Genomic DNA, 57,671 nt, shown 5'->3' on the forward strand with positions numbered 1-57,671 from the left:
AACTCATCATCCAGATCCAGGATGTATGCCATGTCTGCGCCAAGCCGTGCACGGTGGTTACGCAGCGCAGACATTACCGTTGCCTGATCATCGGGGTTGTTGATGGCATCGCGAAAGCCATAGTCGCGCGACAGCAAAAGCGCGCTGGCTGAAAGCTTTTCAACCCTGTCGTCCAAGATACGTTCAAACGTCCGGGCCGATGCATCCAACTGGTTTTGGATTTGGTCACGTACATTCTGGGTTACCGACCGGTAGAAAAACAGCGCAATCACGCCCATCACCATCAGGAATAATGCGAGATAAACAATGGTCAGTTTGGTTTGGAATTTGACCTTGAACATCTTCAATATCCTTCATCCGCTGGTGGCTGCTGCTGTCTACTGATCGACCGCAGGTTCACCGATAGCGCAACAGTATCAGATGCTTCGGCTTGAAGAGTAACGGTTTTCATGTCCTCGCCGCCCCGCTGTTCATCCGGGTGCCAGACGTGGACCTCATAGGCGCCTGCGGGCAGGTCTTTGAAGACCACATCACCGCTGTCATCGGTTTTACCTACAACCGGGTGTTCGCTGACATAAATAAACGCCAGCATATTATCGTGAATATTACAACCAAGGGCGACGACGCCCGGCTTGTCAAACAGCACCTTATTAGTGGTGTCTTTGCCGTAAAGCCTTAGTTCAAACCGCTTGGGTTTGGAGAAGGAATAAACCTGATGACGGAATTCGTCCAGATTAGGGAAACTAACTTCTGTTCCTACCGATACGGCGAGCACAAATGGCCTGAACAGGGTATTTTGCTGCGCCATCGTGGCTTCAGTTGTAACCGCCGGCATCACCAGATTGGGTGAAAGCGGCTTGAGGCTGACCACTGCGTTTTGAACCTGCGCCCCTTCGGGAGAACGAATTTGCACGGTCATGTCTGCGCCGAATGCAGCCACACAGGAGGTACAACACAAAAGCATCGCCAGAAAAAACCGTGTCAAAACCACTTCCCCTTTGCACCCAACAGTAGGTAATCACTACAGAAAACCGTGCAACCCTACCAATCAACTATTGGTTATGGCAAGCCAGCGACGTTTGCCGCTAATATGCGTTTGAACTTTTGTGCACCTTGCATCATCTAGTTCAATTAAGGAAACTAAACACGACAATAATGGGAGGATATACCAATGGGGATTACAAAAAAAATTAAACGCTCTGTTGTGGTACTGGCCACCTCGACCGCGCTAATGACGGCGGCACTTGTGCCCAGTCAGGTCGCCATAGCCGAAGACAATGCAAAAATCGAGTGGGACCTGACTGACCTCTATACCAGCCCCGAGGCATGGGAAGCGGAACGCCAGCGCGTACTTGAGGAGATGAAAGAAATCGAAGGCTTCAAAGGCAAATTAGGCAATAACGCTGAAACATTGCTCGCGGCCGCAAACAAGATTTCCACGGTACAAAAAGAGGCAGTGCGCCTGCTTGTGTTTGCCGTTTTGGCTGCGGACGAAGACCTTCGCGTTTCCGAAAAGCAGGAGCGACGCAGCCTGGCACAATCACTACTCTCGTCTCTCGGGCAGGCAACAGCCTTTGTCTCTCCGGAGCTTATCAAGGTGGGCAGCAAGAAGATTGAAAAATTCATCGCCCGTGAGCCCGGTCTTGCAAAACACGCCTTTGCGCTCAGAGACACGTTGCGTCAGGAAAAATACACCCTTGGCGAAGAAGCCGAGAGCGTACTTGCCAACGCAGGGGACGTGCTGTCTGGTCCGGGGCAGATCTACGGCCTCATGACCAACGCCAGCTTGCCATGGCCGACAGCGACCCTGTCAAGCGGCGAAGAAGTGACACTGAACCAGTCCGCCTACAGCAAATACCGAGCTGTCGGAAACCGTGATGACCGCAAGCTGGTGTTCGATACCTTCTGGGGTACCTGGAAAACGTACGAAGCCATGTTTGGTGCAACTTTGTCGACACACGTTCAAGGCCATATTTTCAATGCCAAATCCCGCGGGTATGAGAATGCGCTCGGAAGCGCGGTGTCGGGCAGCAATATCCCCACCGATGTGTACCGCGCACTGGTGAAAGCGGCGAATGATAACCTGCCGTCCATGCACCGGTACCTTAAACTGCGCCAGCGCTTGCTCGGCCTTGAAGACCTGCACTATTATGACATCTACCCTGAAGTGACACAGCTTGACCGCAGCTTCACCATTGATGATGCCAAGGAAATGACCCTCGTCTCGCTTGAGCCTTTTGGCGAAAAATACCTGAACCATCTGCGCAAAGGTTTTGAAGGCCAGTGGATGCATGTCTTCCCGCAGCAAGGTAAACGCCCGGGCGCCTATATGTTTGGCTCAGCCTATGATGTGCACCCCTACCTGCTGCTGAACTACAATAGCGGCTTTGAGGATGTATCCACGTTTAGCCACGAGTGGGGCCATGCCGTGCACACGATGCTGAGCCGTGAGAACCAGCCATACGAGACCTTCAGCTACACCACGTTCACCGCCGAACTTGCCTCAACTACCAATGAGGTATTGCTGCAGGAACATATGCTGGCGAAAGAGCTGCCGGACGCCGAACGGCTGTATTATATCGACCGCGCGCTGGAGGGCATTCGCGGCACCTTCTTCCGCCAGACCATGTTTGCAGAATTTGAACTGCGCATCCACGAGATGGCAGAAAAGGGTGAGGCTCTGTCAGGCAAGAAGATGACCGAACTGTATCTTGAGCTGCTGCGCAAGTATCATGGTGAGGCCGAGGGCGTAATGCAGATTGACGACACCTACGGGGTAGAGTGGGCCTATATCCCGCATTTCTACCGCAACTTCTATGTGTATCAGTACGCCACCTCGATCTCCGGCGGCACCGCCTTTGCCGAGCGCATGCTGGCGGGCGACGATACCGCGCGGGACGATTATATCCGTGTGCTTGAGGCAGGTGGGTCCGAGTACCCCTACGAGCTTCTGAAAAGCGCAAAAATCGACCTTGCATCCGAGGTACCCTACACCACTCTCATCAACCGCATGAACCGACTGATGGATGAAGCCGAGAAAATTCTCGACCGCATGGGTAAATAAACGCGCAGCAACTGTGCAACAAAAAAGGCGAGCCAATCCGGCTCGCCTTTTAACTTGGTTGATATCAACAAGCCTAGAACTTGACCTTCACACCCATGTTGGCAGTCCAGTCGTATTGTTCATGCTGCATGAGAAAATCACCGTCATCGTTCCGGTAAACCGCCTGAAACGGTGCGTCATTGGCGTTAGACACCTCACCGTAGACCTTGATGCTGTCGGTGATCGCGTATGATGCCGAGAAGTCCCACTGCGTGTGGTCCAGCACGTAACGGTCACCAAAACCACCAGCGTTCAGCTCATCCAGATACTCGTCGCGGTAGGTCATGGCTGCACGCAGGCTGATCGGGCCTTTCTCGTAGCCCAGCACCACGTTGGCGATATTCTTGGACGTTTTTGGCATCGGGATCACCCGTGTCTCTTCGCCATCGAAAATCTCTGCCTCACTGTCAACATAGGTGTAGTTGAGGCCGACGATCAACCCGTCAAGCGGGCCGGGAAGGAAAGTCAACGCTTGCTGATAGTTCAGCTCCACGCCCTTGATCGTGCCCTTGTCACCATTATAAGGGCGGACTACTTCATCAAAGAAGATGCCGTTGATGGTGACTTCCTCAAGCGTGCGGTCGACGATAAAGTTGCGGATGTCCTTGTAGAATACACCAACGGAAACCACCGCGTCGTTATTTGGGTACCATTCGATGCTGGCATCAAGGTTGTGAGCCCACATGGGCACCAGACCAGGGTTGCCGATCTCGCCTTCTGTCGTGCGTTCTACCTCACCGTCATCCACTTCTTCTTCATACTCAATCACGCCCGTGGGCACGATCTTGCTGATGTTGGGGCGGACAACAGACCGGAAGTAGGCCAGACGGGTCACGATGCTTTCAGCCGGTTCCAAGCGCAGGTTCAGGCTTGGCAGAAAATAGTCATAATCGCGCTCCCGGCCTACCGGACTGACAGTCAAGACGTCATCGGTTTCCGGGTCGCCGTCTTCATCCAGCACAGGCGCACCCGTCAATGGATCGGTCACCACCTCTTCGCCAGCAAAGACGAAGTTACTGTTGGTTTTGAAGTCGGTGTATTCGTAGCGCAAGCCGCCGACGATGCGCAGGCTTCCAACGTCAATGCGGCCCTGCACATAGCTTGCGTAGATATTCTCGGTCGCGTCATATTCGATGGCTTCATCGCCGAGCGCACTGTCGATCGCATTGACCTCAAAATTGTCGCGATTGGCAGCAAAGAACTGACGCAGTGCAACATTATCCGGCCCGACATTCCCCACGGCATAATCAAGCGGGTAGTCAATCCTTGTCGCAAAATCTGCAAGGGAGTAGTCGCCAAGGTCCTCATACGCGGTGAAGTTAGCATCCAGCATCTTGTCACGCAGCCGCGCCTTGGCACCCCATTTAAGCTGCACCGGATTGTCACCCCAGTAGGTGTCGTAAGCAAGGTCCAGTTTCATGGCGAGCTGTTTGTCAGTGCTGATGTTGTCCGTATATTCAATGGTGTCCAGCTCATAAGCGCTCAGGTCCTGAAAACCATCAAGATCAGCCTGCGATTTGAAAGTTGAGCTAGGCATCATACGGTCTGAGAACACAATGCCCGCATTGAAATCTTCGCCCTGGAAGTCGCTATCGACACGGTCGGGTTCGGCTTCTTCCGCCCTTGAATAGGCGACCGAATATGTTGCGGTCAGCTCATTGAACCGGCTCTCACCGCCTGCAACCACGCTGAGTATCTTCTGCGTCTCGACCCGGTCCTTCATATCCCGGTCGGCTTCGATGCCGCCCATATAGACGTAGCCCGCACCAATATCAGAGGCATCAAGATCAAACTCACCGTCACTCAACTTCATTTCCGTACGGGTACGAACCTCGGAATCCCTGAAGTTGGAATAAAGGCCACGAACATATAGGTCGTGATTGTCATTTGGGCGGAAATCAAGGTTCAGCGCAGCGCCAATGCGGCGACGTTCCACCACATAGTCGCGGAATTCAAGTTCTTCCGGGTAGAGTGCATCGATTTCCTGATCTTCGTCGTCTTCGTTAAGCCAGTCACCATCAACCTCAATGTTGTCCGTGCCGAATTTCCGGTCATAGAAACTGACGGAACCCGCAATGGCAAAGCGCTCATTGAAAGCGTTAGCGACTGTCAGGCCAAACTTGGGATTAATTTCGTCCTGCTGACGATTGTAGCTGCCCTCGGCCTTGGCTTTGACAAACAGACCATCCCGGTCAAAACCGGACAGCGTCTTGATATCGACATTACCGCCGATGGCGTCGCCGTCCATCTCTGGCGTCAGCGATTTAGTAACCTCAATAGTTTCCAGAAGTTCAGACGGGATAACGTCAAGTGCAACTTTGCGGTCACCGCCTTCAGGAGATGGCAGACGCACACCACCCACCGACGATGAACTGAGGTTCGGGTCAAGACCACGGATAATGACATAACGGCCTTCGCCCTGGTCGTTTTCAACCGACAGACCGACAATGCGGCGTACCGCTTCTGTCACGTTCTGGTCAGGGAAGTTTCCGGCGGCATCCGCCGACAGGAAGTTCGCCACATTATCAGATGCGCGCTGCTTGGAGATCGAGCTGTTGAGGCTGCCGCGCTGCCCCATCACAAAAATCTCTTCTATATCTTTCTCATCACCCGCGACGGTGAATTCAAGCTTGCCCCCCTCTTCTGTCACCGTAATTTTTTTCATCATTGGCTCAGCACCAATGTAGGAGACAATCACGGTATATTCGCCGGCGGGAATGTTATTAAAACGGAACGTTCCGTCGCTGCCTGTGGAAGCGCGGCGATTCAGTTCCTCAATTTTAATCACCGCGCCTTCAAGCGCGGTCGCTGTGTTTTTGGTTTTAACCTGACCTGTGACATCGGCACCGTGGGCGGCGGTCGCTGTGAGGAGTGCGAGCGCGCTGGCCGACGCCATCGCTGCCCGGCGCAATTTGTTGCGTTGCGTATCAAAAGACATGAATTTTCCCTGAACCTGCAAATTGGTTATGAGTATGCGTCCGCACACGTCATGAGTGGCGGCTCAGCTTCTGATCCACCCGCAATGTGACAGTAGGGTTAAGGAGAAGTGAACGTTTTTTAACGACCCGGCGATGCTGGTCCAATGTGCCTTTACAGCCACAATATGAAGGCTTCAGGGCGTATCCTTGACCGCGAGCAGTGCTCTGGAAAAAAATTCACGCCGCAGCAGGATGATTACAACAAACAACGTCCCGGCGATAAAAAGCCACGGGCTAAAGAACCATCCCAGAACGGCGAGCCCATAAAAATTGGCTCTCAAGCCACGGTTAAAGTGGTGGCCACACAGTGCCGCAAGCTTTGATGCTGCCTTTGCACGTGCAGCAGCCACATCGGTCTCAGCGTCCTCCGGGGCCGACATCGCACCGACGGAAATCGCGCAATAATTGGCGAGCCGTATCGCCCAAGCAAACTTAAAAAACGCATAGACAAAAATTGCCAACAGCAACGTAAGCTTTATGGCCCAGCGTCCCGGGGATATGGGGTCGGCGAACGGGACAGAAGAAAAAGCGGCGCTCAACTCCTCATTATACGCGAGACCCGCGATCAACCCGCCGATAACAAAGATATTGGTCGAGGCAAAAATGCTGATCCCCGACACCAGAACACCGAGGATATTGCTATCAAGCATGCGCAACTCGCGCCGACGCGCCTGCTCCATCCAGTGTTCGCGCTGTCGGTCTATTGCCGCAGAAATAGACTTTGCCTTAAGCACACTATGGTCGGTTATCAACGTATAGGTGCTGACAAGAATGAGGAAAAACACAAGTGCTGCGATGTCTGCGCTGCTCATGTAGTCATAGAAATGCATTTTTCACCCCATCACACAGTTTCAGCACATAACAACAGGCGCAATATAAAACGACAAGGATAATTTGTCTCATGCAGGATATAGGTCTTCCCATTCATTGCCGTCATCGGTAGGTTGCCTTCACGATTTCATAACTGGTTAAATTTATGCGTTTTTTCACTTTCTTTCTCTGGCTAGTGCTGACCTCTTCCGTCCACGCCAATGTAACCTACAGCTCCATTGTCAGGGGCGAGGCTGTTTTTGCGCGCTGCGTAAATTGCCACACTATAGCGCCGGGAGAGCCTGATAGGATAGGCCCCAACCTATACGGCATTATGGGACGACGCATCGCAAGCCTGCAGGATTATGATTACAGCCCCGCACTTTCCGCTGTTGATGGTGTCTGGAGCCCCGGCAAGCTGGATAACTTTCTGTCGCACCCCAATCATGCCGTCGCAGGGACCGATATGTCATACCGTGGCATACAGAACCCTGGAGACCGCGAGGATCTCATCAACTGGTTGGCAACGCAGGGCCCCGGTAGTCGGTCCACACCGGTATCCGACCATCTGCAAGAAAGCCTGATGCAAGGCGATGCCGCGCATGGATGGAAACTGTTTCAGCCCTGCACAGCCTGCCACAGCTATCAAGAAGGCGCACCCAACAAAATCGGCCCCAATCTGTATGGTATTGTCGGACGCCCCATAGCCTCTGCAAATGGCTTTTCCTATGGCGAGCGCATTATCAGGCTAAAGGGAGTGTGGACACCAGAGCGGCTAAACGCCTTCATGTTCGAAAGCAAGAAATTTGACCAAGGATCGCATTTGGCCTTTCAACGCTTAATCGAACTCTCTGACCGCGCCGACCTTATCGCATGGCTTCAAACCATTTCGCCTGAAGGTGAGTGGGGCCCCATTTCTGCCGACAAGTAAAAAACACGTTTTTGGCGGATAATTTTCACAAGCTCACGGCGGTGCACAACAACCGCCCCCGCCTCAACAGCCCAGTTGATACGGGGGCCGAACAGGTCATAGTGCTCTTTGTCCCGGCCCTGATATTGCAGCCAGCCGGGCATTAGCCCGATGTCATGACCAAATGCCGTGAGCTCGCATGTACCGTCTAGCCCCGGTAGGTCGGAGAGAAGATGAGAAGACGGCCCGAAGCGATGTCCCCAATGCAGCGGAGGGTCTATAAAGATAGCCATGGGCCAACGATGGCAAAAATCATTGGCCCAAACAAGACTGGAACGGCTTTACACAACGCTGGCTATCGCTTTAGCGACATACGGGATGTTCTCGTCGGTCAACCCTGCGACATTGATGCGTCCATTCGCCGGGAAGTATATCGACTTGTCTTTCTGCACGACTGCCACCTGCTCGGGGGTTAGGCTCAGCAGGGAAAACATGCCTGTTTGACGGGCGACACCTGAAAACCGGTCCCCGCAGCCCTCCTTTTTGAAAGCCTCCGCGAGGCTTCGGCGTAAGCCGTTCACTCGACTCCGCATCGCGCCAAGCTCGTCAATCCATGAAGCCCGAAGTTCGTCATCTTCCAATACTGTTGTTGCAAGCGCTGCGCCGTGCGCCGGAGGCATCGAATAGTTGGCCCTCGCAAGTTGTGCAAGGTTTGTGACGAGAGCTTCCTTTGCGTCTTTCTGTTCGCCCTTGACGAACAACGCGCCAGTGCGTTCCCGATACAGGCCAAAATTTTTAGAACAGGAATAAGACAACAGCGCCTCTGGCTGACTGGAAAAAATTTGCCTGACAGCCAAAGCATCCTCGGAAAGACCCGCAGCAAAACCCTGATAGGCCATATCCAGAAATGGGATCAGCTTTCTAGCTTGCAGCAGTTCCGCCACGCGTTTCCAGTCAGACATAGAAAGGTCGGCGCCCGTGGGGTTATGACAACATGCGTGCAACAGAACGACATCGCCAGCAGCCGCGCCCTCCAGCGAGTTCAGCATAGCGTCAACATCAACGCTGGCGCTGCCATGGTCATAGTAAGCATAAGGGCTGTGAGTAAGCCCTGCAGCGGCTAGGGTTGGCACATGATTGGCCCACGTCGGCGTACTGACCCAAACAGTCGTCTCTGGCTTGGACAGGGCGATCAGCTCAAACGCCAACCGCAGCGCGCCACACCCACCTGGCGTCTGGATTGCTCCCAACTGTCCACCAAGGTCAGAACGCAAGTCGGCACCAAAAACCAGTTCTGCGCAAGCTTCCGTAAACCCTGGCCATCCGGTAGGCGCAATATAGACTTTGCTGCCTTCTTCTTTCGACAGCCGGACAAAAGCCTGCTCTACTGCCCCCAAAATTGGTGTCCGGCCATCTGCTGTCTTGTAGACTCCAACACCGAGGTCTACCTTCTCAGGATTCGGATCAGCCTTAAATAGGGCAGAAAGACCCAAAATGGGATCAGCTGGCAACTTGGTAAGATGGGAGAACATCAGGGGCCCTTTCCGTCTGAAATTTATTTGCAGTGCACGTTTGTTTCATATGAAACTAAATTAATACTGCATGATACACAAGCCTGTACACTAGCTATCCCCATGCGGCATTCAAGTTATAAGCGCACCCCCGAAGCAAGAATTTCTGTGATAATGACGGAATTAAACTAAATTTAATATTCCGTTGAAAATATACGATAAACTCAAGCTGGACCTATTCATGAGATCACGACGACCCCGCCCTGCATTTGCGTTGCTGCTGGCTTCTTTTGTAAGCTTGGTTTCATTGATGCCGGTTCAAGCAGATGCCCCGGAAAACGCCACACGCCTTTTATATTTTTCCTCCTACCCGGAAATTGTACAGCCTGACGACGAGGCTGGGCTTGCTGAACTAGCAACCGCCGTCACGGAACAAAAGCGACTGCACCCGGATGCATACTTCATATACGGAGGAGCCTCCCTCGGGCCAAGCGTTCTGGGCGCGCTCGACAGCGGCGCGCATATGGTGGACATACTGAACGCCATGCAGCCTGAGTTCATGGCAGTCGGCAAAAAAGAATTTGCCTATGGATACGATGAACTGGTCGTGAATGCATTAGCCAGCGCTTTCCCTTTTGTGAGTTCAAACCTTGTCGACAGGCAAACCGAAAACCTCATAGACGGTACCGATCCATATTTCCTGTTGGAAGGTATCAATCTTAAGGTCGGCTTTATTGCGCTGACGTCGGTTAACGCAATCAGTGAATATGGTGCGAATGAGGCACTGGCACGCGACGAAACCACCGCCGTACGCCAATGGGCGCAAGAACTACGCGACATGGAAGCAGATGCCATTTTCCTGCTGGCGGACACCGATTACGACGACTTGAGCGAATATCGCAAAAACGGCATCGTTGACGGCATTTTCTATACTCATAACTTCGGCAACCCTTATTCACTCGACTTGCAGGGTGCCCTCTACGAAGAAGGCCCCCTGGACGGCAAGCTGATTGCTGTAGACCTATGGCTGGACGATGCCACGAATACCCTGAAAAGCGAAACAAGCTTTATCGACATTGCGACCTATGCCCCCACCAAGCTGATTTCATCCCTGATCCAGTCTTACCGCAATCGCCTGAAGGAAAGGCTTAGTCCGCCCATCGCTGAGATCGGTACATCCTTTAATACGCTGCGGGAGAATGTCCGTACCCGAGAAAACGGATTCGGGAATTTTGTTGCGGATGCGCTTGGCAGTTTCGTGGAAGCAGATGCCGTCTTGTTGAACAGCGGCTCCATAAGGGGTAACAGAGAATATAAAGCAGGCAACACTCTCAACCGCGGAGATATTCAGCGTGAGTTACCTTTCAGTAACCGTATCGTGCTGTTGAATGTAAAGGGCCGCATCCTTCGGGAAGCGCTGGAATATGGCCTGGAGTGCGCAGCTCACGCTGACGGGTGTGCGCTACAGGTTTCAAACTTGACCGTCACATATGACAGCACTCTTCCCGCCGGCGCCCGCATACAGGAAATCAAGGTTGGGCCAGAGAGACTTGACGAAGAACACTACTACCGCGTGGCCATGTCGGATTTCATGGCAGCAGGAAATGACGGCTATGAGATGTTCGCAAACGAGGAACGTGTATCCATTCGTGGAAGCAACCGCGCCATGTGGGATCTTGTCGCGGAATACACGGAAAGGCAACGGATGATCGTTCCGGTTCTTGAGGGGCGCCTCATTGACACCAACGGTGCCACCAACGAATGACAAAATCTACGAAAAAAATAATTCACAACCGTCGTCGACTTGGTCTCAGGGTAAAGGGCGCCATTGGTCTGCTGGTCATATTATTATTGTTCGTATCGGCGCTGTCGTATACATCGCTGCGCAAGTTTACTGATCAGGCAAACCAGCTATCGGAGGAGGCCCTGCCCTCCCTCGCCGCAACAATGGAATTGACGACGCTGCTTGAAGACGTACTGCAGAACGCGGAGCGCTTGATGACCGCAGACGTTCAAGCCGCACGCCGTATCGCCTTCAACGCCACCAAAGATAGTATCGACATCGGCTCAAACCTCGCAAACGAGAGTGAGACGGTCGCGGCAACCAAGGATCTCAAAGCAATTCTTGCGGTTCTCTCTACGACAGCCGACGACATGAATAACCTGATCAAAGCGCGCATCAATGCATCGACAAACGTACACACCCGACGTGAGCGGTTTAACGAATGGGCTGTGAATGGCCTTGAAACCTCCACTAACGATGGCACGGCCTATCTGTTATGGGTCAATAGTGTGAAAGCGCTTGTACTTCAATCAGCCTCCCTCTCCCCCGGCAACAATGTGCGCCTGCAACGCAGGGATATTCTGGCAATCAACCGCAGACTGACTGCCATCGAAAATGACATCACGCAACTACCCGCCTCAGCACAGCCCGCCGCCAGAGGAATAGTCACCGAACTAAAGGCAAGACTGAGCGGCAAACAAGGGGTGATAACCACCCTGCGCACATTCAATCAACTCGACCTGCGCTCAAAGGCCCTGTCCCGGCAGATGCGTGTGCTCGCCAGTGAGCTGCTGCGGGAGACGAACACTCTTTCCGTCCAGGAAAGCGAGCGGGCAAAGCTCTCCACCCAAAGGCTTATTGAAAGGGCAGAGAAAGATATCACCTGGCTGATATTGACCCTGCTTGCTGCCATCCTTATTGCCAGCGGCAGTATTGTCTACATCGACCGGAGGGTCCTGCAGCGGCTGACAAACCTGAAAGACGCAGTAAACGCTCAAACTGCGGGTGAGCCAGTTATCATACCGGTCGAAGACAACGATGAAATTACTGAAATATCAGAAGCGGTACAATACTTCATCACGGAGATTGATCACCGCCAGAACCGCCTGCTTGCGAGCGCAGAACAGGTAAAAGATGTTATACGCCTGTCTCCGCAAGCAATGTGCATTGCTACCCCCACACAGGTCCTGTTTCATAACAAAGCCTTCACAGCACTTTGGCCTTCACACAGCGGTTTAGTTGACACTCTGAACCATATCCCACCCAACCTGCTGGAAGAAAGCGATAAAACCGTAGTTCTAGACCGACACCCGGTCCGCCTCCTGGACGGCGAAACTCTTTGGCTTGATCTGGCATCCAGCCCAGTGGACTGGGAGCAGCAGCAGGCCCGGCAACTCATTTTTGTTGATGTGAGCAATCAGGTACGCGTGGAAGAGACACTCCGGAGTGCCCGCGAGCGCGCCGAAGCCGCAGCGCAGGCTAAATCAAGTTTTCTGGCAATGATGAGCCATGAGATCCGCTCCCCCATGAACGGTATTATCTCGGTGGCTGAGATACTGGAACGCGGCACCCTGGGGCAGGAGCAGAAAAAACTTGTCGGTGTCATCAACCAATCGGCCGAAACTCTGCTCACTATCATCGACGACATCCTCGATCTATCCAAAATCGAAGCCGGAAAGCTCGCAATAAATAATTTCGACTTCGACCTTCCTGCTGTGATTACAGGCGTCGCAGACCTGTTAAGGGCGAATTTCAGCCAAAAGGGTCTAAGCATCGACCTTGAACTGCCCGCCGACCTCCCCCGATATGTGCATGGCGACGCCAACAGAATTCGGCAGATTTTATTTAATCTGCTTGGGAATGCCGCCAAGTTTACCGAAAGCGGCGGCGTTACCATCAGCGCCAGCGCCACTCTGGCACCCGATACGCAAGTCAGCATCATTCGCGTCATGGTAACCGATACCGGAATCGGCATTGATGCAGATGTGCTTCAACGGCTGTTCCAGCCTTTCGAACAGGCTGACTCATCGGTTGCCCGGCAATACGGTGGCACGGGATTGGGCCTGAGCATTTGCCGAAGACTCGCTCAACTGATGGACGGCGAAATCATGGTAGTGAGCACAAAAGGGGAAGGCTCGACGTTCACGCTCACGCTACCCCTGAAACCCACTCATGGGCAGGAGGAAGGCGAGCACAAGACAACTCCTGCTGTACCTCCTTCCTCTGCTTCGGGGAATGCCTCGGCACCACATATTCTTGTCGTTGAAGATAACCATATCAACCAGATCGTTATCGGAAAGATATTGGAAGAGCTGTCGTGCACATACGATACTGCAGGTGACGGCTTTGAAGCCCTTGAAAGATTAAGAGACGGTCAATATGACCTCGTACTAACTGACCTTCGCATGCCTAATATGGATGGCTTTGCTCTTGCCCGGGCTATCCGACAAGGGGAAACAGGGGACGTAAGGCTCCCCATCGTCGCGGTTTCAGCCGATGCCATGGAAGATGCCCGGGAAGAAAGCACACGCTCAGGAATAGATGCGTTTTTGACCAAACCCATCAAACTGAATGACATACGCCAATGTATTGAGAACCATCTTCCGGTTCATCCGATATAAGAATGGCGATCCCGCGAGGACTCGAACCCCGAACCTGCTGATTAGAAGTCAGCTGCTCTATCCAGTTGAGCTACGGGACCGCAATGGTAAGGGCAGGGTTTTCCATCGTCACTTAAAGTTATCTGCGTACGCTTGAATATGGCGCTTTTTCTTATGCGTTGGCAGCACTTCGAAAGGCAAGCTATTGCGTTGAGCATAAGCTTCAGCTTCCTGCTGGCTTTCAAACTTAATGCGCACCTGCCCCCGCATATCGCGTGAGCCGGTCCACCCCATCAGGGGATCAATAAATTTCGCGAGTTCAGGTTCAAACTCCAGCACCCATTTTTGGGTATTGGCAGTTCCTGACTGCATCGCGTTTTTTACGGGTTGATAAATGCGCGCTTTCACGGGCTTCTATCCTTCCAAACTTCGCCTGTATCTCGGGTAGCAGTACACTACCAGTTACGGCTGTTTAAAATTGCCTATATGGTGGACACGCTAGTCTGCCAAACGGAAGCGCACCCTATCCCAAACTTGCCGGAATGTGAACACAGAAAAACGGCTCCATGCATCTAACCGGCCACAAAAAAAGCGGCCCGACCATAAGGCCGGACCGTCTTCTGAACCACTTAGCGGTTAAGTGGTCGGGGAGAGAGGATTCGAACCTCCGGCCCCCTGTACCCAAAACAGGTGCGCTACCAGGCTGCGCCACTCCCCGACGCCCGCGCTTTCTAATGTTGCGCCCGTGTGAATGCAAGCAGAAAAATGAAAAAAATTTCACTGTTCCATTTTGGATCTGATCACGAGTGCAGTCGTCGACAATAACGAGCAATATTGGTGGGGGTAGTTCCATCAGGCAGATGCACAGCCTGCAACACTTCCATATGGGTACCACCAGGCAGCAGAACACGTTTCACCGACATCAGCTCCCTATCTTTGAAGTACGCCGCGGTGTTAAGTTCCGTTACACTGGGTGCAGACACGGATAAAGAGTCAGCCAGCTCCCCCCCGGCAAATGGTCGGGCATCCCCGTCCGGCACACCGGTGAAACTGTGAGTCTGTTCCTCACCCGAAGCATCAGTCCAGCTCATCTGGAAGTTCAGCCCCTCCCGAACTTCGCTTATTATATAATGTCCTGCCCGGGGCGGTTCACTTTGCTGATATATGCACGTATCAGGCTCCAGCTCCCATACGCCGAGAAAGTCTTGATATATTTTCTGATGAGCCATGAGGTTCCTGCCTTTAAACGAGGGGCGACGTTACCGGTTGCGCACGGCCTTGAAAAGCCCGCTAGCCACAGCGACGACACGTTCATCTACCCTCATGTCACCCCTTACCGCAACCATACCCTCTCCTGCAAGCTTGGCTTGCGCTGCCCCGACAAGCCACTCGCCCTTAAAAGCCGGGCCGATGAAGTCTGTTGTCATTCGCACTGTCACAAAAGGAGGCGACACAATGTCAAACACGGCGGTTGCCAGCAGGATATCAGCAAAGGTCATGATCATACCGCCATGGCATGCGCCGCCAGCGTTGATGTGCCGTTCAGCAATACGCAGACCACGTTCTTTATTGCCCGCAACTATGCGTTCGAATATCGGGCCATTTTCCCAACCGAAGGGGCTATTCGACAGAATGGGCTCAAAGCCTGATGGCGGTTTGGCCGCAGCGATCATTGCAGGGCTCGCCCTTCTCGGGGCGAGGGTCATCGCATCGGCCTCATTGGGGCTGTTGCCAGCGATCAATCAACGGGTGGCGCACATAGTGGCCGGCAATAATCCCAAGTTCTGCTGCGCGACCGCCTGCGATCTCCAGAACCGCCACTGCGGCCCCGACAGACTGGCGTGGCGTGTCGGTTCTTGGACGGGCCTTCCGAACAATATTCAATATCCTGCCATCTGAACGAATAAAGATAATGTCCAACGGGATATAGGTGTTGCGCATCCAGAAAGATCTCGGTGCCGATTCATCAAAAACGAATAACATGCCCCGGTCCGGCGCCAGTGTTTCCCTATACATCAAACCGTGTGCGCGCTGCTGATCGTCCAGCGCGAGCTCGACAGTAAATTCGTGCCTACCTGTCGGCGTTTCAACAACAGCGAGCCGGTCATCAGGGAGCGCGTCTGCAAACGTTGGAAGTGTATAGAGACAGAGAAGCACCAAGCTGAGAACCATGCGTGCTACCGACATACATATGGACCTTTCAGGCTTATGATCATCGGAAAGTATGGGCGTATCCTTAGGCATCACCCGGCAAGGCAATTTGCGCGACAAGCGGGCCGCGCTCACCAGTTCCGATACGAACACGTACTTCTTGTGCAGGTTCAAGGTCGGTCAGGCCTGCCCGGCGCAATGTCTCGATATGTACAAAAATATCCTGAGTGCCTTCGCCGCGCGAGACAAAGCCATATCCCTTTGTTCTGTTGAACCACTTCACGACCACGTCCTCGAACTCGGGCGAAACATCAATTTCCATTCCAGGGTGCGAGAAAGAGGAGCGGCCAAGGTCTTCAGGTGCGACGGCCGTGGACAGGTCCAGCGATTGCACGCATACAGCTTGACGGCCCTTGTCACGGTGTACGGCTTCACAAATTACTGTCGTGCCTTCAGGCACGGAGCGACGGCCAACGTTACGCAAAACCGAGAAATGCAGAAGCACATCACCGTCATCGTCATCCGGAACAATGAACCCATATCCCTTGACTGCGTCAAACCACTTGACCCTGCCAGTAACATGCTGGCCAACTTCATCGGGCCGTTCCTCAGAACAGATCGTACTACGGCCGTCCATACTATTCCCCCCTTAGGAATTTCACGCACTAGCTCAGAACAATAGTAAAATTTGTATAATGCTAGTCATAAAAAAAGGCGCCCGCAACTGTTTTGTCACGGGCGCCCTTGGTCAAGCTATTGTTTAGCGGGCTATTTTCAGTGCTTCCCCGCGCTATTCAATTCACCAACCTTCTCGTGGTGATGCTCAATATAGTGGTTTTCATACAACTTTTCCGTCATTGGCTCCAGCAAATAAGAGACCCCGAAATACCCTACAATAGACATCACAATCGTATATGGCAGCGCCATCTTTACCATGGTCATATAGGAAAGGCGGATGAGCGGCGCCAGCGCGCTCGTCAACAGGAAGAGGAATGCAGCCTGCCCATTAGGTGTTGCCACACTCGGAATATTGGTACCTGTATTGATCGCGACAGCCATCAGATCGAATGTATCCCGGCTGATCACATCTGCTGAAAGTGCTTTAGCCATCTCACTGACATAAACCGTGGCCACGAATACGTTATCCGAAATCGCGGAGAGTACACCATTGGCGATATAGAGCGCCGTGATCTGTCCGTGACCATCTAGACCAAGTACGAAGTTTGTAACAGGCGCAAAAAGGCCATTGTCCGCAATAACGCCCACGATCGCAAAGAAAACGACCAAGAGTGCGGTAAAGGGCAAAGCCTCCTCAAACGCGTGACCGATTTGATGCTCTTCGGTTATGCCAGTGAACGCACTGGCCAAAACAATCACGGAAAGACCGATAACGCCAACTGCAGCAAAGTGGAACAAGAGAGCCACAATAAGCCAAAGCGCAACGATACCCTGAACAACCAGCGCCGCCTTGTCACGTGAGGTGCGACGTTCGCTGGTATAGGCGTCATAATCCACAATAATGGCAAGAACCTTAGGTGGCACTTTTGCGCCGTAACCCAATATGCCGGTTATCTCAAGTGCAACGCATGTAGCCAAACCTGCGACCAGCACAGGCGCCGTTACCGGCAGCATACGCCAGAAAAACTCGACAAACTGCCAGTTGGCCTGTGTGCCGATCAGAATATTTTGCGGCTCGCCGACCAGCGTCATGACACCGCCGAGTGCGGTACCCACTGCGGCGTGCATCATCAGGCTGCGGAGAAATGCGCGAAAACCCTCAAGGTCTTGCTCATTCAGCTTATCAAGTTCACCGTCGTGCATGTGATCGTGATCATGATGGAATTCTTTGCCCGATGCCACCTTGTGGTAGATGGAATAAAAACCAACAGAAATCGCAATAACAACTGCCGTCACTGTCAAGGCATCAAGAAAGGCAGAAAGAAACGCCGCCATAAAACAGAAAATCAGGGAAAGCATGACCTTGTTACGCACTTTCACCAGAATCTTGGTGAACACGAACAAAAGCATGTTCTTCATGAAATAGATGCCCGCAACCATGAATACCAGAAGCAGGATAACCTCAAGGTTCGCTTCGATTTCGTGCTGCAATGTTGCGGGCGATGTCATGCCAATTGCGATCGCTTCAAACGCGAGCAAACCTCCAGGCTGCAACGGGTAACATTTAAGCGCCATGGCGAGCGTAAAAATAAACTCAATCACGAGCGCCCAACCTGCAACGTACGGATTTACCATATAAAACAGGATTGGGTTGATGATAAGAAAGGCCAGAATGGTAAGTTTATACCACTCGGCGGAGTTCCCCAGGAAATTTCTTCCTGCCGGATTCGCAAAAAGCGACGCCATAATATATCCCTTTTGACTAATTAGCCCCATGCTCAGGCATGTACTTTTACTTTGCTTGCTTTTAAAGGTGGCTGGAGGTCAAATCAAGCCAAAGTCGGCAAAAGCAGCTTGTGAGCAAACGGTCACGGCTTGTAACTATGTGGCGCGCCCGTTACCGCTTTTAAAACAAACTGGCAGCGAGCAAGGATTAAGCGCATGATTGATATCCTATATCTCCTCATGGAAGAGCTTGGCGCCGGGCGGACTGCTGCTGTTGCTGTCGTGACGGCAACATGGGGGTCCGCACCCCGGCAGGCAGGCAGTATGATGCTTGTCCGATCCGACGGCAGTTTCGAAGGCTCTGTATCGGGTGGGTGCGTGGAAGGCAGTGTTATCGCCGAAGCAACATCCATTATCGGTCAGGGAAGCAGCAAACGCCTGACCTATGCGGTTTCCAACGATAATGCGTTTGCTGTTGGCCTGGCGTGCGGCGGCACAATTCATATCTCGCTCTTCCCTCTCGGCCCGGACAGTTTGCACGCCATCTCCGCGACAATGGCAACTATTGCGGATCGTCAGCAGGGTGTTCTGTCGCTCCACCATACAGGGCAGGCCGCCCATTTCGAGAGACGAGAAATAGCCGAACTGGCTGATTCCCACTATGCGCTAAGGTTGCCAGTGCGTCCGAAACCTCGCCTGGATATTATAGGAGCGGTTCATATCGCTCAGGCCCTTGCCTCTATGGCCGCCCAATGCGGGTTTGATGTAACCGTCGTCGATCCCCGAAGCGCTTTTACTGAAGCGCGCTGTTTTGCGGATGCTTTGGTGATAACCGATTGGCCAGACGAGTATTTCATCCGCACGCCACCTGACAGTACTACTGCGGTCGTTACGCTGACGCACGACCCCAAACTTGATGACACCGCCCTCATGCCGGCGCTTGGCAGTAAAGCTTTTTACATCGGCTGCCTTGGCAGCAAAAAAACACATGCTGAGCGTTTGGCACGGCTTCAGGCGCGCGGGGTCGATGAAAAGGTTCTTGAGCGCATTCATGGCCCGGTCGGCCTTAATATCGGCTCAAAAACCCCGGCAGAAATAGCAGTTTCGATTCTATCCCAGATCATTCAATCCCAACGGACCGGAGCGGCCTACAATGCGGTTTGAAGAACGCCAGCCAATAGATGCCACCGGCTGGAGGCTGGCCCATAGCATTTTGGCGGGCCGGACACGGCTGGCCAAAGGCACAAAGCTGGATGCAGATTATGCAGACCTGTTGCGCAAACATAACGTCGAGGCCGTGCACGTGTTTTGCCTGGATGAGAATGATATTTTGGAAGATGTTGCCGCCCATCACATAGCGACACACATTAAAGGGGGAAACGTCCGACTAGGCCACGCCCATAAGGGACGGTGCAACCTGCATGCTGAAGAGGACGGACTATTACTGGCCAATGATGCTCTTAATTCGCTGAATCAAACCGATGAAGCATTGACCGTCGCTACGCTCCCAAGCTTTAGTCCTGTCTATAAGGGGCAACTGGTTGCGACAGCTAAGGTGATTCCTTATGCTGTTACCCCTGCACAGCTTGCTGCAGCCACAGAGAACCAAGCCCGAATAGAGGTCGCACCGTTTCAGCCCTTCAAGGCACGCTTCCTTGTTAGCGGGCAGGAACTTCCAGACAAAGTAAGGCGGTTGACCGAACGCCGTATCAACAGAGTGAAGGGCACCCTTGAAAGTTACCTTCAGTGTGCCCACACCACCGGCGCTGTTAGTGATGCCCTTCTGGGCATGGCATCGCTAGATGGCGACATAATCCTGCTAATGGGCGTCTCCGCAATTAGCGACCGACAGGATGTGTTACCCGCCGCTCTTGTCAAGGCTGGCGGAGAAGTGAGCCAACTCGGCATGCCTGTAGACCCCGGCAATTTACTGATGCTCGGCCGCCTTGCAGGAAAACTCGTACTTGGCCTGCCCGGATGCGCGCGGTCACCGGCCCTCAACGGACTCGACTGGGTACTGGAACGTTTTAGTGCACGCCTGCCCCTTGATGCCAAGGTCATACGCGGGATGGGGGTTGGCGGCCTTTTAAAAGAAACAGCGCTCCGGCCTGAACCGAGATCACCTCGCACAGCAAACAAAACAGATATTCAAGCCATTATTCTCGCAGCAGGTCGATCAAGCCGGTCACGCGGCACCAACAAACTGTTACGAACGCTGAATGGCAAGTCAGTGATCACACAGACGGTTTCAACTATAGGCGCGGCGACTGCCTCTCCCCCAGTGGTGGTCACAGGTCATGACCATGAGAAGGTTGAAAGGTCACTCAGCGGACACACTACCAGCATTATACATAACCCCGATTATAATGACGGAATGGCATCCAGTCTTCGGCTCGGCCTGGAGATGGTCGAACCGCATGCGGCCTTCAGCCTCATCTGTCTGGGAGATATGCCCTTTATCCGGGCTGATACCATCACAGCGCTCGCCGATACTGCGGCAAGAATAAGCGAAGCACGCATTTTCATTCCCACCTTCAATCGTAAACGCGGGCACCCTGTCCTGTGGCATCGCTCTCTATTTCGCGAACTTTTGAAGATTACCGGCGACAAAGGAGGCCGGGACATTATTCATGCCTACGCAGACCTTGTTTGTGAGGTCCCTGTCTCCGACCCTGGCATTCTGATTGACCTGGATACACCCGCAACCATGGAGCAATTCGGCATAGAAGACAATTAGGGCTGTATGTCGTCAAGTTCTTCAAGGCTGGACTCGAGTGTGCGCTTGGCCAAAGAGTATGAAAAACCCGCTCGCATCATTGAAGCCAATTCCTTTTCGACTCTGTCATCGACCTTGCGGTCATGCCGTCTGTATGGCCCGAACCGGCGCCGCCGAACGTAGGCGGCTGCAGCAATTTCATCAGCCTTGAGATCGCGGTCATCCTCGACAAGGTTCCCCACACTCGCCGCAGCCACCTCCTCATTAACCCCCTTGTACATCAGGTCCTGCAATATCTGCCTAGATGGTTTGCCTTTTCTCAGCAGACTTTCCGCACGTTGGCGGGCGTAGACCTCATCGTTCACATAACCATAGCTCACGCACTTTCGCACAACATCCTCGATCCAGCCAACCTGCTCATCAGTTGGTGGATCACCCTCTTCGTTACGGCGGCGCACCTTGCGGCCCAACACCTTGCGCAAATTCTCCTCGGAACTGGAAAAACGCCCAAGATAATGAAGCGCAGCACGTTCGAGGTAGGCGGCGCTGACTTTTTTTGGCCTGCGGCTCTCAGCATGAGCTTTTTTCATACGGCCAGGGCCTCGACTACCGCGACAAAGCGGTCAATCTCTTCTTTAGTATTATAGTAGTGGGGTGAAACCCTGACTGTGGTCTCAATGCCACGCGTTTCAAGGTCCAGACGCGTATGCACCACGCTCGCCACTTGTACAGTAATACCAAGGCTCTCCAGCCGTCTCTTTACTTCTGCAGCCTGTATACCCTTTTTATTGAAAGTGACAATCGCAGCAGATGCCGAGGCCGGACAGGTAGGCACTATGTTTTTCACAGCGTATAGCTTGCTGCGCAGATACTGCGCCACTGCCTGCGTGCGTTCGAACACCTCCGCCGGGCCCAATTTCAGCAAATAATCGATTGCGGCACCAAAACCGAGCTGGTTACCGACGCTGCGCTCCCAGTCCTCGAACATTCGCGCATCTTCGCGCAACTCAAATCGGTCACTTGCAACCCAAGCGGCCGATTGATTAGTCACCATGGCTGGTTCAAGTCGCGCCAAACCCCTCTCACTGACATAAAGGAAGCCAACGCCGCGCGGGCCGCGCATAAACTTGCGCGAAGTTCCCGTCAGCATGTCGCACCCTATAGTTTCGACATTCACAGGTAACTGCCCCACGGCCTGACAGGCGTCGAGAAGGTATAATACATCATGGGCCCGCGCTATGCGCCCCACGTCGGCCACCGGATTAATTTGCCCACTTGAAGACGGGACCTGCGCGACGGCTATCAGACGCGTTCGCTTGTCGACAAGGCTTTCCATGTGCTTCAGGTCAAGGGTGCCATCTGCAGCGGGGTTCGCTACACGGATATCAACACCACGCCGCTTTGCCTGGTGCAAAAAGGCGACAAAGTTGCTGCAATATTCGTTAAAAGCTGTGATCAGATTATCGCCAGCCTGAAACGGCACACTATAGAAGGCCTTGTTCCAGGCGTCCACGGCACTGCTTGTCAGCGCATAGTTGGTTGGCGTGCCGCCTAAAAGCTGCGAAAGTGATTGATAAACACGCTCATGCTCAGTGGACTGTTGCTCGTGCGCAACATAACCACCAACATTTTCCTCAAGTAGCAAATGCCGTTTTATCGCGTCAGTTACGGGTTTCGGCATCAATGATGAGCCACAATTATCCAAGTGTAATCGCTTCAAAACCGCCGATGTATCCGCTCTCACACTGCTTAGGCGGTCGCTGCCAAAACTCGTATCGTGCACAGTTCCTCCTCGCGATCGCTTGTCATTTTTTAGCCGTAATCCTACCCTATCCAGCCCTGCCGCGTACGATTTAGGCCAGAATTAACTTGCGCAGCCCGCATACAGAATGTAATTCAGCCCTAATATCCAGGCACGCGACCGTTCGTGAGTGAACAAGGTAAAGCTGGTCGAAAGCAAGAGTTTTTTGACCTCAGGTTTACTGTGCCAGTTTGAAGTTTAGCCATAGCCTCGGGCTTTCCAAGGCTTGCTATTGTTGTTTTTGTAGGGTCCGGCTAAAGTATGCCGGCACAATTATGGTTGAAGCCAACGGTATGAAGGTAGAGACACCTACACAAGATCCCACGCTCGAGCGGCGGTTTGCGGATTTTGATACGCTTGTTGAAGCGATAGAGTATGCAGCCAAGGGGGTGCGTGGGGCTAATTTCTATAATGCCCGCGGTGACTTGACCGAATCTGTGACTTGGGCAGACGTGCGCGATCGGGCCGAACTCATTGGGCGTAAGCTTGTGGCCATGGGTTTTCAGGCTGGCGACCGTATAGCGCTCATCGCTGAAACCAGCGCCAATTTTGTCGCCTTTTTTGTTGGCTGCCAGTACGCGAGCGTACTGCCGGTGCCCTTGCCTTTGCCAACCAGTTTTGGCGGCAAGGACGGCTATGTCTCCCAACTTAGAATGCAAATGCAAAGCTGTGATGCCAACGGCCTGATGGCGCCAGAATTCATGACAGAAATCATTGATGACGCCACCCAAGGTATGGAACTGCGCTTTTCCGGGGCCTATGATGATTACATGGCTCAGAAGGCAGGCGACAGTTTACGCCTTCCCTCATCTGACGACCTTGCTTATTTGCAATACAGCTCAGGCAGCACCCGGTTTCCTCACGGCGTGTCCGTCACGCACCGCTCCCTACTCGCAAACACACACGGCATGGCGTATTACGGCGTCAAGGTTGGTGAGAATGATCGCTGTGTTTCCTGGTTACCATTCTACCACGATATGGGGCTCGTCGGCACGCTACTGACAACCATCACATGTCAAATATCTGTTGATTTTATACCGACCGAGGAATTCGCCCGGCGCCCTCTGAGCTGGTTGAGAGTTATTTCCCGCAATAAGGGCACCATCACTTACAGCCCCACTTTTGGCTTCGACATCTGCGCACGCCGCGCCGCATTACGCTCAAGCGCGCTGGAAGATCTTGATTTATCAAGCGTCCGGGTTGCTGGCTGCGGCGCCGAAATGATCCGCCCTGATGTGCTGCGTTATTTCCATGAAACTTTTGCACCAATTGGCTTCAAGTGGGAGGCGTTCCTGCCTAGTTACGGCTTGGCAGAGTGTACCTTGGGCGTCAGTTTTGGCAACGTTGGGGTAGGTCTTGAGGTCGACCTGATCGAAGAAGCCGCCCTTACCGGCGACAAACATGTACTGGTAAACGGTAAGGACGAAAACGCGCGTATCCGCGAAGTTGTCAATTGTGGTAAGCCTTTACCTGAATATGACATCGAAATTCGCAACGAAGAAGATACCGCCCTGCCCGAGCGGCAAGTGGGGCGTGTTTTCCTTCGCGGCACTTCCGTCATGCGGGAATATTTCAACGACCCGGAAACCACCCGCGCTGTGCTGAGTCCTGAAGGCTGGCTCGACACTGGTGACATGGGGTACCTGAAAGATGGCAATATCTACATCGTTGGTCGTGCCAAAGACATGATCATCGTGAACGGCCGCAATCACTGGCCTCAAGATATTGAGTGGGCCGCCGAGCAACTTCCCGGTGTAAAAACAGGTGATGTTGCTGCAATCTCTGTTCCTGGCGAGAACGCGGAAGAGGTACCGATGATCCTTGCGCAGTGTCGCTTTTCAGAGGCAACAGACCGCATGAAATTTGTCGAAGACCTAAAGCGTCATATTCAGAAATCTACTGGCATCAACTGTATGATTGAGCTGGTACCTCCTCGCTCTCTGCCGCGCACGTCAAGTGGTAAACTGAGCCGCGTAAAGGCCCGCAACCAATATCTATCCGGGAACCTGCAGGCGCTCGCAAGCTAGGGTGCACGACACATGACAGCACCATCTCCGTTTCTGGCAGACCAGCCTACGGTCGCGCTAACGGGCGCCACCGGATTTCTCGGGCTCCATAGCATCGAATGTTTTCTTCAAGCTGGATTCGCTGTCAGGGCCCTCACTCGCCGTGAACAGCCAGACCGCGACGGGGTGACCTGGGTACGCGGCGACCTAGAGGACGAAGCCGCCCTCAACACGCTCATGTCGGGTGCACAAATACTTGTTCACATGGCTGCGCTTACCAAGGCATTGTCGCGCGATATATTCTTCGATGTTAACGTGGGCGGCACAAAACGTGTACTGACAACGGCCAAGCATCAGGGTATTGCACGTGTTATTCATGTGTCCTCTCTTGCCGCTCGGGAGCCACAACTAAGCCACTACGGCGCCAGCAAAGCCGCGTCCGAGCTGTTGTTGAGCGCTCGCGACTGGCCGTTCAGTTGGACCATCGTGCGTCCTCCAGCGATTTACGGCCCCGGCGACAAGGAAATTCTGAAACTTCTGACCGCAACACGTTTTGGTATCCTGCCCGCGCCAGGTAGAAAAACCAATCGCTTTGCGATGATTCACGGCCACGACATGGCGATGGCACTCGTTGCATTTGCTCATGGAGGTAACGAAAAAGCCATTGTCGAAGTGGATGACCGCAAGCCTGGCGGCTACACTCTTGGTGATATAGCCGCAGCACTGCCCAGTGGCCGAGTTAGAAAACCGTTCATTATTCCCCTCCCTTTCCCCATTCTTGGCTTCATCGGACTCATCAATGGCATACTGGCCGCACTGTCGAGACGCCCTGCCATGCTGACCCTCTCGACGGCGCGTTATCTATGTCACAGTGATTGGACCGCCCGCTCTTCCCGGCGACCGTCGCTCGAAAACTGGGCGCCGCAATTTGACCTTAAAGCGGGCTTAGAGGACACCATTGGCTGGTATCGAAAAAACGGGCTTTTATGATAGCGCTGTCCCCGATATAAGACGGGGTTGAACAAATTTACAAAACCCAAACCGCAGGTAGGCAAACAGGATGGCTAACGAGCAAATCATCGAAAAGATTTATGAATTGATTGCCCCACTTAACAGGAAGGGCATTGAGCTGAAGCCAGACGTTACTTTTGCCTCAGATCTGGAACTTGACTCACTTACCGTCATGGATCTTGTCGCTGACATCGAAGACGAATTTGACATCGTCTTGCCCCTTAATCTGTTGCCCGAACTCGAGACCATTGCGCAAGTCGCCAATGCTGTAGAGAAAATTATCAACAAGGGCTGATCAACCGTGGACCTTCTCGACAAATTTGACTCAACGGTGGCGCTGCGTAACTCGCTACCGTTTGAAAAAGCCGACCCGTTCAAGGTCGTGATGGAAGAAATCATTTCAGAAACGGAAGCCGTGATTGACGGCAGGCACACCATTCTCGCCGGCACGAACAATTACATGGGCATGACTTTTCACGAAGAGTCTGTCGAAGCAGCTAAGGACGCACTTGATCGTTTCGGAACCGGCACCACTGGATCTCGTGTTCTCAATGGCACTTATGGCGGGCACAAGGCCCTGGAAGCAACCATCGCCGACTTTTACGGCATGGAACACTGCATGGTCTTTTCCACAGGTTATCAGGCCAACTTGGGCATGATCTCGGCGCTCGGTGGCAAAGATGACTTTGTCATCATTGACGCGGACAGCCACGCCTCGATTTACGACGGCTGCTCAATGGGCAATGCCACCATCGTTCGCTTCCGTCATAACGACGTTGAGAATATGGAGCGCCGCTTGAGGCGCCTGCCAGAAGACGCCGGGAAGCTTCTTGTCGTTGAGGGTATCTATTCGATGCTTGGAGATTCCGCGCCCCTCAAAGAGCTTCTCGAAGTTGCAAAAAAATACGGTTGCATGACGTTAGTTGATGAAGCCCACTCAATGGGCTTCTGTGGTGAGAACGGTCGCGGCGTGGCGGAACATCTGGGTGTTGAGCATCTCGTTGATTTTTATGTCGGCACCTTTTCCAAATCCGTCGGAACGGTCGGCGGCTTTGCCGTTTCAAATCACCCAAAATTTGATGTTCTTCGATTTGTCAGCCGACCCTATATCTTCACCGCAAGCCTGCCGCCCAGCGTAGTAGCATCTGCGACAAAGTCTATTGAAGCGATTAAACGCAGCGGTAATCGCCGCGCCCACTTGTGGGAGAATGCACGCCGCCTGCACGCAGGCCTGAAGAAGGCAGGTTTTCATCTTGCCACGCCTGAGGCTCAAAGTCCTATTATCGCTGTGCACCTACCGGACCCCATGGTCGGGACCCGCTTCTGGGAACAGCTACTACTTGAAGGCGTTTATGCCAACATGGCTGCGCCGCCAGCGACCCCATCAGGTGTATTTCTGATGCGGGTCAGCGTTTGCGCACAACACACAACCGGGCAAGTTGACGAAATCATCGCACGTTTCGCGCGTACAGCAGAAAAAGTAGGGCTTGGGCTCAATCCGTAGGGCGATAACTTTTCAGACAAAAGGCGCCGCATCGGGCGCCTTTTTTATTTGAAGGCACCGCGGCGCTTCAGGCCCCAGAAAAGGCGTATACCAGACAGAACCGGTCGGCGCCGCATACGGTCCGTTACCTCGACCTCCACACCTGAATGGCGCTTTATTTTCCAAGCGAGATAATCTATCCCGCCGTCAAATGTCATGGATGCCTTTACGAGACGCAGGAAACTGACAATTTTGCCATTCCAACGGCGCAGCATCCAGCGAATCCGTGGTGCGAGACGTTCGGTACGAGACGGCTGCTTGAGCGGCGGGAACGGATCAGGCACAACATTCAGCACTTCTTCAACCAGAGCTGTCAGCGCATCATAGCGATCCTGATCCAAAAGGTAGATTTCAAGCCCCTTACCGCTTCTCTCGCTTCTTAGCTCAGCCGAGTAGGTCTGTTCAAACGCACCGACCCAGAGATCGCGGGATTCTTTCGCCGTGGGCACGAGATCAAGATAATTACCCAACATGGTCTTGACCGCCTGTGCAACATCCGAAGCAATACTCAGCCTTGTTTCTTCATCGCGCGCCAGCATAAGAAGGCACGGCTGACAAAAACGCGCCCAAACAGAAACATTCAGGCATTCTGATCTAACGCGAAAAGCAAAGTCTGCACGTGAAAGTACGGCATATTTGGACCGAACTGTCACACCATTCACCTCGGTTTCATGATAAAAGACGTTTGGCGGCAAGACCTGATTGGCCATCGCCAGCCACCTGCTATCATAAGCAGAACTGTAGGTGTCTACAATCACATAGAAGTCGAGAACCTTGTCAATGATCTCACCGGTGCGCAGACATGATCCGTAAAACAGGATACCGCAAACAGCGCCGTTAAAACGGTCGGCGATACGTTCTGCAGCAATACTTACCTCTTCGGGAGTCTGACGACGCCACTCCTGCAGAATAAAATCTTGTATCTCTTTATTCGAGTCAACGACCATGATTTATCTTACCTCAAGGAAACAAACGTCAAAGTTCGGTCACCCTTCAGTATAATCGGCTTCCCGGGAACCGGGTAATATATTTCACCGTCAAGTGTTACAGGGTCACTACCCTCCACACGAATTTCATTAGAGCGACGAGTGTGTACACCATCGATAGTCTTCTTACCGTAAGATCCTGATATCAACCCACGCACCGCCGCAAACACGTTTTTGCCACCGGCTTCGACTGCGGAAAACCGCAACCCCCCGCGACCTTCCTGGCCATAGGGGCGCAGACGAAGCAACAACCGATCAAGCGTTGTGGTCATGACCGCAGAAAACTGGCCAACCATGCGGCCACTGCCCGGGACCGTTATTGTCATCGGATCAGAGACCATCAATGTTTTATCTCTGCCAATCCCAAATGCGGACAAAATCAGTTTAATAATGGCAACAGAATGCGCCAAACCGTTTGGTAATCCGGCATTGTAAGCATGCTCACGACACCATTCTATCCCCTTCACGACACCCGCCGTACCGAAGAACATACCAACGCGCACAGGCTTGCCGTCGCCGATATCCATTTCAATCAGGTGCTTGCGGGTCAACCGCTCGGGTAATTTGCCGCCATTTGTCAAGCTAATCAGCTTTTTAAGCACTTTCTCGGGCTGGCCTTTGAAACCGAGGTCGGCAGCCGTCATATTCGTTTTGCCACCTGGCAGATATGCTATTGGTGGCGTCACGCTGAAAGGATTATTGTGCAGTAAGGCTGCGAGAACGGCACCAATTGTACCATCGCCCCCATTGACAACCAGGATGGCAGGATTGGCCCGCGCGAATAGCTGTAGAGCGTCCGGAATTGAATCAATCCCATCCAGTTCGTAATGAACGACGTTCGGGCTTTCGTCCACTACCTTACGCACCGCATCAATACGGGAAGCGTTAGTTGTGCTCTTCGGATTTGAGATGATAGCCACAAGTGGCACAACTGTGCCTGATACGATATTTTCACGATCCACATTCACGAGACGTGGTGCTCCATACAAAACCCGCCGGGACCCGCGAAGTCGCCGACGACAGTAAATCTTTCAGGTGCCAGCCAAGTGGCCTTCGGGGTGCCTTATAACCGCATATGCTTCTTTTAGCAAATTTGTAACATTAAGGTTAGCGACGCCGCAGTTGCCGACGCTTTTCTTTCTGCTCTTCATCGCCCCGAAATATATAGGTAAGAGTGACTGACATTCTAGTCACGCCCGCCTTTGCCTCAAACATGACCTCTTCCGCATCGGGCGGTGCCAGCGAAAGCTTGGGATTATTGGAAAAGCCAAATCCCTCGCTGAAAAAATCAGCTTTGCCATTGGCATTCCTGTCGTGCAGCACGACCAGCGCATACCGACCAGCCGCAGGCAAAGGAACGCATAATTGTTGAGCTTCGCCTGTCACCGGCACATCCACCCTGACAAGCTTGGCGCCCTTCTCAAGGAATTCATCCGGGTCGCTGCCGTATATCTGGGCACGCACATTGCCATCTTTGTCTTTAAGGCCTTCAACGGACAACAACACTGCTGCACCTGCGATGCCATCAGCACAATTTGCCATGTTATTTTCAGCACGGGCAGGGTCACGATCAGCGGCCAACACCGCACCGCTCATCCCCACAACCAAAGCCGCACTCAAAACCTGACGCATATTACTCAGCATTACTTTCTCCTGGCATAGGGCCATGAAGGTTAGCATCCGCCTAGCTGATGAGGCTTGATGGTGGCGAAAATATGTCCCCATTTCAGCAAATTCGGTATAAGAACTTCATGGTTTTGCCACGTTCGGCGACTGAAAGATAATGAAATGTCACTTGAAACAGCGTCATAACAGGTGTAGCGCCAAAGCATGTTTACTCGCATCGACCGATATATTCTCCGCCAGATACTGGGGCCGCTATTCACCACGCTAGGTGTCGCTGCTTTGCTGCTGATCCTTGAGCGCATGCTCAAACTTTTTGATTTTGTCGTCAACCAAGGAGGGCCGGTTGAAGTAGTCTTCCAAATGCTGGCAAACCAGATACCGCACTATCTGGGTCTGGCGTTACCGGTTGGTCTGCTGCTTGGCACACTACTCGCCTTCCGGAAAATTTCTCTCTCCAGCGAGTATGACGCCATCGTTTCGTCCGGAGTTGGACTGCCGCGCCTGATGCGGCCTGTGCTGTTCCTGTCCCTTGTCATGATGCTGGTGAACACAGTACTGGTTGGCTGGGTGCAGCCCTATGGTCGTTACGCCTATCGCAACCTTGTCTTTGATCTTAGAAGCGGGGCACTTGGTGCAAGTATTCGGGTGGGCGAGTTTGTCGACATTGGCGACAATATCACCTTGATGATTGAAGAATCACGCCAACAGGGAGCCGAGCTTATCGGTATATTCCTTGAACGTCGGGATCAGGACAACACAATATCTGTCACAGCGGAACGCGGCGGATTTTACGCCACCGGTGACGATCAAACGATCTTGCTAAGGTTATACAACGGCGTGCTTGTGGACCTGAACGAAAGCCAGAACAAACCTCGTGTGCTGAGCTTTGACCAGCAGGACCTGACTGTCACCCTGCCAGCGAAGGAAACCTTCAGGGACCGAGGAGGAGAACAGTTGGAGCTGACCTTGCCTGAACTCAATCGCGAGCGTTATAATCCGGAACTCAGCGTCGCGGAACTCAATGCCTTCAACGCCAATTTCCATTGGCGGCTCATGCACAGCGTCACTTTTCTCGTGTTACCATTTCTCGCGATACCAATGGGACTAACCAACAAACGTACAGGACGTGGCACCGGCATCGTTGTCGGGCTCTCACTTCTCATCCTTTATAATGAATTTATGGAGGCTATGGAGACAGCCGTCTCGGCAGGCGCTTCACCTTATGCAACAACATGGCTGCTCTTCGGTATCTTTACAGTAATAAGCTTATTTTTCTTCCGAATCGCAGCCTACAGGGTTGGCGGTGAACCTCTGGCATGGATCGACAAAAGCTGGGCTGTTATCAGCGGGCCGATTAAAAAGGTCTCCAAAAGGCTTATGGGGGTTAGTGATTGATGGAAACATTAAGAATAATCCGCCGCTATATTGTGCCGTCCCGCACTTTGGCGCGCTACATGGTTCGCATGCAACTCGGACGCTTTTTTGGCATCCTGATTGGGCTGACCGCTATACTGCAACTTCTTGTACTGATGGCAGTTTCAGATGAAATCATGGCGGCCGACGGTGCAAGCTGGGTATCGCTTGTATCCTTCGTCAGCATGCGTGCGCCACAACTCATAAGTCAATTCACGCCTTTCGCAGCACTCCTCGCGTCACTGCTGACACTCGCGACACTGAACCAGCATAGCGAAGTGGTAATCATGAAAGCGAGCGGCCTGTCGGCGCATCGCATCCTCTTGCCCTTAGGCATTGCCAGCGCGATCATTGGCATCGCTCATTTCACATTCAATGAGACCGTCGTCGTCAAAGCGAACGCTGAACTTGAATACTGGGAAGCCCACGACTATGCCGTAGACCTTCCCCCCAATGAAGGCCTGGCCGGAAGGGTGTGGTTGAAAGAAGGCAACAGTATTGTGCTGGTGGAAGCGGTTAGCCGCATCCGCAACCGCGTTGTTCTGGATAAAGTTTCGCTATTTGAGCGCGATGATACCGGACGCCTGACTGGTATGGTACGCGCTGACTTTGGCTGGTATCAAGACGGGAAATGGACACTGCACGAGGTCCGAAAATTTGATCCGCAAAGCCACGTATTGACAATTAATGCCACGCAGGACTGGAACATCCCGACACGGCCCGAACGCTTTCTGGCCCTTACCATCAAGCCGGATCATGTCTCCTTCCCCAGCCTGTGGTTTTCCATGAAAGAACTCGAAAAAGATGGCCTGCCAACAGACCGCTTGATGGCATCCTTTTTACACAAAATTGCAGGGCCAGCGTCGACGTTCCTGATGCCTTTGCTGGCGGCGGTTGCCGCATTTGGCGTTACGCGAGCCGGTAACCTTGCTATTCGCATTGTTTTTGGCATGGCGCTTGGCTTCAGCTTTTTTGTCGCTGACAACTTTATGCGCGCAATGGGCGAATTCGGCGTCGCCCCACCTTTTCTTGCTGCCTGGGCACCGTTTCTCCTGTTCCTGTTGTTGGGCTATAGCGTGATCTTCTACACAGAAGAAGGGCAACCAAAATTCAAGTCTAAAAGGAAGGGTGCTACCGAGTGAGCACTGAACGCATGCCCCCCAACCATCACCGGGCGAGGGTGGCTGGTGGCGCTGGCTTTGCGTTCCTAGGCAGATTGGGCGCACTGGTGGAGGCGGTCTCGGTAATCGCCTTCGCATGGGTATATGGCGCCACCACCTTCGGTCTGTTCGCCGTACTCTGGAGTTATGTGAAAGTCTCAACCGCCTTTTCCGACCTCGCGATGACAACGGCGCTGCAGCGTTTTGTGCCAAAAGCGGATGAGGCTACCGCCAACATGGTGGCGGGCCATGCTTTGAAACTTAGCTTCCTCATTTCCACACTGCTAGCTGCGCTGGGCTACTATTTTGCGCCTTTCCTCTCCAGCTTCATCAGCGCGAGCGACGCTGACGCAGACCACCTGACAACGGTTATCGGCCTGTATGTATGGGTCTTACCTTTCTGGACGATGGTTGAGGTCGCAACCGCTGCAGTCCGCGCACGGCGCACTTTCGGACCAGAAATACGCGTCCGCATCTTCTACGAGCAAGGGCTACGTCTTATTGCCGCCATGGCTTTTGGCTTCATGGGCTACATGACCTATGGCTTATTTCTTGCCCATCTGGTCAGCGTCATCCTTGCCGCCATGTTGGCGCTAAGACTGATCGCGAAGCACTATGACTTCAAAGCTGTGATAATGGCCCCCGTCACGGGTCCACTGGCGCGCGAAATGCGGCAGTATGGAATATCGGTCATGCCCGCAAACACGATCAAGAAACTGTTCAGCGAGTTTCCTGTAATGTTCCTCAACTTTCTGTTGCCGGGCGCAGCGGGCGCAGCGGCCGGCGGTTATTATGCCGTAGCGCGCAAAATAGCCAGCGCGTTACAGGCCGTACGCCTGACGTTTGAGTATGTCATGGCGCCTCTTGCGGCCGAGAAAGATGGCCACGGTGACCATGAGGCGCTTCGCGATATGTACAGCTATGCGACACGGTTATCGCTTTGCCTTGCCCTGCCCTTCGGCGGTGCGCTTGTTCTTGCACGCCATGACATCCTGATGACCATGGACCCCGAGTTTCAGGCAGCAGCGGCGGCCATCGCCATCCTGTGTCTTGGCCGGGTGATAGAAGCAGCCACCGGCCCCTCATCCGCAATCGTTGAAATGCTCGGCCACCGTCTGCTTCCGGCGATCAACGGTCTCGTCGGGCTTGCGGCATTGCTTGGCCTTGGTATCTGGCTCATCCCGCTGATGGGTGTGACAGGCGCAGCCATCGCAGCAGCAGCCGGCCTGAACACCACCGCCTTCCTTGCCTTGCTGGAGGGACATTTTTTATTCCATCTATGGCCCTATGACCGGCATATGGTTCGCCCGCTTCTGGTTTCCCTTATCACAACTGGCGCGCTGATGGCTCTTGTCCCTGCAAGCGCCATGTGGCCTGCTCCTGCCGGGATCGCTGCTGCATGTGCTGGCCTGCTACTTGCCGTGCTCATTCTTGTACGGGTAGGCCTAAATCATGAAGATGCGGAAGCATTGGGCAAACTTGGCAAGGTCAAAAAACGGAAGTTGTCATGAACGATACGATAGATTTTGACCATTTCCTGAAGGTCAATATTCGCGCAGGCACTATCCTGAGTGCGCGACTGAACGAAAAGGCCCGGAAACCGGCTTATGTGCTGGAGATTGACTTTGGCAGTGAATACGGCATTAAAACCACGTCCGCCCAGATCACCGAAGCCCACGAAATAGAAAGCCTGCCAGGCATGCAGGTGTTGGCCGTTGTCAACTTTCCGCCCAAACGTGTCGCGGGTGTGAAGTCAGAAGTGCTGACCCTTGCCACCGTTGAAGATGACGACCGAACAGTCCTGATCACACCCAGTCAGCCAGTGCCGAACGGCACCCGCCTGCTTTAGGCTTGCAATTTCACGCCCCTTCTTTATCCAAAGACCATACGCGACCATACCTAAGGGAAAAACCGTGAGCAGCATCAATATCCGCCAGATCACCGACAACGCGGGCATCAAGGATTTCATCAACGTCACCCGCGAGGTATACAAAGACGATCCTAATTGGGTCCAGCCGCTGATGATGGAGCGCATGGATGCGTTGCGACCTGACAAAAACCCTTACTATGAGCACGCCGACGTGGCGCTGTGGGTCGCGCAGCAAGACGGCAGGCTTGTAGGTCGCATCTCTGCCCAGATCGATAAGTTGGCGCAGGAAAAATGGGGGCCAAACCTCGGCCACTTCGGCTTTTTTGAAGCCACTGACGCGGAAGTCGCCGCCAAACTGCTCGCAATCGCTCAAGGCTGGCTGACTGAGCGTGGGATGAAGCGCATGCAGGGGCCATGGTCCTTCTCCACCGCGGAAGAAGTCGGCACGCTTATTGACGGCTTCGACACCCCGCCGTGTGTGATGATGCCCCATGGCAGGCCTGAGTATGACGGCTGGCTGAAGGCACACGGCCTTGATAAAGCCCGTGACATGCACGCCTTCCGGCTTGACCTGACTATGCCACCGCCCGAACGCGCGGTGCGTATCGTGAAAATGGCCGAGAAGAACAAACGCGTCACCATGCGCCCCATCGACATGAAAAACTTCAACGCCGAGGTTGCCACCATCCTAGATATCTATAACGAGGCATGGTCCGACAACTGGGGCTATGTGCCCTTCACCCCCCATGAGGTGGAGCACGGCGCCAAGGGCCTGAAGCCGGTGGTGAAACCCTACCGCACCTATATCTGTGAATATGACGCCGAGCCGGTTGCCTTCATGCTGACCATCCCGGACGTGAACCACAAAATCCGCGACCTTGACGGCAAACTGTTCCCCTTCGGTATTTTCAAGCTGATGTACCGTATGATGAACGGCAAGGAAGACCGCTGCCGCGTGCCGCTGATGGGCGTGCGCAAAAAATTCCAGAAAGGCCCCTTGGGCGCCGCCATGGCGATGTGGATGATCCGCGTCAGCCAGCAAAACGTAGTCGACCGCGGCGCCACCTTCGGCGAGCTCGGCTGGATTTTGGAGGATAACGACGGCATGATCTCCATCCTTGAGGAGATCGGCTGCGAGGTTTACAAAACCTACCGGGTTTACGAGAAAGCGATTGGCTGATTAGGGGCATATATGACCGGAAACATCACACGCTTTGAAGACCGCGGGAAAGCACGGGCGCTTTCAAGCTTCACGGGTGAGTTTCTAGTGCGCTGCCCCAAGTGCGGTGCCGCCGCCATCATCCGCGGCACGCGCCTTACCTGCACCAGCTGTCATGCTAGCATCGAGGCGAAAGACGCGCCCGCACGCGCATCCGCGCTGATCGGCAACTTCCAGACCAGTGCCGGTGTTAAGAACTGGCTTGGCAATGTAAAGCCGGTGCTTGAACTGAAGGACGGCACACCGCTTCGCTACACCTGCTCTAGCTGCGGCAAGGACCTTGCGGCCCCTGCCATTCGGTCAAACGCAGCCAACCTGCCGCGCGACATAACGCTCACGTGTGACGGCTGCGGCCTCGACAACAGCTTCACGCCGGTGTGGCACCCAGCCTACAGCAGCCATGACGTCCGCGACCCTGCCTTCGGCTGTGAGCTATTCCTGCAGAAAACCTTGCGCGACGGCACCCTGTTTGTGTTCAACGCGAAACACGCCGAAGCGCTTCTGGAATACATCAGCGCTGGTTTGCGCGAGTTCAAGGCGGATCAAGGCCGGCACAGCTATTTCACCAACCTGCCCACATGGATCAAAGCCGCCAAAAACCGCGACACCATTGTGAAAACGCTGGAAGGGTTTATTGAGGAGATGAACTCAATTACCTAGTCGCCATCTTCCCCTGCGCTAGCTCGGCAAATTCACACAGCAGCGGGCGGGTGTCGCGGGGGTCGATGACATCTTCGACCATGAAGGCTTCGGCGGTGCGGAAAGGGCTGCGCACCTTGTCGAGCCGCGCCTTGATCTCCTGGAGTGCTGCTGCCGGGTCCTCGGCTTTCTCAAGCTCCGCCTTGTAAGCAACCTCGATGCCGCCCTCAAGCGGCAGGCTGCCCCAGTCGCCTGACGGCCAGGCGAAACGGTATTGGAAGCGGCTGTGGTCGCTCATCGCGGCACCACCCACGCCGTAAGCCTTGCGGATGATCACGCTGGCCCAAGGCACGGTGGATTTGTAGATGCCACTCAAGGCCTCCACACCAAAGCGGATGGTGGCAGCACGCTCGGCCTCAAGCCCGATCATGAAACCGGGGTTATCAACAAAATGCACCACTGGCAGCGAGAAGGTATTGGCGAGCTTCACGAAGCGTTCCACCTTGCGCGCGCCGTCCGCCGACCAGGAGCCGCCCATAAAGGACGGGTCGCTCGCGATCACCGCCACCGGCCATCCGTTCAGTCGCGCCAGCGCGGTGATCGAACTACGGCCCCACATGCGGCCGATTTCCATGAAACTGCTGCGGTCCGTCACGGTGTTCAAAATCTTGCGCATAGAGTATGCCGCGCGCCGGTCTTCCGGCACGGCGGCCAAGAGGCTCTCATCCCGGCGTTCAACACCGTCTGTCGTCTCGCCGCGTGGCGGCAGGCTACCCGCTGATGACGGCAGGTACGAGAGGAAACGTTTCGCAGCCTCGAACGCCTCCTCTTCCGTGTTCACCACATCATCCACCGTGCCATTGCGGCCATGAATGTCAGCGCCGCCCAAGGCTTCCTTGTCATGGGTTTCGCCAATTGCCGCCACAACCGCGGGCCCGGCGGTGAAGATATGCGACATGCCCCGCACCATCACGCTATAGTGGCTTGCCGCCACCCGCGCGGCCCCAAGCCCCGCGACAGAGCCAAGCGCAAGCGCCACAACCGGTACGCTGTCAAGGTTTTTGGCCACATGTTCCCAGCCCGGCAGGTAGGGCACGTAGGTCAGGCCCATGTCTTCGAGCATTTTCACGCTGCCGCCACCGCCGGTGCCGTCGATGAGGCGGATCAGCGGCAGCCCATATTCATGCGCCATCTGTTCCGCCAGCACGGCCTTGCGCCAGATGGCAGCGTCCGCCGCGCCGCCGCGCACGGTGAAGTCATCGCCCGTGAGAACAACCGGCCTGCGGTTAATATCGGCTCGGCCAAACAGGAAGTTGGCGGGCTTAAAGTCCTCAAGCTCACCTTCAGGGTCATAACTGCCTTTGCCCGCAAGCTTGCCAATTTCGCGGAAGGAGCCGGGGTCCGCCATCTTGGCGATACGCTGGCGCACGTCCATCTTGCCCCGGCCGTGCTGGCGCGCGACCTTGTCATCGCCGCCCATTTTCTCGGCCAGGGATTCCCGCTTACGTTTTTCTTCCAGCTCTTTATCCCACGCCATACTATCTTCCTGCCTAACCTGATTGCATTAATCTGACGCCTTCATCGCGTTCAAACAGGTACAAAAGGTGCCGAAGCGCCTGCCCCCTGTCTGTCTCCAAATTCGGGTCTTTGTTAATGATAAGGCGGGCGTCGTCTCGAGCAAGCTCGATAAGGTCTGCGTGCTCGGCAAAGTCCACCAGTTTAAATTCCGGCAGGCCGGATTGTTTGGTGCCTAAAATCTCGCCGCCGCCGCGCAGGCGAAGGTCTTCTTCTGCGATCAGGAAGCCGTCCTCACTTTCACGCATGATCTTGAGGCGTGCGCGCGCAACCTCGCCAATCTCGTTTGTGCGCAAAAGGATACAGCTTGATTTGCCGCTGCCCCGCCCAACCCGACCGCGAAGCTGATGCAGTTGCGCGAGGCCAAAACGTTCGGCATGTTCGATCACCATGATCGTCGCTTCAGGCACATTTACGCCTACCTCGATCACGGTGGTAGAAACCAGCACGCTGATCTCGCCGCGCTGGAATCGTCCCATGATCTCGTCTTTCTCTGGCCCCTTCATCTTGCCATGCACAAGCCCTACACGGGGACCGAACATGCCCTTAAGGCTGGCAAAGCGTTCTTCCGCTGCGGCAACATCAAGCAATTCGCTTTCTTCCACGAGAGGGCATACCCAATAAGCGCGCGCGCCGCCCTGCACAGCCCGCTGCACACCTGCCGCCACGTCGGCTAGTCGGTCAAGCGCCACCACACGGGTATCGACCGGCAGGCGTCCCGGCGGCTTCTCCATAATGCGGGAGACATCAAGATCGCCATAAACCGTGAGTGTCAGCGTGCGCGGGATAGGCGTAGCGGTCATGCCCAGCACGTCAATCCCCGCAGACGCCTTGGCAGCAAGCGCCAGGCGTTGCTGCACACCAAAGCGGTGCTGTTCGTCAATGATTGCAAAACCAAGGTCCCCGAACTCCACGTCACCCTGTATTAACGCGTGGGTACCGATCAGAATATCAATATCGCCCGCTGCCAAGGGCTCAAGCACGGCCTTACGGGCCTTACCCTTGGAGCGCCCGGTGAGAAGCGCCACACGCAACCCGGCAGCTTCGGCAAGAGGCTGTATAGTCTCAAGGTGTTGATTGGCAAGAATTTCAGTAGGGGCGAGCAACGCGCACTGCACTCCCGCCTCCACCGCCGCTGCCATGGCAAGCAGCGCCACCACGGTTTTGCCGCTGCCCACGTCTCCCTGCACCAACCGCAGCATGGCGCGGTCACTTTCAAGGTCGGAAACAATCTCATCCAGCGCAGTTTTCTGGTCGCCTGTCAGGCTGTATGGCAGCGCATTCAATATACGGTCGCGGATACGGCCACCGCCTTTGAGCACCCGCCCTCGTTTTCTACGCGTGCGGTCGCGGACAATCGCCAGCGCAAGCTGACTTGCCAGCAACTCGTCTGCCGCGAGCCTTTTGCGTGGCTTGCTGGACGCCGCCAATACTTCCGGGCCGTCGGGGTGATGGATGGCAGTGACGGCTTCCAGCATGGTAGGCCAGTCTTCGCGTGCCATCACACTCGTATCCTGCCATTCCGGGAGCTCCGGCACGCTCTCAATGGCGGCATGTATGGCTTTGCGCAAAATCTTGCCCGAGAGGCCCGCCGTCAGCGCATATACAGTTTCCACTGCGGGAAGCTCTGCTGCATTCTCCGCCGAGACGATATAATCAGGGTGGGTGATCTGCACCTGTCCGAGGTAGTGTTCAACCTTACCGCTGATCAGCCGCACTTCACCTTCGGGCAACTGTTTACGCAAGTAATCCGCGCGAGCGTTAAAGAATACCAGCGTCAACTCGCCCGACGTGTCCCGGCACACCACACGGTAGGGTACACGACGATTTTGCGAGGGACGGTGCACCTCCACCGTGACTTCAAGGGTGGCGATACTGCCGGGCGCAGCATCAGCTACTGTGGGGCGGTAGCGGCGGTCGATCAGCCCCGTCGGCAGGTGAAACAAAATGTCGCGCGTGCGCGTGCCTGCCAGCTTTTCAATCGCAAGCCGGTTACGCTTGCCAATGCCCGGCAGGCGTTCAATGTCCTTAAAATAGTCAAACAGCGCCTCGGGCCGCATAAGGCCAAATCCCCGTCAGTAATCCAGAAGTTTTGCTTTAATGAGCACAGACCTTAGCTTATGGTGTGCCGCCCAGCAATCGGGCAAGCATAAAGATGACGACAGAGGCGCGAGTGATGCAAAAAAACAGCTATGATCCCCACGGCGATCTCGATATTGAAAACCGCAGGCGGCGGCTGAAATTTCGCGCGTGGCACCGCGGCATCAAGGAGCTGGACCTCATATTCGGTAACTTCATCGAAGCCAACATGGATAGCTTTGATGCTGAAGACTGTGCATGGTTTGAGCGCCTATTCGAGGAGCAGGACCATGAAATCCTTGGGTGGGTAACCAAGGGCGAAGATGTGCCCAAAGCATTTCAAGGCCCGATGATGGACCGGCTCAAAAAACTTGATTTTATGACGCTCAAGGCACGGTAAGGCAAAAGACCTCATGCAACTCAAGGAGCTTGTCAGCGCGGAAATGCCGCTTGTTGTGGCCGGTGTGCCGGGCGGCTATGACGCCATGCTTTTGGCCGACCTCACCGCGCGCGCGTTTGGCGACACAAAACGTGCCGTGCTGCATGTTGCAAGTGATGACGGGCGCCTTATGGCACTCGCGAACGCTGTTCGTTTTTTTGCCCCCACGCTTGAGATTGTTGAATTTCCCGCGTGGGACTGCCTGCCCTATGACAGGGTAAGTCCGCAGGGCGATATTGTCGCCAAACGCATGGCTGCTCTGTCTCGTCTTTCGGCCCATCGCCTTAAGGCGCCGCTGCTGGTTATCACGACGGTCAACGCAATATTGCAACGTGTACCAGCACCGGGCGCCGTCGCAGATGCCACCTTTCATGCCAAACCGGGCGATGAAGTGGACATGGTCGTGCTGACGGAATTTTTGGCTTCAAACGGCTATAACCGGACCGGCCAAGTGATGGAACCGGGCGAATTTGCCGTGCGCGGCGGGTTGCTCGACATCTTCCCCCCGGGCGAGGAAAGCCCGCTCAGGCTGGATTTTTTCGGCGATGAACTTGATACCATCCGCCGGTTTGACCCTTTGGATCAGCGCACTATCGGCACAGCACCACGCCTGCACCTCAAGCCGGCGAGCGAGTTTTCCATGGGCATGAAAGGGGTCGAGCGTTTCCGCCGCAACTATGTCAACACCTTTGGCCCAGCCAAAGGCGACGACCTGCTCTATGAAGCCATAAGCGAAGGCCGCAAATATCAGGGCGCTGAGCACTGGCTTCCTTTCTTTCATGATGAGTTGGCAACTCTCCCCGACTATCTTGACGACCCTGTTTTCACTATCGATCATCAGGTAGATGAAGCCGTGGCTGAACGCTTCAAGGCTGTCGACGACTATTACACCGCGCGTAAGGAAGCCTGGGACATCGCGCGCGCGACCAAAAACATCACCACCCCACCCTACAAACCGATACCAAGCCAGCTTCTGTATCTGCTCGAGGCAGAGTGGGACAACCTGCAAGATATCCTGAACGCCCGCCGCTTCACCCCGTTCGAGGAACCACCCGCGATCAACGTGGTCAGTTTCGAGGCGCGGCAAGGCCGTGACTTCGGCCCCGAGCGCAATACTAAGGACATCAACGTTTACGACGCCGTGCGCGACCATGTTAAGGCACTCCGCGTCGCAGGCAAGCGTGTGGTCTTTGCGAGCTACTCGAAAGGAGCCGCCGATCGGCTCAAAGGCGTGCTGGAAGATCACGGACTGATGCCAGTAGGACTGGCGGACGACTGGCAAGAGATCAGACGAGAAAATAAAACCGGCATCGCAGTTACCGTGGTGCCGCTCGAGCATGGCTTTGAGACCAAAGACCTAGCCATTATCGCAGAGCAGGATGTGCTGGGGGACCGGCTGGTCAGGAAAGCCCGGCGCAGCAAGCGCGCGGATAACTTCCTGAAGGAAGCCAGTGCGCTTGCGCCCGGGGATCTGGTTGTGCACGCCAGCCACGGTATCGGTCGGTTTGAAGGCCTGGAGACAGTCACTGTCTCAGGTGCCGCACATGACTGTCTGCTGCTGACTTACCACGGAGGTGACAAGCTTTATGTCCCGGTTGAGAATATCGAGGTACTGTCACGGTTTGGCGGTGAAGACTCTGCCAGTGCGCTTGATAAGCTCGGCGGTGTGGCGTGGCAGGCACGCAAGGCCAAGGCCAAGGAACGTATCCGCGAAATGGCCGGGCAGTTGATCAAACTGGCCGCCGAACGAGAGATGCGAGAAGGTCAGCGTATTGTAACGCCCGAGGGCATCTATGACGAATTCGCCGCCCGCTTCCCGTTTCAGGAAACAGACGACCAGCTGCGCGCCATCGGCGATGTCGCAGCAGATATGTCGTCCGGGCGGCCAATGGACCGGCTTATTTGCGGTGATGTAGGATTCGGTAAAACCGAAGTCGCGCTCAGGGCCGCTTTCCTCGCGGTGATGGCTGGCCATCAAGTGGCGGTTGTCGCGCCCACTACACTTCTGGCGCGGCAGCATTTCCTCAATTTTGCTGATCGCTTCAAAGGCCTGCCCGTGCGCATTGCGCAGCTGTCACGCCTAGTCAGCGGCAAAGAAGCCAAGGCAACAAAGGAAGAAATGCGCTTGGGCACACTCGATATTGTAATCGGGACCCATGCGCTTCTCGCCAAAGGCATTGAGTTCAAGGAGCTGGGCCTTCTTATTGTCGACGAGGAACAACACTTTGGCGTCGCCCATAAAGAGAAACTCAAGGCACTCAAGGCCAATGTGCACGTTCTGACGCTGACTGCTACCCCCATACCGCGCACCCTGCAGATGGCCATGTCCGGCATTCGCGACCTTTCGATCATAGCAACACCGCCCGTTGACCGCCTTGCAGTGCGCACATTCGTACTGCCGTTTGACCCGGTGGTCGTGCGCGAAGCGCTCTTGCGTGAACATTACCGTGGCGGCAAAAGCTTTTATGTGGTGCCGCGCATCGCCGATTTGGAAGATGCGGCCATGTTCCTTAAGGAACATGTGCCTGAGGTAAAGTTCATCACAGGCCACGGCCAGATGCCGCCCAAAACGATCGAGGATGTCATGACCGCCTTCTACGACGGCAAATATGACGTGCTGCTTTCGACTACTATTATTGAAAGCGGCATCGACATCCCCACCGCCAATACCATGGTGGTTCACCGGGCGGATATGTTTGGCCTTGCACAGCTTTACCAGCTCAGGGGCCGGGTCGGGCGTTCAAAAACCCGAGCCTATGCGTATCTTACGACTCCTGCCAATCGCATGTTGACAGAAAATGCCGACAAGCGCCTTCAGGTCTTGCAGGCTCTGGACACACTTGGCGCCGGCTTCACCATTGCCAGTCACGATATGGACATCCGTGGAGCCGGCAACCTTCTTGGGGATGAACAGTCAGGCCACGTCAAGGAAGTTGGCGTGGAACTGTACCAGAAAATGCTCGAAGAAGCTGTGGCTGAAGCCCGCGCAGGCGGCAGCGACGAAGAGTATGAAGACACCCAGTGGTCACCAACCATCAACCTTGGCGCCACTGTAATGATCCCCGAACGCTATGTGCCCGACCTTACGCAGCGCATGGCGCTATACCGCCGCCTCGCCGACCTTGATACCCGCGAGGATGTGGATGCCTTCTGTGCCGAGCTTATCGACCGTTTTGGCAACCTGCCAAGCGAGGTCAAACAATTGGCCGCCATCATGATCATCAAGGGCCACGCCAAGCGAGCGGGCATTGAGAAGCTGGAGGCTGGCGCCAAAGGCGTCACCATATCCTTCCGCGGCGACATTTTCCCCAACCCGGGCGGATTGGTGGAATTCATTTCCTCTACCGGGGCGACAGCTAAGCTACGCCCTGATCACAAGCTGGTATATTTTGCCCGCATGGACAAAACTGGTGCGCGGCTCAAGACTGTTGCTGCTGTTACCCGAAAGCTCGCATCGCTCGCCAACTGAGGCTCCGAAGCCATACAGACAGGGTTCGAATATACTTGTAATGCACGCCCCGCTTTCCATATGGTGGAATGCATCAGGAGACCCGCATGAAATTCAAGCTTTCGCCCGAGGCCATCAGCGGCCTGCTTTTAATAGCTGCGGCACTTGTTGCCATCCTAATGGATAATTCGGCCCTTGCCCCGCTCTATGACCAGTTACTGGAGACCAAAGGCACAATTTCCATCGGGGAATATGGTCTCTCGAAGCCACTTCTGCTGTGGATCAATGAAGGTTTGATGGCGATCTTTTTCATGCTGGTTGGGCTTGAGATAAAACGGGAGGTGACATCCGGTGAACTGTCGGATATGCGCGCGCTTGCCCTACCCGGCCTTGCGGCCGTCGGGGGTATGGTCGTGCCAGCGCTGGCATTCTGGTATGTTAACGCAGGCAGCCCCGCGGCGATGGCTGGCTGGGCAATCCCCACCGCCACAGACATTGCCTTCGCAGTTGGTGTGCTTGCGCTCCTTGGGTCCCGCGTACCGCCCGAACTGAAACTCTTTCTGCTGACCCTCGCCATTCTGGATGACTTGGGTGCCGTTGTGATTATCGCCGCGTTTTACACGGCCGACCTGTCAACAATGTCCCTATTGCTGGCGCTGGCTGGCTGCATCGGGCTATTTCTGTTAAACCGCTTCGGTGTACGCAATACCTCTGCTTACCTTTTCCTTGGCGCGCTTATCTGGATTCTGGTGCTTAAATCGGGCATTCACGCCACGTTGGCCGGTGTTGCTGTCGGTCTCGCAATCCCTGCGACCAAAGATCATGAAGGGCACTCACCGCTAGAGGACCTGGAGCATAACCTATACAATCCGGTGAACTTGATGATATTGCCAATTTTCGCATTTGCGAACGCCGGTGTATCGCTTTCCGGTTTCTCTGCCGCCAGCCTAATGGAGCCCATCAGCCTGGGCGTATTGGCTGGCTTGGCTATAGGCAAGCCAGTAGGTGTGGTGATGGGTGCACTTGTTGCTGTCTACATGTTAAAAGCCAAATTGCCCGGTACCATGACCATGCAGCACATTTGGGGGGCAGGCCACCTCGCCGGAATAGGTTTTACCATGAGCCTTTTCATCGGCAGCCTTGCTTATAGTACGATAGAAATGGCCGCAGATGTCCGTATCGGCGTACTGGCCGCCAGCTTGTTATCAGCGATCGCGGCCACAATCGTTCTCGTGGCTCACCCTAAGCCCCGCTGAAAACACCCTTGCGGACTGGTATAGGGTCATGAGGGCACCCCTGGCAGGCCGTTCGGCCCGCTGTAAAACAGCAGCTTTTACTACACTGACCATAGGTTTGAATGGTCCGCAGGAATAGCGGCCGGATTTGCATTCTGCGCGAACGACGGTAACCTCATCTTTGCCCAAGCCGAATGGTCAGGGCTGCAAAATGAACGTTCCATCGTCCTTACTGGCCCTGATGTAGCGGGCGTCAGCGCTTTGCATCTCGCCTATCTGAACAACCATTCATCTGGTCGCCACAATAAGACACAATTTTTCTTAATTCCGCCGCTTGCCATCCATTTCCGAGCCTTACTCCGGCGCGACAGTCCACCAATCGAAGCCACACATTACAAGTGGCTAGCAGCAATGGATAGAAGGTGGAGAATACCTATGAAATTTGCAAAAACCTTTGTCGCCACGACCACAGTAGCAGCTCTGCTCGCGGGCACGGCATCAGCACAGGACGTCAAACATTTTGAGGGCATCTATAGCGGTATAGAGGCTGGCGTCGACTGGACAAAAATGAGCGCTGGGGAAAAGAAAGACCGCAGCATCTATTATGGTGGTGTGTTGGGTTACCGCATGCAGTCCGACACCAACATGGTGTTTGGCCTGGAGGGCACATTTGGTGATACTGGCTATAACCAACTTGATGCCCGCAACACCGATTATGAATATAGCGGCTCGCTCATTCTTGGCCAGGCCTTCGGTGATGATGGCCGCAATATGGTTTACGGCAAGGCAGGGTACGTCCGCACACGTTTTGACTTGACGGACTCTGCCGATGGCGGTGCGTACAACGAGGGCGGCTGGCGCTTTGGTGGCGGGTACGAACGCGCGCTCACTAACGGCCTGAGCTTCCGCACCGGCCTTGATTACACCACCTATGGTGACGGCATCAAACAGTGGACAGGTAAAGCAGGCCTGCTTGCAAGCTTCTAAACTCAGGTGTTTGGGCGCCTGTCCTCCTGAAAACAGCGCCCACCCGCCCGAGGGGTCCCCTATCCCTTCGGGTGACTATCCGGCCACCCCCTTGGTCGGCGTTCCGAGTACCCATTGTACCGAGCCGGAGCATCCCTTTTCCCTGAGGGATGCTCCACCCCACTAGTTTATGTATTTAAGCTGCTTCCAACTGATCAATCGCCTTGACGATCATCTCCGCCCCTTGAGCGCCGGAAAGCGCGCCTTTACCGTCAAAGATAAACATGGGCACCCCGGATATGCCCATTTGTCGGGCATTGGCCACCTCCTGTGCGATGAGCTCCTTGTCCCGGTCACTGGCCAAAAGCTCCGCAACCAACTTACGATCCATGCCGGCATCAGCGGCAATCACAGCGAGAAGGTCGTGATCACCGATGAATTTGCATTGTTCGAAATAGGCCTGCATCAAGCCTTCTGCCACCGCATTTTGCGCTCCCGCACTCAAACTCCAACGCATCAGACGGTGGGCATCCAGCGTGTTTGCAATGCGACATTCGCTGTCAAAATCAAAAGTGATCCCAAGGTCTTCGCCCGTTTCACGCAAATGTTTACGGGCTGTTTGAAACTGCGGACTGTTGCCAAACTTCTGCTCATAATAGGCGTTCCTGTCAACACCTTCTGGCGGGGTTTCCGGTGAAAGCTGGTAAGGCCGGTAACGCACCTCGGTTACCACGCCAGGGCGCATTTCAAGCGCGCGATCAAGCTGACGTTTCCCTACAAAACACCAAGGGCAAACAACATCTATCACCACATCTATTTCCATCATCCGTTCCACTTCAGCATTCGTTCAACTAACCGTTTAAAATTGAGTCTATTTCTTAACGCGTATTTTAGCAAAATATGTGTATGATGACGATGAATCCAAAGGATCAAAGAATATGATCAAAGCGCTAAACACCGCCACCACCGGCATGCTGCAGGCCGAACGCCGCGCAACCGACATCGCCAGAGATATTCTCAAGTCTTCGGCCGAAGCAGCGTCATTCACACTTGATGTAACCGAGGGCATTGCTGATAAGGCCCCGCCGATACCCGCGACAGGTGGCACACCTTTGGCGCAAAGCACGAGTAACACTCCCGGCTATTCCGAGCTTTTGCAGCAGATGGTTGACCTCAAAGCTGAAGAACAATCCTTCAAAGCCAATGCCAAGGCTTTCCAGCGCATCGATGAAACCCTTGGTTCGCTTCTGGACGACGAAGGCTGAGGTTTATAACCTTATCACATTCTAATGACTTGACGACGCGCTGATCACCGCCAACATTAGCGCAATGCCTGACAGTTTTTCACATACATCGGCTTCAATGCCGCTAAGGGACCCATTTGGGCGTGAGATAACTTATTTGCGCCTGTCGGTTACAGACCGCTGCGATCTGCGCTGTCGCTACTGTATGGCGGAGCATATGACCTTCCTGCCCAAGCCTGAAGTGCTGACACTGGAGGAGATGTTATCCCTTTCACGAGCGTTTATGGAGCGCGGCGTGAGGCGCATTCGTCTCACAGGCGGTGAGCCGCTCGTGCGCAAGAACATCCTGTGGCTAATTGAGCAACTTGGTGAAGAAGTAAAGCGCGGAAATCTGGATGAAATCACGCTCACGACTAATGGCACACAATTGGCGCACATGGCACAAAAACTTGCACAATTTGGGCTCAGGCGTGTCAATGTTTCACTCGACACGCTAGATCCGCAGAAGTTCGCCACTATTACACGGCGGGACCGGCTTGAAGATGTGCTTAATGGCATCAAAGCTGCACGCGACGCTGGCATCAGGGTCAAGATCAATACTGTCGCGCTTAAAGGTAATAATGAGGCGGAACTGCCCGATATTCTTGACTGGTGCATCAGCGAAGACCTTGATCTGACATTGATAGAAACCATGCCGCTGGGGGAGGTCGCAGATGCACGGGAAAACCATTATCTTCCGCTGACTGCGGTGCTGCCCAGACTTGAGACGCGCTGGAAACTTACACCTTCCGACCACCGTACCGGCGGGCCCGCGCGTTACTACACCATTGTAGAAACTGGCAGAAAACTTGGCCTCATTACGCCGCTGACCGGCAACTTCTGCGATGGCTGTAACCGCGTGAGGGTCACCTGTACAGGTCGCATTTATATGTGTCTGGGGCAGGATGATCACGTGGACCTGCGCGCCGCACTGAGGTCCGACAATCCACAGGCTAATCTGCACTCAGCACTCGACAGGGCGATTGGCGCGAAACCAAAAGGCCACGATTTTGCCATGGCTGAGGGCCGTATGGTCGGTCAGGTCAACCGTCACATGAGCCACACCGGCGGCTGATCACCTTCCCTTTCTGGTATGAAAATCCCCTCGCCCTCGCGCAATTTTTCCCTATACTGCGTCGCATATAGGGACGGAAACATATGAAAATCGCGATTATCGCCAGCGAATTTGGCGAAGCCGCCAAGGCGGCCCAACAGTTACGGAACCGGTATAAGGCCGTCGGTACAAAGGATGCCGACGTTATCGTTGCTCTTGGTGGTGACGGATTTATGCTGCAGACGCTGCATGCCTATATGGGCCGCGACATCCCGATTTTCGGCATGAACAAGGGCACCGTCGGTTTCCTGATGAACGAGTTTGATGATCAGGAATTAACCGACCGCATAGCCAGTGCCGATAGCTACACCATGCATCCATTGCGCATGCGCGCCACACGCTGTGACGGTGAAGTGGTTGAATATCTTGCCGTGAATGAGGTTTCCCTGCTGCGGGAAACCCGGCAAGCAGCAAAAATCCGCATCTCGATCGACGGAAAAGTACGCATGCCGGAACTGGTGGGGGACGGAGTGCTCGTCTCCACACCTGCAGGCAGTACTGCCTATAACCTCTCCGCGCATGGGCCCATTATTCCGCTGGATGCTGGCTTGCTGGCGCTGACACCACTTTCCGCCTTCCGACCACGGCGCTGGCGTGGCGCTTTGTTGCCCCATCACGTTTGCGTGTCTTTTACCGTCAACCAGCCACAAAAGCGGCCCGTGTCTGCTGTGGCCGACATGCATGAAGTACGCGATGTGCGGCACGTGGTGGTAGAAGAAGCGCGCGATGTTTCTTTCACGCTGATGTTTGATAAAGAACACACGCTCGCGGAGCGTATTTTTACCGAACAGTTCGCCTACTGATATGCACAATTTGTCGCTTTTGGGCGGACAGACCATCCTCGCTGCGTTAGCGAGGGAGCAACGAAAATTCAGGGGGACAGACAGTGAATAAACTACCGAAAATTCTGACCAGCTTAACGCTGCTTAGCCTTGTAGCACTGCCGTCATATGCAGACGAGCATAAATCGAAGGAAAAGGCGGCGCCCGTTGAGGCTGCAAGGACCTATGAAACTGAAAAATCCGGCACTTTTAACGGTGTAAAACTGCGCTACAAGGCCATCGCGAGCGAAACACACCTCAAAAACGACAAAGGCGAAGAGACCGCTTCGATCTTCTCGGTGACCTACCTGCGGACAGACGTGAAATCGAATTCTGAGCGTCCGGTCTTCTTTATTTTTAATGGCGGTCCGGGCTCGGCAAGCCTTTGGCTGCACCTCGGTGTATACGGTCCCAAACGGGTAGTATTGCCGTCCGACGCAGTGGACGACGGCGCAGCCCCCTACCGCCTAGAAGACAACCCTCTTTCTATCCTTGATGCTGCCGACATGGTATTCATCGATCCGGTGGGTACCGGCTACAGTCGCGCCATTGGGAAAGGCGAAGGCAAAGATTTCTGGGGCATAGAAAATGATGCCAAATCAATCGCGGAATTTATCCGCCTGTGGCTGGTGAAAAACAAGCGCTGGAATAGCCCCAAATATCTGTCTGGCGAGAGTTACGGCACCACACGAGCAGCCGCCCTCATGGAAGAGTTGCAGGGTGGCTGGTCTGACATCGCGATGAACGGCATTGTGTTCATCTCCTCGATCCTTGATTTCCAGACCGCGCGCTACCAGCCCGGCAACGACACACCCTATATCTCTTACCTGCCAACTATGGCCGCGACAGCATGGTATCACGGCAAAGTCGATAGGGCTGGCCGTACGCTTGAAGGTTTTCTAGATGAGGTTCGGGCCTTTACCCTGGGCGATTACGCCAGTGCGCTTCTGCAGGGAAACCGGCTCAGCCAAGCCGCATTCGATGATATCGCCGCCAGGCTGGCCGGCTATACCGGCCTAAAGCTGCAATATGTGAGGAACGCGAATCTGCGCGTCAACAACATGCGCTTCATGAAGGAGCTTTTGCGTGACGAGGGTTATGTCACAGGACGCCTCGACAGCCGCTACAAAGGTCAGGACTATGAAGGTACAGGGGAGCGGTTTGACGGCGACCCATCAGGCTATGGCATCGACGCTGCATACACCGCAGGTATCTACCAGTACCTGCAAAATGACCTTGGTGTGGATATCGAGCGTCGCTACGAAGTGCTCTCCGGCACACCGGGCAAGCACTGGGCTGAACCACGCAAGCGCGGCTACAGCGAAGGTTATCCCAATGTCGCCCCCCATGTGGGCGAGGCCATGCGCCAGAACAAGGACTTCCGTGTTTTGGTTGCGAATGGTTACTACGATCTCGCAACGCCTTTCTTCGCGACGGAAAATACTTTCAACGCCAACGGTATAGACACAAGTCGTGTGGAGTTCACCTATTATGAAAGCGGCCACATGATGTATGTGCACCAGCCATCGATAGAAAAGCTTGTGACCGACATTCGCACCTTCCTAGAGGGTAAATAGAATAAAATTGGGGCGGCGCAGATTATCCCGCGCACGCCCCAACTCCCGTCCCGAATTTTTCCGGGTTATTTATTCTAGATAAAGTCTGTATCGTCGTTCACACCCGTTGCAACTGGCAGGGTTACCGTAAAGCGGCTGCCCTTACCTTCCTCGCTTTCAAGCGTAATATCTCCGCCCATCCTGCGAGCAAGTTCGCGGCTTATATGTAAGCCAAGACCGGTGCCTTCCTGCTTGCGCGAATAGATATGATCCGTCACCTGATGGAACTTCTCGAAAACATATTCCATATGATCTGGCGCAATCCCAACCCCATTATCCCAAACGGTAATTGCGACCTGCCCACCTGCTAGACCCTGTTTGATCTCTGCACCAATCCGCCCCTGTTCCGGGGTAAATTTAATCGCATTTGATAAAAGGTTTACAAATATCTGGGTGGTGCGGCGATCGTCTGCACGAATCCACGCGTCTGAAGCAACCTTCAGTCCGCTAATATCAAGCTTTTTTCGAAGTGCCACGTCCTCGTTCATTTTTACCGCTTTGGCAAACACCTGCTCCAACGAAAGGTCATCGATCGACAATGACAAACCACCACTTTCAATCACAGCGACGTCAAGGATATCATTGATCAACCCCAGAAGGTGCTGACCAGACTTCCGAATATCAGTCGCGTATGTGAGATACGACTTTTCGATAGCGCCAAAGGTCTGGTGTTCGAAAGCCTCCGCGAAACCAATAATCGCGTTCAGAGGTGTCCTGAGCTCATGACTCATCGCTGCAAGAAACTCATTTTTAGTACGCAGTGCACTCGTTGCCTGCACGGTCGCTTCATCAAGCGCCAGGTTTTTGCGCGTCAACTCCTTCAGCAAGGTCTCAAGGTTTTGCCTGATACAATCAGCCTCTCTCGCCTGCTTATACCGCGCTGTAACATCCATGCCGACCCCGCGATAACCGCGAAAATCGCCAGACTGCCGATCAAAAACCGGCACCGCAGACAGGTGAAACTTCAGTTCTCCACCGCTAGGTTCTGCGATTACAAACAACTGTTCCCTAAATGGCTTACGCGACTTGATACTGTTCGCCCCATCGAGCCGTCCGTCAAGGTTCGGCTCAAATCGGCCGAATTGCTCAAACCGTGATCCGATAAATAGAGAAGCGGGTTGCCCGACGATTGCAGTAAAACGATCCGACAGCGAACGGACACGCATATCTGCGTCACATTCAAAAAACCAATCCGAACTTGCACGTGCAAAATCCTGAAAACGGCTTTGGGTTCTGTTTGCTTCCTCAATGCCCCTGACTTGCGCTGTGACGTCCTCATAGGTTCCGGCCACAGCGACTATGTCACCGCGCTCATTTCGCACGGGAGAATGACGACCGAGGAAGACACGGTCATGCCCGTTGATGCGAACGATTTCTTCGGCGCGAACAGTGGTGTTGCTTGCCAGCACATCGTCGATAACGGGCTTGAGTGACGGCACCTGAAAACGGCCCGCGACCACCGCCTCGCCCGGTGCCAAAGTGACTTCACCAAGCGCCTTGTCAACAGACTTGTAGTGGTCGTTCACATGCATCACCGTTCCGTCTAAGGTGCAAACATAAAACGGCAATGACTCATCAACAATGATCCGGGCAACAAGCCCCATGACTTGTTCATTGGCTGCAGGTTGTCGGCTATCCTCACGACGCAGTGTCGCTCCGAACGCACCCTCCAACGTTTCACTGCCCCTATGCACAGCAAGGTCTACTATTTTATGATCATCCAACGAACTTTTCGTCTTCATTCAGATGTCCTCCCGAGCATGCCCCATCAAGCCCCCTACAGGCCGAGACTACTCCACCCTCTCTAGTTCTTCGATTGCTTCCTGATAAGCATTGTCGCGCTGCCACACCTGCAAAGCTCCCTTTGCATTGGCCTCGGATGTTGCATCAAAAAGCGCTAAAATATCTTTTAGTACACCGGGCGATTTAGCCCCTCCGCCCTCACGGGCCTGCACGACAAGCAGGTAAATGCTGGTAAACTGGTTGCGGTCGACCCCAACGGCCTTGGCAAGAACCGCAAAACTCTCCCCACCCTTATCGGTGAAAATACGCCATGCAGTGCGGAAATTAATCCCGCCAAGCTCGGCCAGCCCCGCTATAAACACTGCTACCCGCTGCTGCCGCAACGCGTTCACCAAAAACTGGATCGTCAACTCACCGTTTTCTACCATACGGCGGACAAGCTTTTGCGCCCGTACATAGGCACTTTGCTGATCGCCTTGGTCGACAAGAACGGTGTTCGCAGCTCTGCGCACCGCCTGTTCAAACAGCAGCGGGTCAACTTCAAAATCTGAAAGAATACGTTTGCGCAACGCGGCAGACACCCACCAATACATCCGATAAGCAAGATCCCCTGGCAGGTCGGAGCGCTGTAACAATGGCTCCTGAAAACGGTCTACCCTACGGGATTCTGCCACCAGATATTCCATCGCGCGCATGGAAATAGTTGTGTCGTGATTATTAAGAAGCGTTTCAATGACATCTTCACTGCCATATTCGACCAATGCATTGGAGACCTGCTCTGAAACGCCTTCCCGCATTGCAATAGCCATACGGTGCTCATCTGTTCGCATCCGGATGATCTCAATAAGATCAGGGTCCTTAAGAAGGGCACTTCTCTCAAGAATGGGGCGAGCGATTTCTATATCGTCGTTTGCCAAAACCGTTGCAATATCGGGCAAATCTACACCTGATGCTGCCAGTGAAGTAGACAGCTCCTTACGAATATCCGTTTCAACCTGACTAACGAGTTTTCCAAGAATATCTGACATCAGGGCACGCTCGTGCTCACTCAGACGACCATCGTCAGACAAGAATAGGTCCGTAATATTTTCAGCAAGGCGCGCCCGTCCCGCCGAAGATTTATTCTTCGCCAACAACAGCAATTCTTGCAATTCCTTGCTGACCAACGACTCTCTCCCGGCAGCCCCTTAAAGGCTGCGCCACCCCCACCTGGAGGCCATAAAGCGCTCACGCACCCATACATCAAAGGCAAGAATATAGATTCCAAGCTAAGAATCAATACCTTAGAGAAAAAAGCTCAGGTAGCAATCGCTAAGCCAATGAAAAAACACTATATATCGAATCATATAGATTCGCAGAGTCTATATATAGCGATTCGTGTTCTACAATTAGCCGTCAGGTGCCAAAGTCACTGCTATATCAGCCGAGCGGAGCCAGTGTCGCCCATTTGCCATCCATATAGCAGAGAGGGGCAGCGACCTGGTCAGAGAGCGACCTTACGGCCTCAATATTACCAATTACGATGGCATGACTGCCTGCATCCAGAATGCTCTCGACGCGGCAGTCGAAACCCACAAGTGCATCTCTGAGCAAAGGAGCCCCGGTCACGGCCGTCTCCCAATCACCGTCGCTGAAACGCTCAGTTTCCGGTTCGCCACTCAGGCCCGCGAACCTCATGGCCAAGTCCTTGTGCGCACTTCCCAGCACATTCACCGCCAGGGTGCGCCCCCGTGATACGATGTCGTAAGTTCCGCCTTGACGATTTATACAAGCCAGCAGGCGTGGCGGTTCAGCCGACAACGAGGTTACTGCCGTTGCCGTTAAGCCAGCCCAGACGTCTCCATCCGCCGCGGTCACGATATTCACCGCGCCACCAAGGCGGCGCATACCTTGCCGGAACTCTTCAGCTGAAACGGGCATTCAATTTCCTCACCAAGATTGGGATGCCCAATCTATCCCGCCGCGAGAGAATTGCAACGCCTTTGGCCTATCTAAAGGAAATTCAACAGCGACAATTGCGAAAGCGAGCCAATAGCTCGATAAGACGCTTCAAGCGCGATTTGATCATTATTTAGCCGGGTGATGGCTTCCGCAATATCCACATCTTCCAAGTCCGAGACAAACGTTTCAAGAAAGACTGCAGTATCCGTATGCTGATCACCCACCACCTCAAGCCGCTCATAGGCCAAGCCATTCGAGACATGAATTTGTCGCATATCGTCAATGGCAGCATCCAGAGAACCAAGTTGGGTTTGCAAAAAATCAAACTGGGCTTGGGACAACTCTCCTTGAAGCGGATCTAACTGATCAAAGTTGTACAGGTCTAGCATTTCCTGAAAAATGCCACCCGCAACATCGTCTGCCAGCAGACCAAACTCAAGATCGACGCCGTCTGCAATACGCGCCTCAAAGGCGACGTTACCATTATCAAAAGCATCTGCAACGGTTCCCAGCCCCGACAAGCCTGCGAGATCGTCCACATTTACCGGCTCAGCCCCAGTTTTAGCGCCGGAAAAAAGGTAGGTCCCATCGAAATTGGTATTGAGTGAATTCACCACAAATTTGAAAGACTGTTCCAGAAGTTCGGAGAAACCTTCCGCCTGACCGTTTGCCAACGTCGTCTGGATAGACTCCTTCATTTTTTGCATCGCATCGATCATACCGTCGAGCTGAACATCATTGGCATCCAGCTTACCGCGTATCGTGGATATCGTTTGCTGGTAGGTATCAACCCGAGCCTTAAAGGAGCGCGCGCCGAGCACTGTGCTGGTCTCACCTGCCAAGCCACTATACTCGTCGGTCTTTTTTCCGGTCGAAATCTGACGTTGGCCATCAAACAGCTGTTGCTGGTTGTTCATGATACTTCTGATCATGAGCTGCTGCTGGCCAAATGAGGATACACGAACCATTTTTCGTCTCCTTAAACCACCGCGAGGAGGTTATCGTAAAGTTCCTGCACGCTAGAAAGTACTCGCGCAGCGGCGCTATAAGCATTCTGGTAGACTATGAGGTTTGCCAACTCCTCATCCATATTGACGCCAGAGACATCAGCGTTGCGCTGCGCCACTTCCTGCTGCAAAGCAATGTTGTCAGCTTCAAGGTTTTCTGCACGCAAAGCTTGCAAACCCGCATTCCCGAGAAAACGCGCGACGTATTGGCTGAGCGTAACAGCACTTGGTTTCAGCTCTCCAGCCTCGGCAAAGTTAACCAGTGAGGTTTCAATTTGCTGGAACGCAAGTGCGCCCCGCTGATCACCGTCTGTCAGCACAACCTCGCCCACCGCGGCGCTGGTGTCAAAAACGGCGAGAGCAAGAAGGTTGGGGTCATTCTGGATAGCCTGATTCAGCTCCACACCTGACGCAGCATTGACATGGTACTGGTCGCCAACACCAAAGGCTTTTGTGAAGCTTAGGCCTGTTGCCGCGATGTTGGTGCTGTCGGAGACCACCTGCAAGCTGAGATTGGCGTACCCACCGCTCGCAGCGTAGGATAGTTGACCATCTGCCCCCAGGCTAAAATTAAAAAAGTTACCCAGTCCGGTTGCGCCATCGTTTAGCGCCGCGACCATATCATTGTATGTCGTGGTCGCCCCCACTGGTACTGTTACCGTTGCAAATTCACCGCCTGTTTCCTTCAGTATCCTGAAACTGATCGACTCGGTCGCGCCCATGCCATGCGTTTCTGTTCCGCTAAGGCCGGTTTCGTATATCCCGCTTGCCGAGGCAGAAAGCAGATCGTTCATTCCAAAATAATGGCTGAACCCACGACCTGCGCGATCACTGGGGCTTACTGCATCATCGGCAATGACAACGCCATTGGCCGCATTCGTCGCGCTGAAGCTCATAACACCGTTATCAAGTGACAGGCTACCAGCTCCGCCGAGCGCCGCATTGACCTGAGCCACGAGAGCGTCGAAGTCCGCAGGCGGTGTGCTATCGAAGTCTACCGTGACTTTCTGCACCAACTCGTTGTCGGCGTCGACCACTGCAAATGTCACAATGCCCGAGAACCCGGTGGCGTGACTGCCATCAACAATGGTTTGTTTACCCAGCATACTATTAGGCGGTGGCACTGCTGAAAACTGGTTTTGGACCGCGTTAAACTCGTCCATCGTCCGCGCTGACAGCTCTCCCAGAGACAGCGAAAGGTCCACAAGCTGCTCGTCCCGCATGGCAAGCAGTCCTGCAAGTTTTCCAGAACGAATATGCTGCGTGAAATCCTTGGATGATGAGGTCTGAGTATAGGTATCACCATCAACGTAATAAACATTTATGGTTGGGAACGCTGTACCCGCGTCGACAATACCCGGTGCATCATACTCAAGCTGCAATGGCGCCGAATCAAAAAGCGGATAACCCGACTGCGTCGAGACTGCGACACCCCCGGCCGACGTACGCTCCACCCTGATGTCTACCAGTTCAGATAACGTATTAAGCACTTGTGCCAGTTGCCCTTCAAGGCCGCCCGTCTCGCCGCCGGTACCGTTTTGTCGAACCAGAAGCGGGTTCAATTCAGCGATACGTTGAATTTGGGTGTTGATCTGATCAACTGTCTCGGAAATCTGCTGGCTGGCATCTGCCCGTAGAGTCTGTATTTGGTCCTGAAACAGGTTAATCTGGTCAGTAAAACTTTCGATTTCGGAGAGGGACTGTTGACGCCGCAATACATCAGCAGGATTCAGAGCGAGGTCTGACACTGCGGCGAAAATGTCATCGATACGGGCTGAGAGCGAACTGTTCGACGCCGGGTCACCCAGAATACCCTGAAGCCGGTCGTGGAATTCACGCTGAACGGCATATTCTGCCGTATTGGAACCTGCCGTCCGGAGTGCACTTTCCAGAAACCGGTCTACAACACGCTGAATTTCGGAGATGCTGACGCCGGCAGACGTGCCTTGAACAACCTGACTTTCGGTGACAACCCTGTTGCGGGCATAGCCGTCCGTATTCACATTAGCAATGTTGTTCGAGGTAACCCGGATAGCGGCCTGGTTGGTAAATAAACCACTAAGCGATGTGGACAGGATGTTGTTAAGCGACATTGACGTCCTCCCCCGATACCGGTTGGCACCCAAAGGCAAAAAATACCGTCAAACCCCCGGTCGCCCCGGCAACATGCGCACACTCGAACATGCCAGGAACAGCGACACTAGTGTCTGATTGTGATATTTTTT

Annotated in this window: 49 protein-coding genes and 2 tRNA genes; 24 read left to right on the forward strand and 27 right to left on the reverse strand. The window is 54.1% G+C overall.

The annotated features are described in order from the left end of the window. Both ACN0VM_RS10275 and ACN0VM_RS10280 read right to left on the reverse strand, forming a co-directional pair. Positions 1 to 341: cache domain-containing protein (locus ACN0VM_RS10275; protein WP_417450791.1), on the reverse strand; the 341-nt coding region annotated here is incomplete at its 3' end. A gap of 2 nt (positions 342 to 343) precedes the next feature. Then, positions 344 to 985 (reverse strand): methylamine utilization protein, encoded by a 642-nt coding sequence (locus ACN0VM_RS10280; protein WP_417450792.1) that lies wholly within the window; start codon positions 983 to 985, stop codon positions 344 to 346. Between the two features lie 186 nt (positions 986 to 1,171). Between ACN0VM_RS10280 and pepF the strand changes: the two genes are divergently transcribed. Further along, a complete protein-coding gene (gene pepF / locus ACN0VM_RS10285) occupies positions 1,172 to 3,064 on the forward strand; it encodes an oligoendopeptidase F (RefSeq protein WP_417450793.1) in 1,893 nt (630 codons plus the stop codon). Positions 3,065 to 3,137: 73 nt separating this feature from the next. Here the strand turns inward: pepF and ACN0VM_RS10290 are convergent, their stop codons facing one another. Both ACN0VM_RS10290 and ACN0VM_RS10295 read right to left on the reverse strand, forming a co-directional pair. Beyond that, the gene (locus ACN0VM_RS10290; protein WP_417450794.1) at positions 3,138 to 6,041 is read right to left on the reverse strand and encodes a TonB-dependent receptor; all 2,904 of its coding nucleotides are present in this window, start codon (positions 6,039 to 6,041) and stop codon (positions 3,138 to 3,140) included. A 174-nt stretch (positions 6,042 to 6,215) separates the two neighbouring features. Beyond that, positions 6,216 to 6,911, reverse strand: a complete 696-nt coding sequence (locus tag ACN0VM_RS10295; RefSeq protein WP_417450795.1) for a DUF599 domain-containing protein — start codon at positions 6,909 to 6,911, stop codon at positions 6,216 to 6,218. Between the two features lie 146 nt (positions 6,912 to 7,057). On the opposite strand from ACN0VM_RS10295, the gene ACN0VM_RS10300 reads away from it, so the two are divergent. Further along, positions 7,058 to 7,822, forward strand: coding sequence for a c-type cytochrome (locus ACN0VM_RS10300; protein ID WP_417450796.1), 765 nt, complete (start codon positions 7,058 to 7,060; stop codon positions 7,820 to 7,822). Here the strand turns inward: ACN0VM_RS10300 and ACN0VM_RS10305 are convergent. Further along, positions 7,771 to 8,094 carry a DUF4031 domain-containing protein gene (locus ACN0VM_RS10305; RefSeq protein WP_417450797.1) on the reverse strand — a complete coding sequence of 108 codons (324 nt, stop codon included), beginning with the start codon at positions 8,092 to 8,094 and terminating at the stop codon, positions 7,771 to 7,773. The two genes, ACN0VM_RS10300 and ACN0VM_RS10305, sit on opposite strands and share 52 nt — an antisense overlap. A gap of 48 nt (positions 8,095 to 8,142) precedes the next feature. Then, on the reverse strand, positions 8,143 to 9,333 hold the full coding sequence (locus ACN0VM_RS10310; protein WP_417450798.1) for an aromatic amino acid transaminase: 1,191 nt from the start codon (positions 9,331 to 9,333) through the stop codon (positions 8,143 to 8,145). 289 nt (positions 9,334 to 9,622) lie between these two features. Between ACN0VM_RS10310 and ACN0VM_RS10315 the strand changes: the two genes are divergently transcribed. Continuing rightward, the gene (locus ACN0VM_RS10315) at positions 9,623 to 11,077 is read left to right on the forward strand and encodes a bifunctional metallophosphatase/5'-nucleotidase (RefSeq protein WP_417450799.1); all 1,455 of its coding nucleotides are present in this window, start codon (positions 9,623 to 9,625) and stop codon (positions 11,075 to 11,077) included. After that, complete coding sequence (locus tag ACN0VM_RS10320) at positions 11,074 to 13,716, forward strand: ATP-binding protein (RefSeq protein ID WP_417450800.1); 2,643 nt, start codon at positions 11,074 to 11,076, stop codon at positions 13,714 to 13,716. Before ACN0VM_RS10315 ends, ACN0VM_RS10320 begins: the two co-directional genes overlap by 4 nt. A 3-nt stretch (positions 13,717 to 13,719) precedes the next feature. On the opposite strand, the gene ACN0VM_RS10325 is transcribed toward ACN0VM_RS10320, so the two are convergent. From ACN0VM_RS10325 to nhaB, 8 genes are all read right to left on the reverse strand, one after another. Next, positions 13,720 to 13,796: transfer RNA gene (locus tag ACN0VM_RS10325), tRNA-Arg, on the reverse strand. Positions 13,797 to 13,824: 28 nt separating this feature from the next. Beyond that, on the reverse strand, positions 13,825 to 14,103 hold the full coding sequence (locus ACN0VM_RS10330; RefSeq protein WP_417450801.1) for an ETC complex I subunit: 279 nt from the start codon (positions 14,101 to 14,103) through the stop codon (positions 13,825 to 13,827). Between the two features lie 233 nt (positions 14,104 to 14,336). Then, positions 14,337 to 14,413: transfer RNA gene (locus tag ACN0VM_RS10335), tRNA-Pro, on the reverse strand. A gap of 82 nt (positions 14,414 to 14,495) precedes the next feature. Next, positions 14,496 to 14,786 carry a hypothetical protein gene (locus tag ACN0VM_RS10340; RefSeq protein ID WP_417450802.1) on the reverse strand — a complete coding sequence of 97 codons (291 nt, stop codon included), beginning with the start codon at positions 14,784 to 14,786 and terminating at the stop codon, positions 14,496 to 14,498. Positions 14,787 to 14,954: 168 nt separating this feature from the next. Then, positions 14,955 to 15,368: a PaaI family thioesterase gene (locus ACN0VM_RS10345; protein ID WP_417450803.1), complete on the reverse strand. Its 414-nt coding sequence runs from the start codon at positions 15,366 to 15,368 to the stop codon at positions 14,955 to 14,957. Positions 15,369 to 15,411: 43 nt separating this feature from the next. Further along, complete coding sequence (locus tag ACN0VM_RS10350; protein WP_417450804.1) at positions 15,412 to 15,882, reverse strand: DUF192 domain-containing protein; 471 nt, start codon at positions 15,880 to 15,882, stop codon at positions 15,412 to 15,414. 49 nt (positions 15,883 to 15,931) lie between these two features. After that, positions 15,932 to 16,483: a cold-shock protein gene (locus ACN0VM_RS10355; protein WP_417450805.1), complete on the reverse strand. Its 552-nt coding sequence runs from the start codon at positions 16,481 to 16,483 to the stop codon at positions 15,932 to 15,934. Positions 16,484 to 16,620: 137 nt separating this feature from the next. Further along, positions 16,621 to 18,210, reverse strand: a complete 1,590-nt coding sequence (gene nhaB, locus ACN0VM_RS10360; protein ID WP_417450806.1) for a sodium/proton antiporter NhaB — start codon at positions 18,208 to 18,210, stop codon at positions 16,621 to 16,623. 195 nt (positions 18,211 to 18,405) lie between these two features. On the opposite strand from nhaB, the gene ACN0VM_RS10365 reads away from it, so the two are divergent. Both ACN0VM_RS10365 and ACN0VM_RS10370 read left to right on the forward strand, forming a co-directional pair. Further along, positions 18,406 to 19,353 (forward strand): XdhC family protein, encoded by a 948-nt coding sequence (locus ACN0VM_RS10365; protein WP_417450807.1) that lies wholly within the window; start codon positions 18,406 to 18,408, stop codon positions 19,351 to 19,353. Next, positions 19,343 to 20,926 (forward strand): NTP transferase domain-containing protein, encoded by a 1,584-nt coding sequence (locus ACN0VM_RS10370; protein WP_417450808.1) that lies wholly within the window; start codon positions 19,343 to 19,345, stop codon positions 20,924 to 20,926. Before ACN0VM_RS10365 ends, ACN0VM_RS10370 begins: the two co-directional genes overlap by 11 nt. Here the strand turns inward: ACN0VM_RS10370 and ACN0VM_RS10375 are convergent. Continuing rightward, positions 20,923 to 21,495: a regulatory protein RecX gene (locus ACN0VM_RS10375; RefSeq protein ID WP_417450809.1), complete on the reverse strand. Its 573-nt coding sequence runs from the start codon at positions 21,493 to 21,495 to the stop codon at positions 20,923 to 20,925. The genes ACN0VM_RS10370 and ACN0VM_RS10375 overlap by 4 nt on opposite strands. Beyond that, a complete protein-coding gene (locus tag ACN0VM_RS10380; protein ID WP_417450810.1) occupies positions 21,492 to 22,688 on the reverse strand; it encodes an aminotransferase class V-fold PLP-dependent enzyme in 1,197 nt (398 codons plus the stop codon). Before ACN0VM_RS10380 ends, ACN0VM_RS10375 begins: the two co-directional genes overlap by 4 nt. Positions 22,689 to 22,999: 311 nt before the next feature. On the opposite strand from ACN0VM_RS10380, the gene ACN0VM_RS10385 reads away from it, so the two are divergent. The 4 genes from ACN0VM_RS10385 (at position 23,000) to spt (ending at position 27,227) form a co-directional block, all read left to right on the forward strand. Next, on the forward strand, positions 23,000 to 24,733 hold the full coding sequence (locus tag ACN0VM_RS10385) for a fatty acyl-AMP ligase (protein WP_417450811.1): 1,734 nt from the start codon (positions 23,000 to 23,002) through the stop codon (positions 24,731 to 24,733). Between the two features lie 12 nt (positions 24,734 to 24,745). Then, on the forward strand, positions 24,746 to 25,702 hold the full coding sequence (locus ACN0VM_RS10390; protein ID WP_417450812.1) for an NAD-dependent epimerase/dehydratase family protein: 957 nt from the start codon (positions 24,746 to 24,748) through the stop codon (positions 25,700 to 25,702). A gap of 70 nt (positions 25,703 to 25,772) precedes the next feature. Next, the gene (locus ACN0VM_RS10395) at positions 25,773 to 26,018 is read left to right on the forward strand and encodes an acyl carrier protein (protein ID WP_417450813.1); all 246 of its coding nucleotides are present in this window, start codon (positions 25,773 to 25,775) and stop codon (positions 26,016 to 26,018) included. Positions 26,019 to 26,024: 6 nt separating this feature from the next. Next, positions 26,025 to 27,227 carry a serine palmitoyltransferase gene (gene spt / locus ACN0VM_RS10400; protein WP_417450814.1) on the forward strand — a complete coding sequence of 401 codons (1,203 nt, stop codon included), beginning with the start codon at positions 26,025 to 26,027 and terminating at the stop codon, positions 27,225 to 27,227. A 44-nt stretch (positions 27,228 to 27,271) separates the two neighbouring features. Here the strand turns inward: spt and ACN0VM_RS10405 are convergent, their stop codons facing one another. The 3 genes from ACN0VM_RS10405 to ACN0VM_RS10415 form a co-directional block, all read right to left on the reverse strand. Next, positions 27,272 to 28,213, reverse strand: a complete 942-nt coding sequence (locus ACN0VM_RS10405) for a hypothetical protein (protein WP_417450815.1) — start codon at positions 28,211 to 28,213, stop codon at positions 27,272 to 27,274. Positions 28,214 to 28,221: 8 nt separating this feature from the next. Beyond that, a complete protein-coding gene (locus tag ACN0VM_RS10410) occupies positions 28,222 to 29,220 on the reverse strand; it encodes a diacylglycerol/lipid kinase family protein (protein WP_417450816.1) in 999 nt (332 codons plus the stop codon). Positions 29,221 to 29,359: 139 nt separating this feature from the next. Continuing rightward, positions 29,360 to 29,896, reverse strand: coding sequence for a DUF2141 domain-containing protein (locus ACN0VM_RS10415; RefSeq protein WP_417450817.1), 537 nt, complete (start codon positions 29,894 to 29,896; stop codon positions 29,360 to 29,362). 186 nt (positions 29,897 to 30,082) lie between these two features. On the opposite strand from ACN0VM_RS10415, the gene lptF reads away from it, so the two are divergent. The 6 genes from lptF (at position 30,083) to ACN0VM_RS10445 (ending at position 36,200) form a co-directional block, all read left to right on the forward strand. Continuing rightward, positions 30,083 to 31,273, forward strand: a complete 1,191-nt coding sequence (gene lptF / locus ACN0VM_RS10420; RefSeq protein ID WP_417450818.1) for an LPS export ABC transporter permease LptF — start codon at positions 30,083 to 30,085, stop codon at positions 31,271 to 31,273. Then, complete coding sequence (gene lptG, locus ACN0VM_RS10425) at positions 31,273 to 32,433, forward strand: LPS export ABC transporter permease LptG (protein ID WP_417450819.1); 1,161 nt, start codon at positions 31,273 to 31,275, stop codon at positions 32,431 to 32,433. Before lptF ends, lptG begins: the two co-directional genes overlap by 1 nt. Then, complete coding sequence (locus tag ACN0VM_RS10430) at positions 32,430 to 33,962, forward strand: lipopolysaccharide biosynthesis protein (RefSeq protein WP_417450820.1); 1,533 nt, start codon at positions 32,430 to 32,432, stop codon at positions 33,960 to 33,962. Before lptG ends, ACN0VM_RS10430 begins: the two co-directional genes overlap by 4 nt. Beyond that, positions 33,959 to 34,300 (forward strand): tRNA-binding protein, encoded by a 342-nt coding sequence (locus ACN0VM_RS10435; RefSeq protein ID WP_417450821.1) that lies wholly within the window; start codon positions 33,959 to 33,961, stop codon positions 34,298 to 34,300. The genes ACN0VM_RS10430 and ACN0VM_RS10435 overlap by 4 nt, the downstream gene beginning before the upstream one ends. A 64-nt stretch (positions 34,301 to 34,364) precedes the next feature. Next, entirely contained in the window at positions 34,365 to 35,501 is a 1,137-nt protein-coding gene (locus tag ACN0VM_RS10440; protein ID WP_417450822.1) for an N-acetyltransferase, read from the forward strand. Between the two features lie 12 nt (positions 35,502 to 35,513). Further along, entirely contained in the window at positions 35,514 to 36,200 is a 687-nt protein-coding gene (locus ACN0VM_RS10445) for a hypothetical protein (RefSeq protein WP_417450823.1), read from the forward strand. Here ACN0VM_RS10445 and ACN0VM_RS10450 read toward each other — a convergent pair. Continuing rightward, entirely contained in the window at positions 36,193 to 37,716 is a 1,524-nt protein-coding gene (locus ACN0VM_RS10450) for an acyl-CoA carboxylase subunit beta (protein WP_417450824.1), read from the reverse strand. The genes ACN0VM_RS10445 and ACN0VM_RS10450 overlap by 8 nt on opposite strands. Positions 37,717 to 37,729: 13 nt before the next feature. Further along, entirely contained in the window at positions 37,730 to 39,814 is a 2,085-nt protein-coding gene (gene recG / locus ACN0VM_RS10455; RefSeq protein WP_417450825.1) for an ATP-dependent DNA helicase RecG, read from the reverse strand. Between the two features lie 116 nt (positions 39,815 to 39,930). Here recG and ACN0VM_RS10460 point away from each other — a divergent pair, with 116 nt between their 5' ends. From ACN0VM_RS10460 to ACN0VM_RS10475, 4 genes are all read left to right on the forward strand, one after another. Further along, the gene (locus tag ACN0VM_RS10460; protein ID WP_417450826.1) at positions 39,931 to 40,233 is read left to right on the forward strand and encodes a succinate dehydrogenase assembly factor 2; all 303 of its coding nucleotides are present in this window, start codon (positions 39,931 to 39,933) and stop codon (positions 40,231 to 40,233) included. Between the two features lie 13 nt (positions 40,234 to 40,246). Further along, a complete protein-coding gene (mfd, locus tag ACN0VM_RS10465; RefSeq protein WP_417450827.1) occupies positions 40,247 to 43,741 on the forward strand; it encodes a transcription-repair coupling factor in 3,495 nt (1,164 codons plus the stop codon). 86 nt (positions 43,742 to 43,827) lie between these two features. Then, a complete protein-coding gene (gene nhaA / locus ACN0VM_RS10470; protein WP_417450828.1) occupies positions 43,828 to 44,976 on the forward strand; it encodes a Na+/H+ antiporter NhaA in 1,149 nt (382 codons plus the stop codon). A 414-nt stretch (positions 44,977 to 45,390) separates the two neighbouring features. Then, positions 45,391 to 45,942, forward strand: coding sequence for an outer membrane protein (locus ACN0VM_RS10475; RefSeq protein ID WP_417450829.1), 552 nt, complete (start codon positions 45,391 to 45,393; stop codon positions 45,940 to 45,942). Positions 45,943 to 46,117: 175 nt separating this feature from the next. On the opposite strand, the gene ACN0VM_RS10480 is transcribed toward ACN0VM_RS10475, so the two are convergent. Further along, positions 46,118 to 46,747, reverse strand: a complete 630-nt coding sequence (locus tag ACN0VM_RS10480; RefSeq protein WP_417450830.1) for a DsbA family oxidoreductase — start codon at positions 46,745 to 46,747, stop codon at positions 46,118 to 46,120. Between the two features lie 112 nt (positions 46,748 to 46,859). Here ACN0VM_RS10480 and ACN0VM_RS10485 point away from each other — a divergent pair, with 112 nt between their 5' ends. The 4 genes from ACN0VM_RS10485 (at position 46,860) to ACN0VM_RS10500 (ending at position 50,716) form a co-directional block, all read left to right on the forward strand. Then, positions 46,860 to 47,186, forward strand: a complete 327-nt coding sequence (locus ACN0VM_RS10485) for a hypothetical protein (protein WP_417450831.1) — start codon at positions 46,860 to 46,862, stop codon at positions 47,184 to 47,186. 64 nt (positions 47,187 to 47,250) lie between these two features. Then, positions 47,251 to 48,279: a GTP 3',8-cyclase MoaA gene (gene moaA / locus ACN0VM_RS10490; protein ID WP_417450832.1), complete on the forward strand. Its 1,029-nt coding sequence runs from the start codon at positions 47,251 to 47,253 to the stop codon at positions 48,277 to 48,279. A gap of 83 nt (positions 48,280 to 48,362) precedes the next feature. After that, a complete protein-coding gene (locus ACN0VM_RS10495) occupies positions 48,363 to 49,121 on the forward strand; it encodes an NAD kinase (RefSeq protein WP_417450833.1) in 759 nt (252 codons plus the stop codon). 83 nt (positions 49,122 to 49,204) lie between these two features. Further along, on the forward strand, positions 49,205 to 50,716 hold the full coding sequence (locus tag ACN0VM_RS10500; RefSeq protein ID WP_417450834.1) for a S10 family peptidase: 1,512 nt from the start codon (positions 49,205 to 49,207) through the stop codon (positions 50,714 to 50,716). Positions 50,717 to 50,790: 74 nt separating this feature from the next. Here the strand turns inward: ACN0VM_RS10500 and ACN0VM_RS10505 are convergent, their stop codons facing one another. The 5 genes from ACN0VM_RS10505 to flgK form a co-directional block, all read right to left on the reverse strand. Further along, positions 50,791 to 52,497 (reverse strand): ATP-binding protein, encoded by a 1,707-nt coding sequence (locus ACN0VM_RS10505; protein WP_417450835.1) that lies wholly within the window; start codon positions 52,495 to 52,497, stop codon positions 50,791 to 50,793. 48 nt (positions 52,498 to 52,545) lie between these two features. Further along, positions 52,546 to 53,664, reverse strand: coding sequence for a DUF2336 domain-containing protein (locus tag ACN0VM_RS10510; RefSeq protein ID WP_417450836.1), 1,119 nt, complete (start codon positions 53,662 to 53,664; stop codon positions 52,546 to 52,548). A gap of 253 nt (positions 53,665 to 53,917) precedes the next feature. Further along, positions 53,918 to 54,418 (reverse strand): flavin reductase family protein, encoded by a 501-nt coding sequence (locus tag ACN0VM_RS10515; RefSeq protein WP_417450837.1) that lies wholly within the window; start codon positions 54,416 to 54,418, stop codon positions 53,918 to 53,920. A 71-nt stretch (positions 54,419 to 54,489) separates the two neighbouring features. After that, on the reverse strand, positions 54,490 to 55,407 hold the full coding sequence (locus tag ACN0VM_RS10520) for a flagellin (RefSeq protein WP_417450838.1): 918 nt from the start codon (positions 55,405 to 55,407) through the stop codon (positions 54,490 to 54,492). Between the two features lie 11 nt (positions 55,408 to 55,418). After that, positions 55,419 to 57,539 carry a flagellar hook-associated protein FlgK gene (gene flgK / locus ACN0VM_RS10525; protein ID WP_417450839.1) on the reverse strand — a complete coding sequence of 707 codons (2,121 nt, stop codon included), beginning with the start codon at positions 57,537 to 57,539 and terminating at the stop codon, positions 55,419 to 55,421. Between the last annotated feature and the right edge of the window lie 132 nt (positions 57,540 to 57,671).

The organism is Kordiimonas sp., from assembly GCF_048260245.1.
Taxonomy (GTDB): domain Bacteria; phylum Pseudomonadota; class Alphaproteobacteria; order Sphingomonadales; family Kordiimonadaceae; genus Kordiimonas.

Excerpts from the sequence above, each read along its gene's own strand:
- ACN0VM_RS10320 (WP_417450800.1), top strand. The coding sequence starts at position 11,074 with ATGACAAAATCTACGAAAAAAATAATTCACAACCGTCGTCGACTTGGT.
- ACN0VM_RS10375 (WP_417450809.1), bottom strand. The coding sequence starts at position 21,495 with ATGAAAAAAGCTCATGCTGAGAGCCGCAGGCCAAAAAAAGTCAGCGCC.
- ACN0VM_RS10480 (WP_417450830.1), bottom strand. The coding sequence starts at position 46,747 with ATGATGGAAATAGATGTGGTGATAGATGTTGTTTGCCCTTGGTGTTTT.
- flgK (WP_417450839.1), bottom strand. The coding sequence starts at position 57,539 with ATGTCGCTTAACAACATCCTGTCCACATCGCTTAGTGGTTTATTTACC.
- ACN0VM_RS10415 (WP_417450817.1), bottom strand. The coding sequence starts at position 29,896 with ATGCTGAGTAATATGCGTCAGGTTTTGAGTGCGGCTTTGGTTGTGGGG.
- ACN0VM_RS10385 (WP_417450811.1), top strand. The coding sequence starts at position 23,000 with ATGAAGGTAGAGACACCTACACAAGATCCCACGCTCGAGCGGCGGTTT.
- ACN0VM_RS10305 (WP_417450797.1), bottom strand. The coding sequence starts at position 8,094 with ATGGCTATCTTTATAGACCCTCCGCTGCATTGGGGACATCGCTTCGGG.
- ACN0VM_RS10345 (WP_417450803.1), bottom strand. The coding sequence starts at position 15,368 with ATGATCGCTGCGGCCAAACCGCCATCAGGCTTTGAGCCCATTCTGTCG.
- ACN0VM_RS10475 (WP_417450829.1), top strand. The coding sequence starts at position 45,391 with ATGAAATTTGCAAAAACCTTTGTCGCCACGACCACAGTAGCAGCTCTG.
- ACN0VM_RS10315 (WP_417450799.1), top strand. The coding sequence starts at position 9,623 with ATGCCGGTTCAAGCAGATGCCCCGGAAAACGCCACACGCCTTTTATAT.
- lptG (WP_417450819.1), top strand. The coding sequence starts at position 31,273 with ATGGAAACATTAAGAATAATCCGCCGCTATATTGTGCCGTCCCGCACT.
- ACN0VM_RS10505 (WP_417450835.1), bottom strand. The coding sequence starts at position 52,497 with ATGAAGACGAAAAGTTCGTTGGATGATCATAAAATAGTAGACCTTGCT.
- recG (WP_417450825.1), bottom strand. The coding sequence starts at position 39,814 with ATGCGGCCCGAGGCGCTGTTTGACTATTTTAAGGACATTGAACGCCTG.
- ACN0VM_RS10310 (WP_417450798.1), bottom strand. The coding sequence starts at position 9,333 with ATGTTCTCCCATCTTACCAAGTTGCCAGCTGATCCCATTTTGGGTCTT.
- ACN0VM_RS10405 (WP_417450815.1), bottom strand. The coding sequence starts at position 28,213 with ATGGTCGTTGACTCGAATAAAGAGATACAAGATTTTATTCTGCAGGAG.
- ACN0VM_RS10295 (WP_417450795.1), bottom strand. The coding sequence starts at position 6,911 with ATGCATTTCTATGACTACATGAGCAGCGCAGACATCGCAGCACTTGTG.
- ACN0VM_RS10350 (WP_417450804.1), bottom strand. The coding sequence starts at position 15,882 with ATGTCGGTAGCACGCATGGTTCTCAGCTTGGTGCTTCTCTGTCTCTAT.
- mfd (WP_417450827.1), top strand. The coding sequence starts at position 40,247 with ATGCAACTCAAGGAGCTTGTCAGCGCGGAAATGCCGCTTGTTGTGGCC.
- ACN0VM_RS10290 (WP_417450794.1), bottom strand. The coding sequence starts at position 6,041 with ATGTCTTTTGATACGCAACGCAACAAATTGCGCCGGGCAGCGATGGCG.
- ACN0VM_RS10395 (WP_417450813.1), top strand. The coding sequence starts at position 25,773 with ATGGCTAACGAGCAAATCATCGAAAAGATTTATGAATTGATTGCCCCA.
- ACN0VM_RS10515 (WP_417450837.1), bottom strand. The coding sequence starts at position 54,418 with ATGCCCGTTTCAGCTGAAGAGTTCCGGCAAGGTATGCGCCGCCTTGGT.
- nhaB (WP_417450806.1), bottom strand. The coding sequence starts at position 18,210 with ATGGCGTCGCTTTTTGCGAATCCGGCAGGAAGAAATTTCCTGGGGAAC.
- ACN0VM_RS10450 (WP_417450824.1), bottom strand. The coding sequence starts at position 37,716 with ATGGCGTGGGATAAAGAGCTGGAAGAAAAACGTAAGCGGGAATCCCTG.
- ACN0VM_RS10340 (WP_417450802.1), bottom strand. The coding sequence starts at position 14,786 with ATGAGCTGGACTGATGCTTCGGGTGAGGAACAGACTCACAGTTTCACC.
- nhaA (WP_417450828.1), top strand. The coding sequence starts at position 43,828 with ATGAAATTCAAGCTTTCGCCCGAGGCCATCAGCGGCCTGCTTTTAATA.
- lptF (WP_417450818.1), top strand. The coding sequence starts at position 30,083 with ATGTTTACTCGCATCGACCGATATATTCTCCGCCAGATACTGGGGCCG.
- ACN0VM_RS10485 (WP_417450831.1), top strand. The coding sequence starts at position 46,860 with ATGATCAAAGCGCTAAACACCGCCACCACCGGCATGCTGCAGGCCGAA.
- ACN0VM_RS10355 (WP_417450805.1), bottom strand. The coding sequence starts at position 16,483 with ATGGACGGCCGTAGTACGATCTGTTCTGAGGAACGGCCCGATGAAGTT.
- ACN0VM_RS10460 (WP_417450826.1), top strand. The coding sequence starts at position 39,931 with ATGCAAAAAAACAGCTATGATCCCCACGGCGATCTCGATATTGAAAAC.
- ACN0VM_RS10365 (WP_417450807.1), top strand. The coding sequence starts at position 18,406 with ATGATTGATATCCTATATCTCCTCATGGAAGAGCTTGGCGCCGGGCGG.
- ACN0VM_RS10495 (WP_417450833.1), top strand. The coding sequence starts at position 48,363 with ATGAAAATCGCGATTATCGCCAGCGAATTTGGCGAAGCCGCCAAGGCG.
- ACN0VM_RS10520 (WP_417450838.1), bottom strand. The coding sequence starts at position 55,407 with ATGGTTCGTGTATCCTCATTTGGCCAGCAGCAGCTCATGATCAGAAGT.
- ACN0VM_RS10435 (WP_417450821.1), top strand. The coding sequence starts at position 33,959 with ATGAACGATACGATAGATTTTGACCATTTCCTGAAGGTCAATATTCGC.
- ACN0VM_RS10390 (WP_417450812.1), top strand. The coding sequence starts at position 24,746 with ATGACAGCACCATCTCCGTTTCTGGCAGACCAGCCTACGGTCGCGCTA.
- ACN0VM_RS10370 (WP_417450808.1), top strand. The coding sequence starts at position 19,343 with ATGCGGTTTGAAGAACGCCAGCCAATAGATGCCACCGGCTGGAGGCTG.
- moaA (WP_417450832.1), top strand. The coding sequence starts at position 47,251 with ATGCCTGACAGTTTTTCACATACATCGGCTTCAATGCCGCTAAGGGAC.
- ACN0VM_RS10300 (WP_417450796.1), top strand. The coding sequence starts at position 7,058 with ATGCGTTTTTTCACTTTCTTTCTCTGGCTAGTGCTGACCTCTTCCGTC.
- ACN0VM_RS10445 (WP_417450823.1), top strand. The coding sequence starts at position 35,514 with ATGACCGGAAACATCACACGCTTTGAAGACCGCGGGAAAGCACGGGCG.
- pepF (WP_417450793.1), top strand. The coding sequence starts at position 1,172 with ATGGGGATTACAAAAAAAATTAAACGCTCTGTTGTGGTACTGGCCACC.